The 57,671-nt window shown below is 37.4% G+C and carries 46 protein-coding genes and 1 tRNA gene (2 of these 47 cut by a window edge); 32 read left to right on the forward strand and 15 right to left on the reverse strand.

Annotated elements, in window-relative coordinates:
* The 5 genes from BUC12_RS05845 to bglX all read left to right on the forward strand — a co-directional run.
* A protein-coding gene (locus tag BUC12_RS05845; RefSeq protein WP_062177170.1) for a sialate O-acetylesterase crosses the window boundary here: on the forward strand, window positions 1–875 show its 3' portion. Its footprint begins 562 nt before the window's first position; only the last 875 of its 1,437 coding nucleotides appear in the window; the start codon falls outside the window, past its left edge; the stop codon is at window positions 873–875.
* Window positions 876–904: 29 nt separating this feature from the next.
* Complete coding sequence (locus tag BUC12_RS05850) at window positions 905–2,452, forward strand: right-handed parallel beta-helix repeat-containing protein (RefSeq protein ID WP_062177805.1); 1,548 nt, start codon at window positions 905–907, stop codon at window positions 2,450–2,452.
* 6 nt (window positions 2,453–2,458) lie between these two features.
* Window positions 2,459–3,904 (forward strand): hypothetical protein, encoded by a 1,446-nt coding sequence (locus BUC12_RS05855; RefSeq protein WP_062177174.1) that lies wholly within the window; start codon window positions 2,459–2,461, stop codon window positions 3,902–3,904.
* 84 nt (window positions 3,905–3,988) lie between these two features.
* Window positions 3,989–7,933, forward strand: a complete 3,945-nt coding sequence (locus BUC12_RS05860; protein ID WP_070808564.1) for a hybrid sensor histidine kinase/response regulator transcription factor — start codon at window positions 3,989–3,991, stop codon at window positions 7,931–7,933.
* A 137-nt stretch (window positions 7,934–8,070) separates the two neighbouring features.
* The gene (bglX, locus tag BUC12_RS05865; protein WP_062177181.1) at window positions 8,071–10,269 is read left to right on the forward strand and encodes a beta-glucosidase BglX; all 2,199 of its coding nucleotides are present in this window, start codon (window positions 8,071–8,073) and stop codon (window positions 10,267–10,269) included.
* Window positions 10,270–10,646: 377 nt separating this feature from the next.
* Here the strand turns inward: bglX and BUC12_RS20000 are convergent, their stop codons facing one another.
* Both BUC12_RS20000 and BUC12_RS05870 read right to left on the reverse strand, forming a co-directional pair.
* Window positions 10,647–10,784: a hypothetical protein gene (locus BUC12_RS20000; RefSeq protein WP_157257501.1), complete on the reverse strand. Its 138-nt coding sequence runs from the start codon at window positions 10,782–10,784 to the stop codon at window positions 10,647–10,649.
* Window positions 10,785–11,110: 326 nt separating this feature from the next.
* Entirely contained in the window at window positions 11,111–11,395 is a 285-nt protein-coding gene (locus BUC12_RS05870) for a YciI family protein (protein WP_062177184.1), read from the reverse strand.
* Window positions 11,396–11,813: 418 nt separating this feature from the next.
* Here BUC12_RS05870 and BUC12_RS05875 point away from each other — a divergent pair, with 418 nt between their 5' ends.
* The 3 genes from BUC12_RS05875 to BUC12_RS05885 all read left to right on the forward strand — a co-directional run bounded on the left by BUC12_RS05875 (window position 11,814) and on the right by BUC12_RS05885 (window position 14,207).
* Window positions 11,814–12,377, forward strand: a complete 564-nt coding sequence (locus tag BUC12_RS05875; RefSeq protein ID WP_062177808.1) for a Crp/Fnr family transcriptional regulator — start codon at window positions 11,814–11,816, stop codon at window positions 12,375–12,377.
* Window positions 12,378–12,477: 100 nt separating this feature from the next.
* Complete coding sequence (locus BUC12_RS05880; RefSeq protein WP_062177188.1) at window positions 12,478–13,626, forward strand: acyltransferase family protein; 1,149 nt, start codon at window positions 12,478–12,480, stop codon at window positions 13,624–13,626.
* A gap of 95 nt (window positions 13,627–13,721) precedes the next feature.
* Window positions 13,722–14,207: a hypothetical protein gene (locus BUC12_RS05885; protein WP_062177192.1), complete on the forward strand. Its 486-nt coding sequence runs from the start codon at window positions 13,722–13,724 to the stop codon at window positions 14,205–14,207.
* A gap of 26 nt (window positions 14,208–14,233) precedes the next feature.
* On the opposite strand, the gene BUC12_RS05890 is transcribed toward BUC12_RS05885, so the two are convergent.
* Window positions 14,234–14,317 (reverse strand) — tRNA-Leu (locus tag BUC12_RS05890).
* 153 nt (window positions 14,318–14,470) lie between these two features.
* On the opposite strand from BUC12_RS05890, the gene BUC12_RS05895 reads away from it, so the two are divergent.
* Together BUC12_RS05895 and BUC12_RS05900 are read left to right on the forward strand one after the other, a co-directional pair.
* Complete coding sequence (locus BUC12_RS05895) at window positions 14,471–15,550, forward strand: mannose-1-phosphate guanylyltransferase (protein WP_062177194.1); 1,080 nt, start codon at window positions 14,471–14,473, stop codon at window positions 15,548–15,550.
* Between the two features lie 71 nt (window positions 15,551–15,621).
* Window positions 15,622–16,419: a glycosyltransferase family 2 protein gene (locus tag BUC12_RS05900; RefSeq protein ID WP_062177197.1), complete on the forward strand. Its 798-nt coding sequence runs from the start codon at window positions 15,622–15,624 to the stop codon at window positions 16,417–16,419.
* 17 nt (window positions 16,420–16,436) lie between these two features.
* Here the strand turns inward: BUC12_RS05900 and BUC12_RS05905 are convergent, their stop codons facing one another.
* Window positions 16,437–17,225, reverse strand: a complete 789-nt coding sequence (locus BUC12_RS05905; RefSeq protein ID WP_062177200.1) for a TIGR02757 family protein — start codon at window positions 17,223–17,225, stop codon at window positions 16,437–16,439.
* 92 nt (window positions 17,226–17,317) lie between these two features.
* Here BUC12_RS05905 and BUC12_RS05910 point away from each other — a divergent pair, with 92 nt between their 5' ends.
* The 3 genes from BUC12_RS05910 to BUC12_RS05920 all read left to right on the forward strand — a co-directional run bounded on the left by BUC12_RS05910 (window position 17,318) and on the right by BUC12_RS05920 (window position 20,822).
* On the forward strand, window positions 17,318–19,015 hold the full coding sequence (locus BUC12_RS05910; protein WP_062177215.1) for a tetratricopeptide repeat protein: 1,698 nt from the start codon (window positions 17,318–17,320) through the stop codon (window positions 19,013–19,015).
* A gap of 183 nt (window positions 19,016–19,198) precedes the next feature.
* Window positions 19,199–19,987 (forward strand): Cof-type HAD-IIB family hydrolase, encoded by a 789-nt coding sequence (locus BUC12_RS05915; RefSeq protein ID WP_062177218.1) that lies wholly within the window; start codon window positions 19,199–19,201, stop codon window positions 19,985–19,987.
* Between the two features lie 61 nt (window positions 19,988–20,048).
* Complete coding sequence (locus BUC12_RS05920) at window positions 20,049–20,822, forward strand: prephenate dehydrogenase/arogenate dehydrogenase family protein (protein WP_062177221.1); 774 nt, start codon at window positions 20,049–20,051, stop codon at window positions 20,820–20,822.
* Between the two features lie 76 nt (window positions 20,823–20,898).
* On the opposite strand, the gene BUC12_RS05925 is transcribed toward BUC12_RS05920, so the two are convergent.
* Window positions 20,899–22,032 carry a DNA/RNA non-specific endonuclease gene (locus tag BUC12_RS05925; protein WP_062177224.1) on the reverse strand — a complete coding sequence of 378 codons (1,134 nt, stop codon included), beginning with the start codon at window positions 22,030–22,032 and terminating at the stop codon, window positions 20,899–20,901.
* Window positions 22,033–22,275: 243 nt separating this feature from the next.
* On the opposite strand from BUC12_RS05925, the gene BUC12_RS05930 reads away from it, so the two are divergent.
* The 10 genes from BUC12_RS05930 to BUC12_RS05975 all read left to right on the forward strand — a co-directional run bounded on the left by BUC12_RS05930 (window position 22,276) and on the right by BUC12_RS05975 (window position 40,770).
* On the forward strand, window positions 22,276–23,301 hold the full coding sequence (locus BUC12_RS05930; RefSeq protein ID WP_062177227.1) for an endonuclease/exonuclease/phosphatase family protein: 1,026 nt from the start codon (window positions 22,276–22,278) through the stop codon (window positions 23,299–23,301).
* Between the two features lie 80 nt (window positions 23,302–23,381).
* Window positions 23,382–26,093: a TonB-dependent receptor gene (locus BUC12_RS05935; RefSeq protein ID WP_062177231.1), complete on the forward strand. Its 2,712-nt coding sequence runs from the start codon at window positions 23,382–23,384 to the stop codon at window positions 26,091–26,093.
* 51 nt (window positions 26,094–26,144) lie between these two features.
* Entirely contained in the window at window positions 26,145–28,094 is a 1,950-nt protein-coding gene (locus BUC12_RS05940; RefSeq protein WP_062177235.1) for a DUF6359 domain-containing protein, read from the forward strand.
* Between the two features lie 609 nt (window positions 28,095–28,703).
* On the forward strand, window positions 28,704–33,110 hold the full coding sequence (locus tag BUC12_RS05945) for a hybrid sensor histidine kinase/response regulator transcription factor (RefSeq protein WP_070808558.1): 4,407 nt from the start codon (window positions 28,704–28,706) through the stop codon (window positions 33,108–33,110).
* Window positions 33,111–33,322: 212 nt separating this feature from the next.
* Window positions 33,323–36,319, forward strand: a complete 2,997-nt coding sequence (locus tag BUC12_RS05950) for a glycoside hydrolase family 2 protein (protein ID WP_062177811.1) — start codon at window positions 33,323–33,325, stop codon at window positions 36,317–36,319.
* A gap of 89 nt (window positions 36,320–36,408) precedes the next feature.
* Window positions 36,409–37,080, forward strand: a complete 672-nt coding sequence (locus tag BUC12_RS05955) for a DUF1349 domain-containing protein (RefSeq protein ID WP_062177241.1) — start codon at window positions 36,409–36,411, stop codon at window positions 37,078–37,080.
* Between the two features lie 26 nt (window positions 37,081–37,106).
* A complete protein-coding gene (locus tag BUC12_RS05960) occupies window positions 37,107–38,033 on the forward strand; it encodes a sialate O-acetylesterase (protein WP_139262012.1) in 927 nt (308 codons plus the stop codon).
* Window positions 38,026–38,745 (forward strand): SGNH/GDSL hydrolase family protein, encoded by a 720-nt coding sequence (locus tag BUC12_RS05965; protein WP_236689368.1) that lies wholly within the window; start codon window positions 38,026–38,028, stop codon window positions 38,743–38,745. The genes BUC12_RS05960 and BUC12_RS05965 overlap by 8 nt, the downstream gene beginning before the upstream one ends.
* Before the next feature lie 66 nt (window positions 38,746–38,811).
* Window positions 38,812–39,780, forward strand: coding sequence for a polysaccharide deacetylase family protein (locus tag BUC12_RS05970; RefSeq protein WP_062177820.1), 969 nt, complete (start codon window positions 38,812–38,814; stop codon window positions 39,778–39,780).
* A 198-nt stretch (window positions 39,781–39,978) separates the two neighbouring features.
* Window positions 39,979–40,770, forward strand: coding sequence for a formate/nitrite transporter family protein (locus tag BUC12_RS05975; RefSeq protein WP_062177246.1), 792 nt, complete (start codon window positions 39,979–39,981; stop codon window positions 40,768–40,770).
* 300 nt (window positions 40,771–41,070) lie between these two features.
* On the opposite strand, the gene BUC12_RS05980 is transcribed toward BUC12_RS05975, so the two are convergent.
* From BUC12_RS05980 to BUC12_RS06000, 5 genes are all read right to left on the reverse strand, one after another.
* Entirely contained in the window at window positions 41,071–41,418 is a 348-nt protein-coding gene (locus BUC12_RS05980; protein WP_062177249.1) for a hypothetical protein, read from the reverse strand.
* A gap of 96 nt (window positions 41,419–41,514) precedes the next feature.
* The gene (locus tag BUC12_RS05985) at window positions 41,515–41,880 is read right to left on the reverse strand and encodes a hypothetical protein (RefSeq protein ID WP_062177253.1); all 366 of its coding nucleotides are present in this window, start codon (window positions 41,878–41,880) and stop codon (window positions 41,515–41,517) included.
* Window positions 41,881–42,242: 362 nt separating this feature from the next.
* On the reverse strand, window positions 42,243–42,641 hold the full coding sequence (locus tag BUC12_RS05990; RefSeq protein WP_062177258.1) for a hypothetical protein: 399 nt from the start codon (window positions 42,639–42,641) through the stop codon (window positions 42,243–42,245).
* Window positions 42,642–42,899: 258 nt separating this feature from the next.
* Window positions 42,900–43,334 carry a hypothetical protein gene (locus BUC12_RS05995; RefSeq protein ID WP_062177261.1) on the reverse strand — a complete coding sequence of 145 codons (435 nt, stop codon included), beginning with the start codon at window positions 43,332–43,334 and terminating at the stop codon, window positions 42,900–42,902.
* 81 nt (window positions 43,335–43,415) lie between these two features.
* Window positions 43,416–43,664: a MafI family immunity protein gene (locus BUC12_RS06000; protein WP_062177265.1), complete on the reverse strand. Its 249-nt coding sequence runs from the start codon at window positions 43,662–43,664 to the stop codon at window positions 43,416–43,418.
* 230 nt (window positions 43,665–43,894) lie between these two features.
* Here BUC12_RS06000 and BUC12_RS06005 point away from each other — a divergent pair, with 230 nt between their 5' ends.
* The 9 genes from BUC12_RS06005 (at window position 43,895) to ccsA (ending at window position 52,586) form a co-directional block, all read left to right on the forward strand.
* Complete coding sequence (locus tag BUC12_RS06005; RefSeq protein WP_062177268.1) at window positions 43,895–44,605, forward strand: carboxymuconolactone decarboxylase family protein; 711 nt, start codon at window positions 43,895–43,897, stop codon at window positions 44,603–44,605.
* Window positions 44,606–44,612: 7 nt separating this feature from the next.
* On the forward strand, window positions 44,613–45,116 hold the full coding sequence (locus BUC12_RS06010) for a (R)-mandelonitrile lyase (RefSeq protein ID WP_087880247.1): 504 nt from the start codon (window positions 44,613–44,615) through the stop codon (window positions 45,114–45,116).
* 225 nt (window positions 45,117–45,341) lie between these two features.
* Entirely contained in the window at window positions 45,342–46,514 is a 1,173-nt protein-coding gene (locus BUC12_RS06015) for a cation:dicarboxylate symporter family transporter (RefSeq protein WP_062177271.1), read from the forward strand.
* A 70-nt stretch (window positions 46,515–46,584) separates the two neighbouring features.
* Window positions 46,585–47,214: a DUF4377 domain-containing protein gene (locus tag BUC12_RS06020; RefSeq protein WP_070808559.1), complete on the forward strand. Its 630-nt coding sequence runs from the start codon at window positions 46,585–46,587 to the stop codon at window positions 47,212–47,214.
* Window positions 47,215–47,427: 213 nt separating this feature from the next.
* Complete coding sequence (locus tag BUC12_RS06025) at window positions 47,428–47,901, forward strand: hypothetical protein (protein ID WP_062177275.1); 474 nt, start codon at window positions 47,428–47,430, stop codon at window positions 47,899–47,901.
* Window positions 47,902–48,151: 250 nt separating this feature from the next.
* Complete coding sequence (gene nrfH, locus BUC12_RS06030) at window positions 48,152–48,736, forward strand: cytochrome c nitrite reductase small subunit (protein WP_062177279.1); 585 nt, start codon at window positions 48,152–48,154, stop codon at window positions 48,734–48,736.
* Between the two features lie 16 nt (window positions 48,737–48,752).
* Window positions 48,753–50,255: an ammonia-forming cytochrome c nitrite reductase gene (nrfA, locus tag BUC12_RS06035; protein WP_062177282.1), complete on the forward strand. Its 1,503-nt coding sequence runs from the start codon at window positions 48,753–48,755 to the stop codon at window positions 50,253–50,255.
* Window positions 50,256–50,544: 289 nt separating this feature from the next.
* Complete coding sequence (locus BUC12_RS06040) at window positions 50,545–51,804, forward strand: cytochrome c biogenesis protein ResB (RefSeq protein ID WP_062177285.1); 1,260 nt, start codon at window positions 50,545–50,547, stop codon at window positions 51,802–51,804.
* Complete coding sequence (gene ccsA, locus BUC12_RS06045) at window positions 51,801–52,586, forward strand: cytochrome c biogenesis protein CcsA (RefSeq protein ID WP_062177289.1); 786 nt, start codon at window positions 51,801–51,803, stop codon at window positions 52,584–52,586. The genes BUC12_RS06040 and ccsA overlap by 4 nt, the downstream gene beginning before the upstream one ends.
* A 110-nt stretch (window positions 52,587–52,696) precedes the next feature.
* On the opposite strand, the gene BUC12_RS06050 is transcribed toward ccsA, so the two are convergent.
* The 5 genes from BUC12_RS06050 to BUC12_RS06070 form a co-directional block, all read right to left on the reverse strand.
* A complete protein-coding gene (locus BUC12_RS06050; RefSeq protein ID WP_062177292.1) occupies window positions 52,697–54,088 on the reverse strand; it encodes a TPR end-of-group domain-containing protein in 1,392 nt (463 codons plus the stop codon).
* A 48-nt stretch (window positions 54,089–54,136) separates the two neighbouring features.
* On the reverse strand, window positions 54,137–54,664 hold the full coding sequence (locus BUC12_RS06055) for a YegJ family protein (protein ID WP_062177295.1): 528 nt from the start codon (window positions 54,662–54,664) through the stop codon (window positions 54,137–54,139).
* A gap of 498 nt (window positions 54,665–55,162) precedes the next feature.
* Window positions 55,163–56,968 (reverse strand): signal peptide peptidase SppA, encoded by a 1,806-nt coding sequence (gene sppA, locus BUC12_RS06060; protein ID WP_062177299.1) that lies wholly within the window; start codon window positions 56,966–56,968, stop codon window positions 55,163–55,165.
* Window positions 56,969–56,992: 24 nt separating this feature from the next.
* Window positions 56,993–57,199 carry a helix-turn-helix domain-containing protein gene (locus BUC12_RS06065; protein WP_062177826.1) on the reverse strand — a complete coding sequence of 69 codons (207 nt, stop codon included), beginning with the start codon at window positions 57,197–57,199 and terminating at the stop codon, window positions 56,993–56,995.
* Between the two features lie 13 nt (window positions 57,200–57,212).
* Window positions 57,213–57,671: the 3' portion of a DUF2975 domain-containing protein gene (locus BUC12_RS06070; RefSeq protein ID WP_062177303.1), read on the reverse strand. It continues 183 nt past the right edge of the window; 459 of the gene's 642 nt are visible here — the last part of the coding sequence; its start codon lies off the right edge, out of view; its stop codon occupies window positions 57,213–57,215.

The raw sequence follows: 57,671 nt of genomic DNA on the forward strand, positions 1-57,671 counted from the left end.
AGCAACTGGATATACCGGTAGGTATAATCAATGCCAGCTATGGCGGTTCCAATGTAGAGGCATGGATGACAGATGTAGCTTGTAGCGAATTCAAAGATATAGAAGTCCCTCCCAAAAGTGACGAAACATCGCCATGGATAGGAAATGTAGCCACACTGTTATACAATGGCATGATACATCCGATAGAGGGATATGGGATTAAAGGTATGCTTTGGTATCAGGGAGAATCCAGTATTTTCAATGTTCCGCGCTATGCACCTTCCGTTGCTGCAATGGTGAAAGATTGGCGCAAAATATGGAAGCAAGGAGATTTTCCTTTCTACTTTGCACAGATTGCACCTTACGATTATAAAGAGTGGAATTTCTTCACTCCGCAATGGCCCGAAATATCGGCATATCAGCGCGAAGCACAGATGAAGACCCTATCGCTCATCCCCAATAGTGCGATGGCTGTAACATTAGATGTCGGTGAGGAATTTCAGATTCATCCTCCGCGCAAAAAGGAAGTAGGGCAACGTCTGGCCTTGCTGGCGCTGGCGAAAACATACGGGTTAACGGGTTTTGAATATGAAAGCCCTCAGTATGAACGTATGGAAGTAGACGGTGATAAGGCAATCGTTTATTTCTCTCAGCAGTTTATGGGATTAACCAGTCGAGGAAAAGAACTAACCCTCTTCGAAATAGCAGGAGAAAATAAAGTATTTGTAAAAGCCAAGGCTTATATCGATGAAGAAAAAAGTGCCGTAGTTGTATCCAGCCATTTGGTGAAAGAGCCGAAGGCCGTACGTTATGCTTTCAGAGACTATGTTTCTGCAGAGTTGTTCGGGACAGGCGGCCTTCCTGTTTCATCATTCAGAACAGACAATTGGGAATAGAATTAATAGAAAATAAAATATACAGTGTTATGAAAAACATTCTTAGAGCAATAACTTTGGCTATAATCGTATTATCGACGGCATGTAGCCAGCCGAAAACGACAGCCAACTATTATTTCGATGCTGACAATGGTAATGACTCGAATACGGGAACTACTCCTTCTCAAGCATTCAAAAGCCTAAGCAAATTAAACGATCTGGTAGTTAAAGGAGGCGACAGTATCTTGCTTAGATCCGGCAGCATATTTACTGAAAAATTTTACTTTTCAGGCAAAGGAGAACCGGGCAGACCGATAGTAATCGGAAAATACGGAGGGGAAGCAATGCCCCATCTGAAAGGAGATGCTTCGCATTTGGAAATGATGCATATTTATAACTCCGAGCATATTGTGGTTCGTGATATAGAGATTTCGAATAAAGGAGAAAAAATCCGACCGCGTCTGAGTGGCTTGTTTGTCGAGATCTATAATTATGGCAAGGCGCAGGATATTACTATCGACAATCTTTTTATCCATGATGTATATGGTTCATTGATCAAAGGAGAAGGACACGAGCATGAAGATGCCGGAGGGGGGCAAGCCATGATGTTGAGAAATTTCAGAGACGACAATACTGACTCTATTCCTTCTTACTTCGATGGATTATTGGTTCAGAACTGTCTGATTAAAGATTCGCAACGAAACGGTATCATTATGTGGGGTAACTGGATAAGAAAAGCATGGCTACCGAACCTGAACGTCGTAATCCGCAACAATGTACTGGATGGTATACCCGGAGATGGTATTGTACCTACCGCGTGCGATGGCGCATTGGTCGAATATAATGTAATGAAAAATTGCCCTGCTACATTACCTGTCACCGAAGCCTGCGATGGTATCTGGCCTTTCTCTAGTGATAATACCATTGTACAATACAATGTTGTGAGTGGTCATAAATCGCAAACAGATGGTTACGGTTTCGATTCGGACTACAATAGCAAGAATTCTTTATTCCAATATAATCTCAGTGATAACAGCGAAGGAGGGTTCCTGTTGTTATGTAATTCGGGAGGATGGCCCGAAGACTGGAGTGCCGGAAATCAGGGAACCATAGTAAAGTATAATATTAGTATAAATGACGGAATCAGAAAACATATAGTAAAAGAGAAGAAAACCGATTTTTATTCGCCTGTTATCCATATCACAGGGCCTACCCAAAACAGTATGATAGAAAAGAACATATTCTATATCTGTAAAAAAGAATTACCGGGAATGGATAAACGCCTTGTACATTCCGACGATTGGAGAGGGTATGCCGATAGTACCTATTTCAGAAACAATTACATTTTTGTAGAAGAACCTACAATCGCTTTTGATGCAACCAGGTCTACAAATAATTTTATAGAAAATAACTACTATGTAGGACCTTTACAATACACAGGCAACGGTTTCAATAAGTACGAAGGCAAATTCGATAAAGCTATGTGGTATGATGCTAGCGATGAAAACTGGAACAAACTCATCGAATTTGTAAAGGATAAAAAAGTGCTGCTGAACGGGAAAGAAGTTCCGGTACTTGATGTAATCGGATATAACTGATATGATATGAAAGGGCAATATAATCTACTATTGGTACTAATCATAGCTTTAGGATTAAGTGCCTGTGATAGGGAGTCAGCTAACGTTGTTACTTTAAATGTATATCCTGATAGCATTATCAACGATGTATCTATCCATCCTATTGGTATAAATGTAAATTACTTTATGGACGGCGGACGTTTTCCCAATTCTGAACAACCGGTTATAAAATCGTTGCAGGATATGAAAGTGAAATATTTGCGTTATCCGGGAGGAGAAAAGTCCGATTTGTATATGTTTGCTCCTTCTCCATACGAGAAGTCACAGCCGACAGTATCCCGTACAATCGGACTTGAAGATTATCCCGGAATGTTTTCAGAGGAAGGCGAACTGTTATTTGATCCACTTGACTTTGATGAATTTATGCAGATATGCGATTCTGTCGGAGCCGAACCGATAATTGTAGTTGCAGCCGACCGCTATCTGATGCCGGCAGAGAAAGGTAAGCGTCCGGCAAAAAGAGCCGAACTGATAAAACATGCGGCCGAATGGGTTCGGTATGCCAATATAAAAAAGAAATATAGAGTCCAATATTGGATGATAGGTAACGAGAGTTGGAATAAGAATAATATAAATTCCACAGCCGATATTTATGCACAGGATGTAATTGACTTTTCTAAAGCTATGAAAGCTGTAGACCCTTCTATTCTGGTGATACCCAATGGTGATAATGAAGAATTTTTCAAGACAGTGATAACTAAAGCAGGTAATTATATAGATCGGCTGTGTGTTAGCAACTATGGTGTTTTCTCCTTCGACAATGGATACCAGTCGTATAGCGATTCTGTAAAGTGCTTGATTTGGCCGGCACAAACAGCATTGAATGCGATGAACAAATATGCAACAAAAGAGCAATTGAGCCACTGGAAAATGATTGTAGCCGAATATGGCACTATAGATTGGTTTAACAAGTGGAAAGGAAACAATGACATGGGGCATGCCATCGTTGCTTTCGATATGACGGGGCAACTATTGATGCAACCGCAGATAGAATTTTCATGCTTTTGGAATACACGTTGGATAGAGAATGAATCGAATCTCAGAGACCATGATGCACTGGATAAGGACGGAAACCTGACGCCTACCGGCACTGCATTAAAAATATGGGGTAATTTTCTGGGTAAACAAATGGTGAAGAGTGAATCGTGTGACTCTATTCTCACATACTCAAGTATCGATAGGGAACGTAATTCGTTGTTCGTTTATATAGTAAATAAAAGAGGTAACGTGTCAAGAGTGAAGTTGAATCTCTCAAACCAGAAAAATGGATCACTGTCTCAGGCATGGGAATATTTCGGAAAAACACCGGAAGACCTTAATCCTGTATGGCAGAAAAAGGAAGATACAGATAAATATATCGACCTGAAAGGATATTCGATAACAGTACTGGAATACAGGCTAAATCTTAATTAACATAATGAGTAATAGATATTAAGAAAAGGATAACTAACTTGCATAAAACATAGACACACTATGTATCTTTTTCATTCTTCCTATATGAAACGAATCTTACCCATATTATTTGTTATACTCTCTGCTGTATCCGTACAGTCGCAGGAATATACTCATTACACTACCATCGACGGATTGTCAGGTACTGATGTGACGGCAATATGTGAAAATGAAAATTTCCTTTGGATAGCAACAAATGACGGGTTAAATCGTTTCGATGGGCGGGAGTTTAAAGTATATAGAAATGACAATACCTCGGCAAACAGTATATCTGAGAATAATATAGAGACACTGATGTTTGATTCACAAGGATTTCTTTGGATTGGATTCAAAACGGGGGGGGTAGATATCTTTAACCCCCGGAAGAATAAATTTATACATATCAGTGACGTTATAAAAGATTATCCCCAGCGGGTAATATGTATTTATGAAGATTCGAAAAAGAATATCTGGCTGGGTACATGGGAAGATGGCCTGTATCAATTGACCCCGACTAATGAAGGCGATTTGTCATACCATGTATCTAAGCACTATCCTAAAAATATAGTATCAAGTATTGTCGAAAAACCAAAGGGCAAGTTATGGATTGGAACTTATTATGGCTTTTTTCTCTATGATATAGAAAACAAAAGAGATGTTCCACTGAAAGAGAATTATTATGCTGTTACTCAATTTCTGGATACAGGAGAAAAAAACAGCCTCTGGTTTTCTGTTTGGACAAATGGATTGTATAAACTCGAGTGGGACGAAAAAACTTTCCGTACCAAAGAGACGTCTATGACAAAAAATATGGAAGATGTTTACCGTATTTTTCCAGCTACCGACAATAAACTTTATCTCGGGACTTGGGGTAACGGCGTAAAGGTTACTCAGATGTTATCTGATGCTTATCCAGAGTCTCTGCAAATTGATGCTCCGGTTATATTATCATTTTATAGAGACCGGCATCGTAGATTTTGGGTAGGAACATACGGTACAGGATTATTCCGGTTGAATGATAAAAGCAGAGGAATAACAAATCTTTCACCCATTAATACAAATGGGCTTTCGGCTGCATATTCATTACGTTATTTTGGTTCTGGCCAATTATTGATAGGGACTCAGGGCGATGGTCTTTATTTATATGATATAAAGAATCATAACTTACGCCCCCAGTTTATAAAAAACACAGGTAGTTTGTTCCACAAATATATCTTGTCTCTTTATAGAGATAATGAAGTCCTAATTGTAGGGAATGATGATACTGGGCTGCAATATGCACCTCTAAAAGGAACTGATAATACAAATTTTACATTACGGACTTATCATGTAGACAAAAATTTTGGAAAAGTAACGGCAATCTTCAAAAGTAGTAATTCCACCTTCTGGATAGGAACTAAACAGTATGGGTTAGTCTCAATGAAATATGATCCGGCAAAAGAGAACTTCACCAATTATATTCATTACGACTCATTTGGCATGGATGAAATTACAGGCTTTTCGGAAACTATAGACGGACAGATATGGGTATCTTCACATAGTGGTATATACTTATTCGATCCTGTAACGAATAAGGTACAGAAGTATAATAATGCTTCTGAAATGATATACAGTTTAGCTGATGACCAAAAGAATAAGTGCCTATGGTTGGGAACATCAGGAGGATTGAGAAAATTAAGCTATACAGGTGATAACAAAATAGAAAATCCTTTTTCCTCGGAAGTATTGCCCGACGGAGCCATACGCGATGTTATATTAGACACTTACAATAATTTATGGTTTTCGGCATCGAACCGTATATTTTGTTATACAGATAGTTCGCGAGAGTTAAAAGAAATAAACCCGGGTACACCTAACCAGCAATTATTGTTTTCCACAACACGCTGCGAAACCGGAGGTAAACAGTATGTTATATTCGGGGGGACAAATAGCATATTGCTAATAGACCCACAGGTAGTATTGAATCAGCCGGAGCATACTAAGATTTTACTCACCGAGCTACAAATAGACCATCAAACCGTGGATGTGGGAGAAAAGATATATGGTAAAATTGTATTGAACGAAGATACAGAATATATAAACTCGATAACCTTGTCATATCTCTGTAAATGGATTAGCTTGTCTTTTACAGAAGTGGGATGGGACAATTACTACAATAGCTATCAGTATCAAATAAAGGGATTTAGCGACGATTGGCAATATCTGGATATAACAAAGCCAATAACATTTTCGCAATTACCTCCCGGAAACTATACTTTACAAATCCGATTGAACAACACTTCGTTAAACGATAAGAATGAACCATTGTGGAGCCTGCATATTGCAATTACCCCTCCATGGTGGCAAACAGGTACTTTTTATTTAGTTCTATCCTTAGCAATATTCATGATTCTGCTCAGCTTGTTCTTTATAATAAAAAATTACTACAAAAAGCGTCAATTGCAAAAGCTGGGAGAAATAGAAAAGAAGAAAAAAGAAGAACTTCTTCAAGAAAAAGAAAGCTTTTTTGCAGGATTATCGCACGATTTGCTAACTCCATTTTCGTTGATTATAGCTCCTGTAAGTGATATGATGAGAGATGAGACAATGAATGAGGAACAACACGAAAAACTGGAAATTATATCCAAAAACGCCACATTTTTGTCCGATGTGTTCAGTACAATATTAGATTTCAAAAGAGCCGAACAGATAGATACAGAGATAAAAGAGAAGAATATAGAGCTGGTATCGTTCGTTAATATTATAGTCAATGCCTTTGATTATCTGGCAAAGTCGGATAAAATAAAGTTGTCTTACCATTCCGCTATACCTAATTTATATATATCGATCGATAGTATAAAATTGGAACGTATTCTCTATAATTTGATTAGTAATGCTCTGAAATTCACAAAAGAAGAAGGGGAGGTAGATGTACTGTTGGACTATGATGAAGTTGCAGAAGTTTTTTACTTGAAAGTAAAAGATACAGGGATAGGCATCAGGCAACAGAATCAGGAAAAAGTATTTGAGAAATTCTATCGGGAAGATAAAGACAGCGACACTCAAGGGCTTGGACTCGGTTTATATAGTACCCGAAAATTTCTACATATGATGGGTGGTGAAGTACATATTGAATCTATTCCGGAAAAAGGAACTGCTTTCACAATAAATCTTCCGGCTAAAAGAATCAACGAGCCGAAGCCAATATTAGATATAAAGGAAACTGTTGATACTGATGGTTTATTCACAATTTTACTTGTGGAAGATAATACACAATTACGTGATTATCTGAGAAAAAAATTAGCTGTCCACTTCGAGGTGGCTGTTGCTTCTAATGGGGCTGAGGCGCTGGATTTTATTAAAAGTAATCTACCCGAAATAGTTGTCTCAGATGTTGTGATGCCTGAGATGGATGGCCTCACTCTCTGCTCAATAATAAAGAATACGCCGATGTATTCCGAAGTATTTGTAATATTATTATCTGCAAGATCCTCGTCGGAAGATGAAATGCAAGGGTATAAAGCCGGAGCAGATTTCTATATCAAAAAACCATTTGACCCCGAAATACTGATCAAGCAAATGGTGAATGTGTATGCTACCCGCCAACAGCGAAGGAAACAAATAATTACAGACTTATTATCGCCTCAGAATGATAGTGCTAAATCTCACCCCAAAGATGATTTTTTGGGGAAAGCTGTAAAAATAATTGAAGAGCATATAATGGACGAAAATTTCAAAATAGATGAGTTTGCCGCCGAAATGAATTTGAGTAAAACTGTATTACACCGCAAATTTAAACTGATTGTAGGAGAAACACCCAATATTTTTATCAGAAACATTCGTTTGCACAAGGCTGCCAATATGTTGAAAGAAACGGATCTTTCGATATCAGAAATCGGCTATTTAACAGGTTTTAGCCAAGCTCATTATTTCATTAAGTGTTTTAAGGAACTGTATCAGTATACACCGAAAAATTTTAGAGTAAAAAATAAAACTGGGGATACCCATACAGAGACAAATGAAAGTAATTGAAAAACTTAATCCACACGATTAAAATAGCGAAGAATATATGAAACCTCTTTCTTTTTAACTAAAATATAATCTAACTAATATAATCAAGAAAGTAAATGAATACCCGGAAAACACTTAGATTACTCTTTTTTTTATGCATGTTTTCATGTATAAAGCCATATTTATATTCACAACAACTCAATTATGATAAGGAAGTAGAAAGTCTTCTGTCGAAAATGACTTTAGATGAGAAGATAGGGCAGATGAATCAACTGAACTTTTATGAACTAAATGACGAACTGATCGAAAAAGTAAAAAGGGGTGAAACCGGTTCTTTACTGAATACGACAGATCCGAAAACCGTAAATTTGTTGCAAAAAGCGGCCGTAGAAAGCAGGTTGGGAATACCATTACTTATTGCCCGAGACGTTATACATGGTTATAAGACTATATTTCCAATACCTTTGGGGCAAGCCGCTTCGTTTGATCCGCAAATAGCAGAGACAGGAGCCCGTATAGCTGCTATAGAGGCATCCGAAACAGGAATCAGATGGACATTTGCTCCAATGATCGACGTTGTACGAGATGCAAGATGGGGCAGAATTGCCGAAAGCCCCGGAGAAGACCCCTATCTGACAGCTATAATGGGAGAAGCAATGGTCAGGGGTTTCCAAGGCACAGATCTGACAAATCCAACATCAATAGCTGCATGTGCCAAGCATTTCGTAGGTTATGGAGCATCCGAAGGCGGGCGTGACTATAATAGTACAAGCATTACACCTCACACTCTCAAAAACGTGTATTTGCCTCCTTTCCAGAAAGCAATCGATGCGGGTCTGGCTACTGTAATGACTTCGTTTAATGATAATGATGGAATTCCTTCCTCCGGCAATAAATATTTACTCAAAAATATTTTGCGTGAACAAATGGGTTTCAATGGCCTCATTGTCTCAGATTGGAATTCGGTAGGGGAAATGATCACTCACGGATTTGCAGCGGAAGGTAAAGATGCTGCAATGTTGTCAGCAAATGCAGGTCTTGATATGGAGATGAATACAGAACTATATGCAAAACATCTGAAACATCTGGTAGAGGAAGGTAAAGTATCGGTAACAGATATCGACAACTCGGTGCGCTATATATTAAAACTTAAATACCGGTTAGGCTTATTCTCAAAACCATATGTAGATGTAAACCAACCGACAACAATTTATTCGGATGAACATTTACAGGCGGCAAAAGATGCTGCTCTCAGATCGGCGGTATTACTAAAGAATGAGAATGTTTTACCTCTGAAAGAAACTCAGAAAATTGCATTTATCGGTCCTATGGCTGATGCTCCACACGATCAGTTAGGTACTTGGATCTTTGATGGAGAAGATTCGCACACAGTAACTCCAATAGGAGCATTAAAAAGCGGTGAAGAATATAAGAGTCTGAAATTCGATTATGAGCCAATTCTTCGGTCTTCTACAGATACAGACACATCTAACTTCTCTAAAATACAAGAGATTGTAAAAAAATCAGATGTTGCCGTTGTCTTTTTGGGAGAAGAATCCCGATTATCCGGAGAAGCTCATTCTTTATCCAATATTAATCTGATAGGCGTTCAATCTGAACTGCTCAAAGAAGTGAAAAAAGCAGGTAAGCCAGTTGTACTTGTTATTATGGCAGGCAGGCCTTTGACTATAGAACGAGATCTGCCATACGCTGATGCTGTGCTATATAATTTTCATCCGGGAACAATGGGAGGGCCGGCTATCCTCGATTTGCTATTCGGTAAAGCTAACCCAAGCGGGAAACTACCGGTGACATTTGTGAGAGAAGTTGGTCAAATACCTTTATACTACAATCATAACAATACCGGACGACCTGCCCCGGATAATGCGAAAACATTGTATACTGATGAAACGAATACAAAACAAACATCGGTGGGTGACGTATCCTTCTATCTGGACTCAGGCAAAGAACCTTTATATCCATTCGGATATGGTTTATCATATAGCAAGTTTGAATACTCGGACTTGACTCTTTCTTCAAAAGTGATGGAAATGAGTGATACTCTTGTTGTGAGTGCCATACTAAAGAACACCAGTAATATTGAGGGTACAGAAGTTGTTCAGCTGTATATCAGAGACCTTGTAGGTTCGATAATTCGTCCGGTAAAAGAGCTGAAAGGATTTCAGCGAGTGAGTCTTAAGGGAGGAGAAAGTAAGACAGTCAGATTTACTTTATCAGCTGAAGATCTCTCTTTTTACGGTATGGATATGACTAAAAGAGCAGAACCCGGTTATTTCAATGTTTGGGTAGGAGGAAGCAGTAAGGCCGAATTAAGCGAGACCTTTTTATTGCAATAGGAGTTAATAATAACAGATAAGAACGCCTGGATCTTTACGATCCGGGCGTTTTTATTATATAGCTTAATTGTACTCAGTTGCACCTAATGAAACACGATCGGTTTCAATATAAAAAAACCGGGGAAGTTATAATCCCCGGAATAAAAAATTAATTTTTGAGTGTTTGGTAATGTAAAAAAAATAGTAAAAAACTAACAATGAAAATGGTATATTACTTCTTTGATGATATATTTTGCTTTGCTTGTTTTATAGCGCTTCGTTACCATTTTTTAAGTTGGCTTCTGTCAGTTTTTCGATTTTTAAGCTTCTCGCAAATGAGGTTCAACTAATATCCGAAGAATAATATTAAAACTCTGAGTCTGCTAAATAGTTCCGAGTTAATTGGTATGAAGTATTTTCTTCTTTTTAATAGCTTTTTTCTTCATACGGTTAGTTTCATACAAATGGATTCCTACTATTGCTACAGCTACAGCTGCCAATCCTGCCAAAAAATATAATAAAGGGTACAAATGCATAATATATAAGTGTTTAGTTAGACAATATAGAATATAATAGAAAAAAAATTCCGTTAAGAAAGTGTGATGATCTTTCGACCAGTAATAATCAGTTATATTCTAATTTTGAAAAGAGGGAGAACAATACCAATGTATTGATTGATAACCTCGAACACTTACAAAAATATAAAGTAGAAGAGAGTAATGCTAATAATTTAAGGTTATCTATGATATTATATTATATATTGCTATAATAAATCTATATAATAGCCAAATGTTAAATAAATTTTTACAAAAAATAAGAGGAATCGACTGTCGGAAAAACTAAAAATATTAAACATTGTGCTTTAAAGAAACAAGTCAAATCCTTCGATATATTTGGTCGGTTCAAATTCTATAATTTCATAATCGGCTATTTCGTACTTATAAAAAGGGTCTTCTTTTATAAGAACCTGAACTTGTTCGATATTTTCTGCCCGACAAAAAATAATACCCCCGATACGAGGATTTCTACGTCCGGATACAATGAAATTTCCGAGATTATAGTTTTTATCCAAATAGTTTTTATGAGCGTCTAAATGGTTTTCAACCTCACTTAATGCCTTTTTGTAAGAAAGAATAAGGATATACATAATTTGCTGTTAATTAGTTCGTACTCGTATTTGCATGAATTAATTCCAGTGTATAACTGTCGCAAAGGGATACAAAGAATGATTGCTATAATTGTTGTTCTTTTATTATTTTTTTCTTCTTCAATATGCTTGAAAAATTTTCATCCTTCCTGTTCCTTATTGTTTTTAGTAATTTATAAATATAAGATTTTTTTTACGTCAATAAGAAAGCTCGAATTTTATTTAAGAATTGAAGATACAGATATCCAGATCATAAATCATATCTTTGGCTTATTACGTAATATTAATATATTTCAACTTGATTAAAGTTATTTCAGTTATGGATTTACAATTAAGGGCTTACTGAAATATTCGGCAACGATCGAGATTAAATATGGTTTATATTAATACAATAAGGAAGATAGAAGTGGTATTGAAAATGAAAAATATTATAGGCAATATGAAATCGTCATATCCGATTTCTGATGAAACCATAAGAGAGTTGGAAAACTGTGTCACTTTTTGTCATTTCCCTAAAAGACACCAGTTGATAAAGGCAGATATATTCTGCAAATATGCCTATTTTATAGAAAAGGGATTGACCCGTTCATTTTGGTTAGTGGATGGCGAAGAAATCACCACATCATTTGCGGGTGAAGGAAGTATAGTATTCAGTATGGACGAACTATATTATAAAAAAGTGAGTGAGGAATATGTTGAAGCATTAGAATATGTGGAAGTTTACAGAATACTATTGAGTGACTTGACCCGTCTTTTCGAAACGAATATTGAATTGAGTAACTGGGGTAGAATTATCCATCAGAATGAATACAGACGCTTGCACCGTAGCCATAAGGAACGTCTGACCTTACCTGCCAAAGAAAGGTATGAGGCATTCAAAGAACAGTTTCCGGATGTATGTCAGCGAACAAATCTAAGATATATTGCGTCTTATCTGGGGATTACACTTTCGACTCTCAGCCGGCTTCGAGCTAATGAATAATTTCAGGTATGATCGGCAATTTTGATTTAGGACAAATTTTTATAGATAAATATGCTGTAAATTTGACCTATTGTTAATTTCAAATAAAAAATTAATACCAATGTCACAATTAACAGCTTCCAGAGCTGCATTTCCGGACACGAAACCACATTATAATATACTTGACGGATTACGCGGAGTCGCGGCTATCACCGTTGTCTGTTTTCATATATTTGAAGCTTTTGCAACAAGCCATTTAGATCAGCGTATCAATCACGGTTATCTGGCAGTTGATTTTTTCTTTATCCTATCCGGATTTGTTGTAGGATATGCTTATGACGACCGTTGGGGGAAAATGAATACAAAAGACTTTATTAAGCGTCGTATTATACGTCTACACCCGATGGTTGTAATGGGAGCTATCATAGGAGCTATCATGTTTTACACCCAAGGTTGCTCGGTATGGGATGTTTCGGTAGTACCAGTTCTAGCTTTATTTATCGCCACATTTCTGAATATGTTGTTGATTCCGGCCACTACCGGAACTGAAATCCGCGGAGTAGGGGAAATGTTCCCTTTAAATGGGCCAAGCTGGTCTTTGTTTTTCGAATACATTGGCAATATCCTTTATGCGTTATTTATTCGTAGACTTCCTAGTAAAGCCCTAGCGGTTTTGGTCTTTCTTACCGGCTGCGGCTTGGCTGCGTTTGCCATATTTGGACCGTTAGGTGATTTATGTGTGGGGTATTCGCTGACTGGGACTGAGTTTACCGGAGGGTCATTGCGCTTATTGTTCTCATTTTCTGCAGGATTGTTACTTTCCCGTGTCTTCAGGCCGGCTAAAATTAAAGGTGCTTTTTGGATATGCAGTTTGGCTATAGTTGCCCTTCTGGCTGTACCACGCATTGGTGGAGCCGAACATTTATGGATGAACGGAATATATGATACATTGTGTTGTATTGCTTTTTTTCCGCTTCTGGTCTATCTAGGAGCTTCTGGTAAAAGTACCGATAAGTATACGACTCGCGTATGCAAGTTTTTGGGAGATATTTCCTATCCTTTGTATATGGTACATTATCCTTTTATCTATCTGTATTTCGCTTGGGTGAAGAACAATGATCTCACATTTGAAGAATCGTTTCCCGGAGCGGCAGCAGTAGTTGTTGGAAGTATTATTTTAGCTTATATCTGTCTGAAAATTTATGATATACCCGTGCGAAGATACCTGGCAAACCGATTTCTAAAGCCAAGAAATAGTATAAATAATTAAGTATAGATAGCACATCTTAAAGATGTATTAATAGTAGATTCTGAAACCATAAAATTATATATAAGATTAGACCTTTATAATAAAACTGCGATATTATGAAATTTGAGCCTACATTTGATTATGGCAAAACAGACTTGAGTAAAGAGGAAAACCAGGTCTTGTGGAAGTTTGGTGAACTAGTAAAAAATCTTATTACAATAGCGAGCAACGCAGATAAACAAATATATATTATAGGGATGGGACTCGTCACTGATGAAATGGCGTTAGATTTTGAGTCATATTTTACATTGTCATATAAGCAATACTTAAACCTTCAGCTGTTAAATAAAGAAGCCTTTAACGAATTGCTTTTACTTGATAATTTCTTTGAAGAGCGTAGTGGGGATAAAGATCCTGATTTTTGGGATGAATCATTATTAGGCACAAATAATGATTGGAACATTGTAAGACAAAATGCAAAATCTATTCTATTGTTTATGGGTATGGATAATTTAGATATCGAATGTACTCATCATAATATACAAGATAAAGGAATAATTATAGGTCAACATACTATAACTCGATTAATAAGAAAAGCCTGACAGATTTCTCTATCAGGCTTTTCAAGTACCCAGACCCGGGATCGAACCGGGATGGAAGTGAATCCACTGGTGTTTGAGACCAGCGCGTCTACCAATTCCGCCATCTGGGCGATTTTTGTGAGTGCAAAGATAGATATATTTTTGAAATATCAATTGATTTTTGAGTTTTTTGAAAAAACTTCTTAAATTTTTTTCTCGCTATAAAATATATTACATTTGTTTTCGTCTTTATTTAGTAGTATATTCAATGTAAAAATCAGAACATGAACAATAATAATTATTGCGTAATAATGAGCGGTGGAATAGGAAGTCGTTTCTGGCCTTTTAGCCGTGAAGCTAAGCCTAAGCAGTTTTTGGATTTCTTTGGTACCGGACGCTCTTTACTACAGCTGACAGTAGACCGTTTCAAGAAGATACTTCCGATCGAGAATATATATATTGTAACAAATGAAGCGTATGCGGAATTGACAAAACAAGAGATTCCGGAATTGAAGTCCAGTCAGGTTTTGTTAGAGCCTTTAAGGCGTAATACTGCACCTTGTATTGCTTATGCCGCTTATCATATCAAGAAGATGAATCCTGATGCGAATATAGTGGTAGCACCTGCCGATCATTTAATCTTGAAAGAGGATGAGTTTGCTTCTGTTATAAAGCAAGCATTGGAGTTTGTATCCAGAAATCCTATACTTTTGACATTGGGAATAAAACCAAACAGACCGGAAACCGGATATGGATATATTCAGATTGATGAGGATAAAGTGGACGGTATCAATAAAGTAAAAGTATTTACCGAGAAGCCTAATTACGAATTAGCCAAAATATTTTACGAAAGCGGCGAGTTTCTATGGAACTCAGGTTTGTTTATATGGAATGTGGACACAATACTTAGAGCTTTCCATGATTATCTGCCCGAAATCTCTAATGTATTTGATCAGGGTGTAGATATATATTGCACACCCGAAGAACAAGGCTTTATCAATGAGCAATATGCCTACTGTCCTAATATTTCTATTGATTATGGAATTATGGAAAAGGCTAGTAATGTGTGTGTGCTGGGAGCGGACTTCGGATGGTCTGATTTAGGTACCTGGGGATCTTTACATGATATCTCAGAAAAAGATGAGGAAGCTAACGTAACATTGAAGTGCGAAACTATGTTTTTCGACAGTTCCGAAAATATAGTCGCTATGCCCGAAGGTAAATTGGCTGTAATTCAGGGGTTACATGATTATATTGTGGCTGAATCCGATGGAATATTGTTGATTTGTAAGAAATCTGATGAACAGAGTATCAAGCAGTTCGTTGCAGATACCAAGCTTAAATATAACGACAGATACATTTAAGACTACTAAGTCGATAATTAAATACGAGTAAAAGTGGCTTTAACGGTCACTTTTTTTAAATTAATCGGTCTATGACTCGAATATCAATAATTACTGTAAATAGAAACAATGCCGAAGGCTTAGAGAAGACTATTATTAGTGTAATCTCCCAGACCTATACTAATTACGAGTTTATCGTAATAGATGGAGCATCTACAGACAGGAGCCGGGAGGTTATATCTAAATACGGATCAAATATTCATTATTGGGTGAGTGAGCCTGATTCAGGTATATTCAATGCTATGAATAAAGGAATAGAGAAGGTTACAGGTGATTATTGTTATTTTTTGAATTCTGCTGATGCATTTGCGTCGAATACCGTGCTTGAAGATATTTTCGGGAGCCGTCAATATTCAGCACCCTTTATAAACGGTAATCAATTAAACAACTTCGGAACATACAGGCAACGGGTACCTTGTCTAAACAGGCCTCTCACTTTGTTCGATTTTTATTGGGGCACGATAAAGCATCAGGCTACATTTATTCGCAAAGATTTGTTCGATACCTATGGGCTTTATGATGAAACGCTCAAAATCATAGCAGACTGGAAGTTTTTTCTTCAGACAATAGGTTTGCATAATGAGCAACCCGACTTTGTAGATATAGATATTGTAGACTTTGAATGGAATGGGATGAGTACTAATCCTGAATTTGAAGAGAAGCATCGCCTTGAGAGAAATAAGGTATTAGACGATTGTATACCTGCGTCTATACAGGCTGATTATGTTCATTTGCGAGAAATGAGCAATTACCGGTATATCAGTGATGCTATGAAAAAGAATAAAATACTGGATAAAATAATAAGAGGGCTGGTCAAAATATTGAACTAGTCACCTAATAAAATTATTCAGAAAGGTTTCAGTATACCTTTTTCGTCAATGGAAATACTAAATAAAGCGAAATCGTATTTAATAGGGTCTTCGGGGTCTAATAACCTTAAATTTTCGGTGAGTTCTACGGCGGCTTGCCAGTCAGGCTTATCTCTTTTAAGCAATCCTAGTTTTTTAGCAGTGCGTTCCACATGTAGATCTAAAGGGCATATCAGGTCTTTGGGGCTTAAGGCAGACCATATCCCGAAATCGACACCCCGTTTATCATTACGGATCATCCATCGGAGATACATATTCAGGCGTTTACATGCCGATTTTCGTTTTGGGTCGGGTATATGTTTCCGGGTTCTTGATGGTGCATCCTCTAAAGAAAAGAAATAGCTACTGAAATAGTTTAGCCCTTCTTCTACACTCATATCTTCATGAGGGAAGAAAGCCGATTCCAAAGACGGGTGATTTTTGTAATGAGATTTAAAAAATTCGATACAATACAATAAGTCCGTGTCATTAAAAGTGCGATGTTTAAATCCTAGTAGATTCTGTAAATCGGAAGTTTGGTGTTCTGTTATGAATTGATATGGGCTATTGTCCATTCTTTCAGATAGTTCAATGCATTTGTTTATTATTGTTTTTCTTTGTCCCCATGCGAAGATTGCCGCAAAAAAGCCGATAATCTCAATGTCTTCTTTTCGTGTAAACCGATGAGGTACAGATATAGGGTCATCTTTGATAAAATCGGGACAATTATACAGATCCGCCTTTTGATTCAGAAAATCCTTAAGATTACTAAAATTTACGGTATTCATCTTTATTTATTGTGGTTTTATGTATAGCTTTACAGAACCGGTAAGATTGTTTTTGTGTTATAAAAGTAAACAATAATAATATATAATTAATCATGAAAGCCAAGAGAAAGATTTTAATTAACTCAATGCTGGTTGCTTTGTTTGCAATCATTCTTGTGTCATGTAGCAGTAAGTTAACCCCGTTATCTTCATCATTATTTTCGGTGTCTCCTTCTCCAATGGAAGTACAAGGCACTAAAATACCTGTGACAGTAAATGGAAGGTTCCCTGAAAACTGGTTCAATAAAAATGCAGAAGTCACAGTCACCCCGATTCTTAAAACAGGCAACTCCGAAAAGTACGGAACATCTGTTACTTATCAGGGAGAGAGCGTAGCCGGAAACGGAATAGTTATTCCTCAAAAACAAGGAGGAGCCTTTACTATTAAATCTGAGTTCGATTATGAAGACGGAATGACAAATCCAGAACTATATTTGAGATTTACATCCCGTATCAAAAATAAAACAGTAGAATTGCCGGATGTAAAAGTCGCAGAAGGTTTGATCACTACTGTTACTTTAGCCAATGCTTATACAAATACACCGTCAGAAGCTCCGGATGATTTTCAGAAGTTAATAAAGGAGTCATACGATGCGAATATATTATTCTTGATTCAGCAGGCACAACTCAGATCAAGTGAATTGAATTCTTCAAACTTGGCTGCGTGGAAAAATCTGGTGAAAAGTGCAGACGAAAATAATAAACAAAAAGTAAATGTAGAAGTACAAGCTTATGCTTCTCCGGATGGAGGTTACAAGTTAAATGAAAAACTGGCTGGAGAACGCGAAAAAAATACGTCAGAGTATCTTGAAAAAGAGTTTGACAAACAAAATATAAACACTAACATCTATGCAAACTATACAGCCCAAGACTGGGAAGGTTTCAAGAAACTGGTAGAGGCATCTAGTTTGCAGGATAAAGACTTAGTGTTGCGTGTATTGTCTATGTATAACGATCCGGCAGACAGAGAGCGTGAGATCAAAAATATATCTATCGTTTACAAAGATTTGGCAGAAACGATCCTACCTCAATTACGCCGCTCGCGTTTAGTTGCTAATATTGAAACTATCGGAAAAACTGATGCTGAGCTGTTACAAGCTGTAAGCACAAACCCTTCAAGCTTGAATATTAATGAACTATTATATACCGCAAATCTACCGGGAGCGCCGGCTGAGAAAATATATAATGTAGTTACTCAAAAGTATCCAAACGATTATAGGGGCTGGAACAATCTGGGAGCATATTATTATTCTCACGGACAGGTTGATGCTGCTAAACAAGCTTTTGCAAAAGCACAACAGTTAGATAGTAGGGCTGCAGAGCCTAGTGTGAACTTAGGGCTGTTGGCTTTAGCTGATAACGACGTTCCGAAAGCAGAGCAATTGATCGGTTCGGCATCTAATGCTAATACAGCCAGTGAAGCATTAGGACTTCTTTATCTTAAAAAAGGAGATTATTCGAGAGCTGTGCAATCATTCGGTAATACAAAATCGAACAATGCGGCATTGGCTCAAATTCTGACAAAAAATTACTCTCAGGCAGAACAAACGCTTAGTGGGGTAGAGAATAAGGATGCTACCACATCTTACCTGAAAGCTATAGTTGCAGCACGTACAAATGATGCTAGTGGAGTAGCTTCGGCGTTGAATGATGCATTCAGTGCAGATCCTTCGCTAAGGCAACGTGCTTCTTCAGATATGGAGTTTGCAAAATTCGCTAATAATGCAGTTGTCTCGGGACTGTTGAAATAAAGTTTGACAAATAAATCAATAAGAAAGCAGATTGCCTATACATGGGTAATCTGCTTCCTTGTTTATGTGTCAATAAGATTTTAAATCGGTCAGTAAAACTGTTTTTATTACCTAAATATTACGTATTTTTGCTATGCAAATTTTTGTCAGTGTACTTTTTATAACTGTAAGATATTAGATATAATGGGAATAAAACAACCAAAAGCGATTTTTTTTGATATTGACGGCACATTGGTGAGTTTCAAAACACATCAGATTCCGGAATCGACGATACATGCAATAGATGAACTTCGGAAAAAAGGAATAAAAGTATTTATTGCAACAGGGCGTTCACGCCTTGTAACAGATAATCTGGGTGATATAGAGTTTGATGGCTATGTAACCGTTAATGGAGGATATTGTACGACAGAAAAAGGTGAAGTGATTTATAAAAATGCAGTACCTCAGGAAGATTTAAAAGCTTTGGTAGAATATCAAAAGAAGGAAGCATTCCCCTGTATCTTTGTAAGGGAGCATGATATGTTTCTGAATTTTGTTAATGAAGATGTCGAAACTATATTAAAGCTACTGGATTTTCCGACCCTGCCGATTAAGGATAATGAAGAGGCTCTGAACGGAGAAATCCTTCAATTGGTTGCTTTTCTGAATAAAGATGAAGAAGAACGTATAATGCCCGAAATATTACCCGGTTGCGATTCAGCCCGTTGGCATCCTCTGTTTACAGATGCACTGGCCAGAGGGAATAGTAAGCAAACAGGTATAGATCAGATATTGAAATATTATAATATAGATTTGAGTGAAACTATGGCCTTTGGAGACGGAGGAAATGATATTCCGATGTTGAAACATGTAGCGACAAGTGTAGCCATGGGAAATGCCGAAGATGAAGTGAAGGCCGTAGCCGACTATGTAACAACAGCAGTTGATGATGACGGTATATTTAATGCTTTAAGGCACTTTGGCATTATTTAAAATAATTAAGAGAAATAATCGATAAACAAAATAGGCTGGAAGCCCGAAATAGAACCCGAAAATGAAAATACTTATACTTGGAGCCGGAAAGATGGGATCTTTCTTTTCCGATGTGTTGAGTTCCGATCACGAGGTCGCATTGTTTGATACAGACCCCAACAGACTAAAATTCACATACAATGTGATACGCCTCAGTGATCCGAATGAGATTAGAACTTTCGATCCTGAACTAGTAATCAATGCCGTTACGGTAAAATATACAATAGAGGCATTCAAATCGATTCTGCCATACATTAGCGACACATGTATAGTGTCTGATATTGCTTCTGTTAAAACAGGGTTACAAGACTTTTACGCATCGCTGAAGCAGCCTTTTGCTTCCTCACACCCGATGTTTGGACCTACTTTTGCTGATCTGAGAAACCTTACGACACAGAGCGCCATAGTTATATCAGAATCGTCTGAAATAGGGAAGAAGTTTTTCTTGGACTTGTATCGCAGCCTGAGTCTACAGGTGTTCGAATATACTTTCGATGAGCATGACGAAACGATAGCCTATTCATTATCTATTCCTTTTGCTTCTACTTTGGTCTTTGCTTCTGTAATGAAACATCAGGAGGCGCCGGGTACAACTTTTAAGCGTCATATGGATATTGCGAAGGGGTTGTTATCTGAAGATGATTATCTGTTGACAGAGGTTCTTTTTAATCCTTATACCCCTAATCAAGTAGAGCAGATCAGGGCAGAACTGGCTCATTTGCTAACCATAATAGAAAAGAAGGATACTCCGGCAATGAAAGAGTTCCTGACGAAAGTGAGAAAAAATATAGAGTAGTATCAATCTTATATATAAATAAAGGGAGGCAAAAGATTATTTTTGCCTCCCTTTATTTAATATAATAGTAAAAGAATTATTTCCACTGATCCTCTACAATCTTAGACTTATCGTCTGACGATAATTTAGGGAAGAATGAGAATCCTGTTTCAGCTTCGAGTTGCGACACTGTAAGTTTATAGCCTGTAAAAGTATTGGATGTGGGAACTTTATTATCCATCTTGTATGCTATGGTATAATAAGTGCTACCCATCTTCTTGGCTAAAGCTTTATAGTAATATTTAGGCCTGGCAACAGATGCACCGATGTTATCCGTTACGTAATCGATGTTTGAATCTGTGGCCGATTGTATCATAGCTCCCGTGACAACATACAGGGTATCGCATTGTTTAGTCCAAACACGGATACGGGTTTCCAAATCTGCCCATATACCTTGATTCAAGGTTGAATTTTGGGCAGTCATATTCGAGAAATAGAAAGTAGTTTCATTCGCTGCTTTATTGATGGTCCGGTCTGCACTTGGTATCTGGTGTCCTCTGTCGGTACTTGCGACACCAAATCCTCTGAATAACTGGGGTTGGAATGATGTGTTTATAGCCGGGTCATATTGCCATTCATCGGTTCTGGAAGCAGAGCCCAGATATGCCGAATGCATTGGATATGCAACCCAATATGCTAGTTTATTAATAGTGTCATAAAGCATCGAGTAGTTTCTGACACGGTCATTATCCGGTAGATTGTGACCTACCAGAATAGTATTTAGCAGACTGCTTTTTGCCGGAAGTTCTATCCATCCTGCATTAGTGATGTCGGGAGGAGTACCTTTCGAAGCGGCCTGAGTAATATATACCGGTTTTTGTTCGTTCGAATTAGCTATTACTAGTTTAGCAAATCGTTCTTTGTCGGTTGTGTTTTCAGCGATTTTAATTTGTACAGTTGCATTACCACTTCCATTCGACTTATCTACACTGATCCATGTTTTGTCATCTGTCGGGATTAAGACTTCCCATGCATCCGAGCCTTCATTTTCTATGGTCAATAGAACTGTCGATTGTTCGGCTTCCACCCAATTTTTATCAGTAGAAACTTTCAAAGGGTAGGATACCGGATCGTTATCGTCACTCGAACATCCTGTATTCAGGATCAGAGCGAATAAGATGGCAGATAGTAGATATGTAAATATCTTTTTGTTGTTAGTTAGGTTAATCATAATCGATTTTATAGGATTAAGTTATTTGTTTTGAGTGTATAAAGATAATAAATATTGCATTTTGTTAACGCATAAGTGAAAATTCTTTTGAAAAATAGGGATTTTTTAGATAAAAAGATTTATCTTTAGGAAAAATTTAACATTCAAGGTGAAATATATAGAGATATCTATTAACCTTCTCTTCAGTTTTATTTTCTTTTAAGAAAGGTTATCCGTTTCTCTTTTAAAACACGACTAATACTTATGAAAAGATTAAGTTTGATTTTATTAGTTACGCTCTTTCCTGCATTATTATTCAGTCAGAAGAAGTATAATGTTTATTCTGCAGCATTTTATAATGTCGAAAATCTATTCGATACGGTAGATGATGAAGGAGTGAATGATACGGAATTTACCCCTACAGGGAGTAAAGCTTGGACAATGGACAAATACCAGAAAAAGTTGAACAATCTGGCTTTTGTCATGAGTAAGCTGGCAAAAGAACATTGTCCCGGAGGCCCGGCCGTAATAGGTGTCGCTGAGATAGAGAACAGAGGTGTTCTGGAAGACCTTCTTAAAACGAAGGAAATGTCCGCGATGGGATACCAAATAGCGCACTACGACTCTCCTGACCGCAGAGGTGTTGATGTAGCACTCTTATATAATCCAACATTATTTAATGTTACATCATCGAAAGCTTATCCATACAATTTACCCGATAATCCAGGTTTTAAAACCCGGGATCAGTTACTGGTAAGTGGTACACTTGCCGGAGACCCTTTCCATGTTATAGTTGGTCACTGGCCATCAAGATATGGATCCAAATCGAGCAGTTTGCGCGAGTTTGCAGCTTCAATAACAAAACATATTGCAGATTCTATTTACAAGGCAGATCCTGCAGCAAAAATAGTCATTATGGGAGACCTGAATGACGATCCGGTGGACAAAAGTGTGCGCGTTGTCCTTGATGCCAAGCGTAACAAGAAGGATGTTAAGCCCGGAGGCCTCTATAATACTATGTGGGGATTTTATGATAAAGGGATCGGTTCTTTGGTATACCAAAATAAATGGAATTTGTTTGACCAGATTATTATATCTGAAAGTTTATTGGGAGACGACAGATCTACTTTGAAATTTTGGAAAGCGGAAATATTTAACCGGGAATTCTTAATCCAGAAAGAAGGAAAAAATAAGGGATATCCATTGCGCACGTTCTCCGGCGATACATTTATAAATGGTTACAGCGATCACTTTCCTACCTTGATATACTTAGTTAAAGAAGCAGACTAAATAAGTATATCTCTACGGAAACTTCTTATCGATAATTAATTGTATTTGAATTAGGCTATTATGAAATAATAAATTTAAGTATGAAAGGAAAACTATTATTTTTTATGACATTTCTCCTCTCTTTGTCAGGCTATGCCCAGACGGGGTTAAAGGGATATGTTATAAATTCAGTAACAAGCGATCCCGTAATAGGAGTACAGGTAACGCTACAAGGACAAAACCGATCGGTGACTACCGATGCCAAAGGTGAGTTCCTTTTTCAGTCTATCGCGGCTGGTGAGGATATCTTAGCATTCAATTCTCCCGGCATTAATGCTAAAGTACAAAAAGTGAATATTCTGGCGAATAGAATTAACGAAGTGGGAGATGTAAGAGTAGATGTTATAGAATTTGCTCATAACACGGCTTTGATCGGTACAATCGACGCTGATATTCTGGGAGACGACGATGATGCTTCTCAGGAAATCAGTTCGACCGTGATTCTTTCTAATGATGTGTATTTAAAACAAGTTGCATATCAGCTTTCGCCCGGAAGGTTTAAAGCCAGAGGCTATAATCAGATATATGAACAGACATATATCAATGGTGTCACTTTCAATGATCAGAACAGGGGAGTTTTTAATTATGCAGCTATTGGTGCGCTGAATGACCTTACCCGCAACGGAAATGTTGTTAACTATAACAATGTAAATGATTTTACCTTCGGGTCTATCGGAGGAACAACCGATATAAATATGCGTGCAAGTAATTACGCTAAGGGTGGAAAAGTTACTCTATCGTATACTAACCGTAATTATTACCTGAGAGGAATGGCTAGTTATTCAACAGGCTTGATGGATAACGGATGGGCTGTAACAGGTGCGGTCGGAGGACGTTATTCCGACGAGGGTAATGTCGACGGAACGTTTTATCGTAATATATCGTATGCCTTAGCCGTTGAAAAACAATTGGACGGAGGACGACACAGTATATCTCTGACAACATTCGGGTCTCCTGTGCAAAGAGGTCAACAAGGGGCTTCTTTTCAGGAAGTATATAACCTCGTGGGAGATAATTTATACAACCCTAACTGGGGATATCAGGATGGGAAGAAACGTAATGCAAGAGTTGTAAAAGCGTATGATCCGACAGTAATCTTATCTCATATCTGGCAGATTAATGATAAAACGAATTTAACTACGGGTATAGGTACCCATTATGGAAGATATGGAGGTACTGCCTTAAACTGGTATAATGCGCCTGATCCACGTCCAGACTACTACAGGTATTTGCCTTCGTATTACGCCGATTCGGAAGATATTTATAATAAATATACAGACCTTTGGAGAAGTAATAACACATCAGTTACTCAAATCAATTGGGACGAACTTTACCATATCAATGCTTTAGCAGCCCGCGAAGGTCAGGAATCTGCCCTGTACATGGTAGAAGAACGTAGAAGCGACCTTTTCGAAACTTCTCTAAATTCGGTATTAAATACCATAATAGGACGGAACCATAAATTGACGGCAGGCATTGGACTGCGTCATTCACGTTCGAAACAATTTAAAACGGTTGACGACTTACTTGGCGCGGCATATGTGCTTGACATAGATAAGTTTGCAGAAAGGGATTTTCCGGGAGATGGGCAGACTATCCAAAATGATCTGAATAATCCGAATAAAAAAGCTAAAGAAGGTGATGTATTCGGATATGATTTCAGATTGAATATTAACTCGGCAAATGTATGGGTACAAAATCAATATACTACCCGGAAGATTGATTTCTACTATGGAACAAAACTGTCATATACTGATTTCTATAGAGATGGTAAAATGAAAAATGGACGTTATCCTACTTCTTCATACGGAAAAGGTAAGACTCATACATTTATTGACTATGGCTTGAAAGCAGGGCTGACATACAAAATATCAGGTCGTCATTTCCTCACAGGTAATATTAGTTACCAGACGGAAGCACCACTTCCTAATGTAGCATATATATCGCCTCGTATTACAGATAACACTGTTGATCTGGAAAGTGGAAAGGTTTTATCTATGGATATCAATTATATATTCTCTTTGCCTTCATTGTCGGGACGTATTGCTGTATTCCAAACCAATTTCTATGATCAGATGAAACGTTCCAGCTATTACCATGATGCAGAACGTACATTTGTAAATCATGTATTAACAGGCATGAATCAGGTTCACAGAGGTTTTGAGTTAGGATTAGATTATAAAATAAATAACAACTGGGGAGTAAATTTTGCCGGAACAGTTGCTCAATATTACTACAGTAACAATCCTGATGGAACGATCAGTTATGAAAATGGTAAGGAAGTTGATGTTGAAGAAAAGGTATATCTGAATGATTATTATATCGGAGGCACCCCTCAAATTGCCGGAACTATTGGTGTTTCGTATTTCTATGATTTTTGGTTCCTTAATTTGAATCTAAATGGATTTGCTCAAAATTATGTAGATATTGCTCCTATCAGACGTTTAGCATCTAGTTATGCAGGTATCACACCGGGAACAGATGAGTACGATGCTTATAAACACTTGACCGGTCAGGAAAGATATGGTAGTGCTGCAACTTTAGATTTTTCTATAGGTAAAATATTATACTTACCTAATAAGCACTCTATTAATTTTAATCTTTCTTTCAATAATATCTTGAACCGCAAGAATATTAAAACCGGAGGATACGAACAAGGACGTATGGATGTAACTAGCGCAAACAAGTTCCCTTCTAAATATTATTATATGCAAGGATTTAATTGCTTCTTAAACACAAGCTATAAATTCTAAGTAGAGGATATTTTAATTTCTAATAAAGAGAAACAATAAAAAATACACGATATGAAAACGTTAAAAAGATTATCTTATCTGTTACTAATTGCAATACTAGCAACAGTAACATCGTGCGAACGTGACTATGACGCCCCACCGTTAAACATGCCTGAGTATACAGGTGATGCCCCTAATATTACAATTGCAGGACTAAAAGAAAAGTATGCAAGTGTTACATCAAGTTCTCCACAATTAATAGAAGAGTCATTGATTCTTCAAGCCCGTGTTGGAGGAAATGATATTTCGGGTAATATATATAAGCAGGTTATTATTCAGGATGCTACAGGAGGGATATCTATTGGCGTTGACCAGAATAGTATCTATACTACATATAGAGTAGGACAAGAAATATTTATAGACCTTAAAAATTTATATATTGTAAATTATGGAGGAGAACTCCAGATAGGTTATGGAACTACTCAGGCAAACCGTATCCCTTGGGAAAACTTCAAAGATCAGGCTCATCTGAATGGATGGCCCGATTCTACACAGGTTGCGCCAAAGGTTGTAGCTATAAAAGATCTCAACGTTACAATGAACAATACTGTTGTTCAGTTAGATAATGTATACTTTGTGAATGGAGGTAAAACTACATTTGCGGTAAATGATGCTACAACCAGCCAGACATTAAAAGATGCAGATGGAAATTCTATTGATGTAAGAACCAGTTCATATTCTAATTTTGCAAACGATCTTTTACCATCAGGCACCGGAACCCTTATCGGTGTATTGGGACGTTATAATGGAAACTGGCAATTTACAATCAGAAGTACAGCCGATATCAAAGATTTTGGAGGAGAAACACCTACGACGCCGGAAGGAACAGGTACGGGTACAAAAGAAGATCCGTATGATATTACAAATGCGATTGCAAAACAAGGCGAAAATGATGTTTGGGTGAAAGGTTATATTGTAGGAGCAGTTCCGGCAGCTGTATTGAATGAAGCAGAGTTTACGGCACCATTTACAAGCCAGTCTAACCTGTTGATTGCAGCAAGTGCCGATGAGACCGATCCTACTAAATGTTTCCCTATTCAGTTAGTATATAATACCGATCCTCGGAATATTAACCTGAATCAGAATCCGGATAACAAAGGAAAAGAAGTATTGTTGAGAGGTAATCTTACTACATATTTTGGTGTTGCGGCAATGAAAGAAACATCCGAATATGTATTGGAAGGAGGTTCAACAACACCAGAACCGGAACCAGGCACCGGAACGGGTACTAAAGATGATCCGTATGACTTGGCTAATGCTATTGCAAAACAAGGCGAGACCGGTATGTGGATCAAAGCCTATATTGTAGGGGCAGTCCCTGCGGCTGTATTGGCAGAAGCAGAGTTTACAGCACCGTTTACAAGTCAATCTAATATATTGGTTGCAGCAACACCAAATGAAACAGATCCTACTAAGTGTTTCCCTATACAATTAAAATCAGGTAGTGATGTTCGAACTAATTTAAACCTGAATCAGAATCCGGGTATGTTAGGAAAAGAGGTAAAACTATATGGTGATCTGACAACATATTTTAATGTTCCCGGATTGAAAGAGACATCTGATTTCGAAGTTGAAGGTGGTACTGATCCTACACCGGGAGATAACGACGGAACCAAAGAAAAACCATATACAGTTAGTGAATATGTAGCTTTGGAATCGGGTACAGATATTTGGGTCGAAGCTTATATTGTAGGAAATGTTCCCGGATCTAAGCTCGAAGAGGCTTTATTCGTAGCTCCGTTCGGAAGTAATACTAATATTCTTATTGCCGATTCTCCAACTGAAACGGATGTAACAAAATGTGTTCCGGTACAGTTACCTGCTAGCCCTGCTAGTTTGAGACAAGACTTAGGTTTGGTTAGCAAACCCGAAGTACTAGGCAGTAAGGTTAAGCTGAAAGGAAATACAGGAGCTTATTTTACAGTTCCGGGGTTAAGAGGTGTAAGCGAATATGAGTTCTAACTAAAAGAATTAAACTGAGAACTTAAAACATCTTATTATATTATCAGAGAATGGCAGTATGGAGTAATCTATACTGCTGTTTTTTTATAATGCGCATCAGTAGTTGAAGACATTCTATCTTTTGCTGTAATGATCTTTATAGTAAGGTTACAGTAAGGTAACATTAACTAAGCAAAGGTGACATTCGGCTATTGCCTGAGTGTCACTTTTGTTACTTTTCTATTTCGTTTTAAATCAACCAGATACCATTAAAAAAGGTGACAAAGGTGACAAAAGTGACACCATTTTTGAATCTATTTTTTTTAAATTTTCTACTTTCAGTTTACTCTGTTCCAATATGTCAAAGGTCTCTTTGGTAATAGATAAAAATAAAAGGGATTTATAATTGAGAGAAGTCCTTTGAGCATTGTTTATTTACTAAAACGTGCTTTTAGTTGACGGGCGTAAGCAAAACCTTGCGTAAGTGTAAGAGTGTTTTTTTAGCTTTAGCTACTGATTCGCATTAATAAGTTTAAAAAGAAATAGAACCGGTTTGAATTTGCTATTTCCGGCAAAAAAAAGTATCATTGTACTGCTATACCTTAATTATACTATTTTGATTGTCATCACATGACAAAGCCTTTAAAATGTGCCTTTTATGTCTTCGTAATGTGTCTGTGCTTCACCATCCGGGCACAACATATTCCTATATTCACACAATATACGCCCGAAGACGGGCTTGAGCAGAGAACTATCCGTAAGATAATACAGGATCAGAAAGGGTTCATATGGCTGGCTACATGGGATGGACTATCCCGGTTTGACGGGCATACATTCCAGAATTATAAAAATACGATCAGTTCATTTGAGCCGTCTTTTATAAGTAACAGAATAAGCTTTATAGCCGAAGATGCCTTTGGATGTATCTGGGCTCTGGGTTACGATAAACGTATCTCTCGGTTCAATCCGAATACAGACCGTTTGACTCCTGTTCTGGAAAACGATTGGCAGGTAAGGCGTTTCTTTACCCTGTCTAACGGACATACATGGGTGGTAACCGAAAATCAGGGATTATTACTAATGAAAACCGATAAAGAGGATTACTCTTTACATAATGAAAATATATCCCAAAAAGCAAATATCCCTTTTACGACTAATGTAAATTTGATTTTTCTTGATAAGAATCAAAAGGAATGGATCTTAACCGAAAAAGGAATCTATACATATTCCGAAGATAAGTCGGTGTACATACCATTTGTACAGGGGCAGGTATTTACCGATGCGCAAGAGACATCCGGATTTATATACTTCAGTTCGGAATCAGGTCAAATATGGAAGTACAATAAAAGCACCCAAACTTACGAGATCATTCAACTTCCGGTAAAGAACCGGATTAATACATTACGTCTTATCGATTCCGGGTTATTGTTTTGTGGTACAGGGGCGAACGGATTTTTCTTATTGTCGGCAGATGAGAAACATATGCGCCATTATAATACATCTACATCTAAAGGTATGCCGGACAATATTATAAGAGATGTATATGTAGATAAAAAAGGGGAAGTCTGGATAAGGCAGGAAAGTACCGGCGTAACGCATCTCGACCCCAAGACCGGACTTATAACCCATTTTGTATTAAAGGACAAATCAGGGAATTCCATTACGGGAAGCCATCAGGAGCAAATTATAGTAGAAGACGACTCAGGTAATCTCTATGTTCATCCTAGCGGAGGTGGATTTGCTTATTATGATAGGCTAACTCATAAACTTGTACCGGTATATAACAAACAGCTGATTGACGGATGGCACGAGTCTGATATGATTATGGATATCTATCAGGACAGGCAAGGGAACATTTGGATTAGCTCTTTCAAAAATGGACTGGAAAAGATAACTTTTAAACAAAAGCAGTTCAATTTATATTCTTCTCCCGACTTCCGTTCGGAACAAGTCGATACCCGTGCAGTTTATATCGATAAGGATAACCGTTTATGGTTTGGCTCTAAATATATGGGAGTTGGTATTTACAGTGCCGAGCGGAAATTTTTGGGATACCTTCAGGCTGATGGTACTCTTTCTAAATCAGGAAGTGATTTTCGAATAATGGCATATTCAATAACACAGGATCATGAAGGAACTATCTGGATAGGAACTAAAAAATCGGGTGTTATCTCAGCACAGCCCAATGATAAGGCTGTTACATTTAAATTAAAACATTTCCGGTTCAAGAGAGACGATATTTACAGTATAAGTAACGATGATGTATGGCAAATCTATGAAGATAGCCATAAACGGCTCTGGTTTACTACTTGGGATGGAGGTATTAATTATTTAGATCGCAGGGAAAATGAAACATATCGTTTTATAAATTATCGCAATCAACTGAAAAATTATCCGATACAGACATGTGGAAGAGCCAGGTCAATTACAACCGATAACAAAGGTAATCTATGGATTGCGACAGCCGACGGCTTATTGGTTTTTGACGAAAACTTTACAGATCCGTCAAAAGTGTTTTTCAAACAGATCAAACATATTCCCAACGACCGCAATAGTCTAAACAATAATGATATCCAATATTTATACCTGACTACCCGCCGGGAACTTTATATTGCAACATTCGGTGGTGGTATGAATAAACTGATATCTTATAATAATGGTGTAGCCCGTTTTAAATCATATACGAAGGAAGACGGATTGCTTTCCAATATCTTACTTTCGATGATAGAGGACAGAAAGGGTAATATCTGGATATCTATGGTAGAAGGGCTCAGTAAGTTTTTGCCCGAAAAGGAGTCGTTCGAAAACTATACGGAAAGGGAATTTCTCGAATCAATACGCTTCAATGATGGAGCGGGCTGTTATTCGGAGGCGGATAATCTTTTGCTATTTAATACAGCAGAAGGGTTATTGTCTTTTGATCCCAATGAAGTGCGCAAGCCCGGCTATATACCTCCTATTGTATTTACCCGGTTACAAATGGGGAACTATCAGGTAATGCCCGGAGACAGTACAGGTATTTTACAAACCAATGTGAACGATACCGGACAAATAACTCTAATTCATTCCCAAAATTCTTTCAGTATCCATTTTGCAGCATTGGATATGACAGACCCTCAGAACATTTCTTATGCGTATCGTTTACGGGGATTTGAGGATAACTGGCATCAATCGGATAAAAATTATATTGCTAATTATACGAATATACCCAAAGGAGATTATGTATTTGAGGTACGGTCAACTAACAGTGACGGCATTTGGGTTGATAATGTCCGCCAGCTTCCTGTAAAGGTATTACCGTCGTTTTGGGAGTCTAATTGGGGGATATTACTGTATATAGTGATCGGTATAACCATTTTGTCCGGACTTTTTATTTACTACCGGTTAAGGCAAAAGGTAAAGCTGGAACAAAAACTGTCAGAATTGAAACTGCAATTTTTTACAAATATTTCGCACGAATTACGAACACCTTTGACTTTGATTTCCGCTCCCGTAAAAAATGTATTGGAACAGGATAATTTGCACCCCGATGTTCGTAATCAATTACAATTAGTAGACCGCAATACAGACCGTATGAATTTGCTGGTGAATCAGATTCTGGATTTCAGGAAAATACAAAACCGAAAAATGGAACTCAGGGTACAATCGTTTGACCTGATCTCGTTTGTTTCCCGCTTGATGGGCTTTTTCGAAGGGTTGGCAGAGAAAAGACAGATAGATTTTTCTCTCGAAACATCGTTTTCGTCATATACAATATGGGCTGATACAGATAAGCTTGAAAAAGTATTATTTAATCTTATCTCAAATGCTTTTAAATATACACCGGAGGGTAAACAGATAAAAATCGCGATAGAAGAGATCGATAAGAATATTCGGATCAGTATCAATGATCAGGGGATAGGTATAGAAAAATCAGAGCAGAAGCGGCTTTTCAATAGGTTTGAAACAATAAACAGTACCCAATTTATCGATCAGGCCGGAACCGGAATCGGACTGTCTTTGGTTAAGGAACTAGTTGAGATGCATGGAGGAAGTATTTATATAGATAGCGAGCCCGGTAAAGGTGCTACATTTATCATAACATTAAAACAGGGTAAAGAGCATTTCGATAAAAATAATGTTGTTTGGGTTGATGAAGAGCTATCAATAAACAGAGGTACTGCCAATGCGAAGTCTTTTATTGATATTGACGGAGTAGATAAGGTTATGCCGGAAATGAACAGGGAAACCGACACGACAAAAAAAGCAATGCTGATTGTAGAAGATAACAATGAATTGCGTTACTTCTTACGGACAATTTTCGAAACTGAATTTTACATTCTTGAAGCAGAAAATGGAGCAGTCGGATTGAATATAGCGCGGGCTGAGTTGCCGGATGTAATAATAAGTGATATCATGATGCCCGAAATGGATGGTATTGAATTACTAAGGGCATTGCGGTTAGACTTATCGATCAGTCATATTCCGGTTGTTTTATTAACAGCAAAATCATCTGTCGAGAACAGGATTATAGGGATCGAGCTGGGCGCAGATGATTATATAACCAAGCCTTTCAACGCATACTATCTCAAAGCAAGAATAATGGGTATTCTTCAACAGCGGGAAAAGTTGCAACATTATTACAGCACATTGCTTTTTTCCGAAAGCCGAGAGGATGATATTCTCGCGGGATCTCCGGTTACAGAGTCAATAACCTCCAATAACCAGATGTTTATGAAGCATCTGATTGAGTCAGTAGATAAAAATCTGGGAAATGGTAATCTGACTATAGAAGATTTAGCTCAGGAAACAGGGATGAGCCGCAGTATTTTCTTTAAAAAGGTAAAGAACTTAACCGGATTATCACCTGTTGAGTTTTTGAAAGATATCCGTATGAAAAGGGCTGCCGGACTTATCAAGTCCAGTGATCTTACAATGTCACAGATCGCTTTTCATGTCGGATTTAATGATGCCCATTATTTCAGTAAATGTTTTAAGCAGAAATTCGGAATTACCCCTACCGAATACCGCGAAGGAAAAGAATCTCTTTTCGAATAATACGTGATAGGTTAACATAAGCAGGTTAAATAATTGTATCAAAGTGGTGGAATAATTGAGTTCTGTATAATATTCCATGTTTGAATAAATTTTTGTATTCGACTTTTTCTCCTAAATCCTTAATATTGTATAAAAATCAGAATCAGTGAAAAGCGCCTGGTACTGGTATTAGTTCAGTAGAGATCTTGAATCCTAAATTTAATATGTTAGCCATGAAGTACAACTATCTTTTTCTGGTACTCCTTTTTTCTACTATAAGCATTATAAGTGGTAATGCTTTTGAGCGGAAGAAGTACAATTTTAATAGTGAGTGGAGTTTTCAAACAGGAGATTTTCCCGAAGCTAAAAATATAAAGTTCGATGACTGTAAGTGGAAAAAAGTAACTCTGCCCCGGAGTTATAACGAAGATGATGCATTCAGAGTCGCAATTGACGAACATACTACAGGAATTGTGTGGTACCGGAAACATTTTAAATTACCCAAATCCGATCAGGGAAGGAAAGTCTTTATCGAATTCGAAGGAATAAGATTCGGAGGTGAGTTTTATGTCAATGGCAGATCGATAGGAATACACGAAAATGGAGTAATGGCCAGTGGCTTTGATATTACAGACTATATTGACTATGGAAAAGAAAATGTTATCGCTGTACGTATAGACAATGACTGGAAATACAAAGAACGGGCTACCGGTAGCGGTTTCCAGTGGAACGACAAAAATTTCAATGCCAATTACGGAGGCATATCCAAGAATGTCTATTTGCATGTAACGGACAAGCTATACCAGACATTACCTCTGTACAGCAATTTGCAGACAACGGGTACATATATATATGCCCGGGAAATAAATATCTCGAAAAAAAGTGCAGTCGTACATGCCGAATCGGAAATAAAGAATGAATATGATTCAGATAAAGAGTTTCGTTTTGTAGTCGAAATAGAAGACATGGATGGAAAAATCGTAAAGAAATACGAAACGCCTGCCATAAAAATAGAAGCCGGAAAAACAGGAGTAGTGAAAGCTCAGGAGAAAGTAGAAAATATTCACTTCTGGGGATGGGGATACGGTTACCTGTATAACGTATATACGACGCTGTATGTTGGTAATGAGCCAGTAGACAAGGTGAAGACCCGTACCGGATTTCGTAAAACCGCTTTTCGCGATGGTATGGTATACCTGAACGACCGCGTATTGCAGATGAAAGGATACGCACAGCGCACCAGTAACGAATGGCCGTCGGTAGGTATGTCGGTTCCCGCTTGGCTGAGTGATTATAGTAATAAACTGATGGTCGACGGCAATGCAAATCTTGTCCGGTGGATGCATGTTACACCATGGAAACAGGATGTAGAATCGTGCGACAGGGTAGGGCTGATACAGGCAATGCCGGCAGGAGACTCTGAAAAAGATGTAGATGGTCGCCGTTGGGAACTGCGTGTAGATCTTATGCGTGATGCAATCATATACAATAGAAACAATCCGAGTATCCTTTTCTATGAGTCGGGAAATGAATCTATCAGTGAAGAACATATGGCCGAAATGAAAGCCCTCCGGGATAAATATGACCCTTATGGCGGACGGGCCGCAGGCTCCCGCGAAATGTTGGACAGTAAAATAGCCGAGTACGGAGGAGAAATGCTCTATATAAACAAAAGTGCACATATCCCGATGTGGGCAACCGAATATTGCAGGGATGAGGCATTGCGTAAATATTGGGATGAGTATTCTTACCCGTTCCATAAAAACGGAGAAGGCTCCAAGGCTTATAAATCTACCGTAACTAATACTGTGCAGAAAAAGGTAGATGCGACTGCCTACAACCAGAATCAGGACTCTTATACTAAAGAAATTGTAACCCGTTGGTTCGATTACTTCCGCATACGCCCCGGCACAGGAAAGAGAGTGAGTTCGGGTGGCGTTAATATTATATTCTCCGATTCGAATACACACTACCGAGGAGCTGAAAATTATCGCCGGAGCGGCGAGGTGGATGCTATGCGTATACCCAAAGATGCATTCTTTGCCCATCAGGTAATGTGGGACGGATGGGTTGATATTGAAAATTACCGGACGCACATTGTCGGCCACTGGAATTATACGCCCGAAGTAAAGAAAGATATCTATGTGGTATCATCCGGTGAACAGGTTGAACTATTCGTAAACGGTAAATCCAAAGGGATGGGCGAAAGAAGTTCACATTTCCTGTTTACATTCAAAGATATACAATGGGAACCCGGAGTAATAAAGGCGGTCAGTTATGATAGTCATAAGAATAAACTCAGCGATCATGAAATTAAAACCGCAGGAGAACCGGCTTCATTGAAGCTTAGTTTGATGCAAGCGCCTGATGGATTTAAGGCCGATGGAGCAGACTTGGTATTGGTACAGATTGAGGTAGTAGATAAAGATGGTCTGCGTTGTCCGTTAGCCAATAACCTTATAACATTCGATCTGAAAGGCGAAGCAGAATGGCGAGGCGGAATAGCCCAAGGACCGGATAACTATATTTTGTCGAAGGAGCTACCTGTAGAGTGTGGTATCAACAGGGTGCTGATCCGTTCAACTACCAAAAGCGGTAGTATAAAACTGACAGCTACAGCCGAAGGATTACCTGTCCAGACGTTGACATTTACATCAGTGCCTGTAAAAGAATCAAACGGTCTATCGACTTACATTAGCGGAGAGCATCAGCCTAGTAATCTGACGAGAGGAGAAGTATTGGGAGGAGAATCGTTTAAGGTATCACGTAAGACTGTCGATATCATAGGTGCAGTAACAGAAACAAATCAGGATAAAGTCCGGAACAGCTTTGATGATAATGAACTATCGGAATGGTCTAATGACGGAAAACTCAAGACCGGCTGGATTATATATGAACTGGAAAGAGACGCAGAAGTGTCGGAAATAGAACTTAAGTTGACCGGTTGGCGTATGCGTAGTTATCCAATACAAATATTCGTAGACGATAAGGAAGTGTACAAAGGGGAAACTGAAAAAAGCCTGGGTTATATCTCTATTCCTATAACACCGACAAAAGGGCGTTTTGTAAAAGTTCAACTAATTGGTCAAAGTACCGATAGTGATGCTTTTAGCGATATTGTAGAAGTAACAGGTAAAATTGAATTGGACCTTTACAGGGATCCGAATGCAACAGACGCAAAAGGACAACTCCGGATTGTAGAAATAGATGTACATGAATCAGTGAAATAAATATCTACTATGAAAACTAGATTAACCTTTGGCGTGCATGTGTTTATGATGATACAGTACGCTGAAGGCTAGTCATAATAAAATATATTATGAAAAAAATATTGTTTTTCTTTCTGATTTTATCGCAAAGTACGCTGTTCTCTAGTGCCCAGACGTTATCTAATGATGTTAAAATGGAGGGCATACCCCATAAGATATCATGGATAAACCGGCCATTGAGTTATGAAGTATTAGGTAATACTTTTGTGTTAACGGGCGACAAAGGATCCCGGCTATTTACTGATCCTCAACAAAAAGAGATCGTAGATACTGCACCTATTGCATTGTTTAAGCCTGACGGGAAATTCCAGTTTTACTGTAAGGTTAAGGTCGACTTCAAATCAGTTTTCGATGCCGGGGTACTTGTTGTCTATTCAAACTCGAATTTGTGGGCTAAGCTGTGCTTCGAGTACACACCTCAATTTAAATATCAGGTAGTCAGTGTTGTCAATAAGAAATATTCGGATGATAATAATCATGCTTTTATTGAAAAAGACGAAGTGTATCTCCGGATATCAGGCTTAGGCGGTGGAGCATACGCTTTCCATTATTCACTGGATGGTAGTTACTGGAATATGGTTCGTTATTTTTATCTGGGTACTGATGATAGTCTTAAAATAGGATTTTTGTCACAATCTCCCCGGGGAGAATCATGTAAAACGGTTTTTTCCGAAGTAAAATACTCTACAACGTATTTAGATGATATCAGAGGAGGGAAATAATTACATTATATAGTTTGGAGATTGCCATGTTAAGAATAAAATCATTGTTGATCCTTTTTACCTTCTATGCAGTTGTAATGTTTGCTGCTAATCCGGTGAAAGTTATAATCACCGCCGGACAATCGAATACGGATGGAAGGATACTGAATACAGATTTACCGGAATATATTTCGCGTATATCCGAGAAGGAATACCAATACTGTAAATGGAGTAAAGGCAGTACAACTGAAAGGATAACAGGGATATTTACACCATTCTGGCCGTCTATTGACAATAAAAATAATCCTAACAGATGGGCATATGATGCGGTAACTTACTATTGGTTAGAACAGGCTTTACAAGAAGACTTTTATGTTATAAAATGGTCGCTCGGAGGAACGGCTATAGATACAGCATGTACATCGACCAATAAGTATTACTGGTCAGCCGATCCGGGTTGGTTATCGCAAACAACATCAACAGCCACGGGAGGTAGATCGCTTCTTCTTTCGTTCGAAGAGAATATTGCAGCTTGTATAGATAGTACCCTTTCTAAATTAGATGGAGGATACGAGATTGTAGCATTCTTATGGCATCAGGGAGAAAGTGATACCAGAGCCGGAGACCGTTATTATGATAATCTGAAAAATATGTTGGAGCATGTCCGCAGTTTCTTAATTGAAAAAACAAATAACCCCGGATATGCACAATTACCCTTTATTTACGGTACGGTATCGCAACTCAATAAACGATACAATGATAAAGTAGAGAGTGCTATGTATCGGTTAGCGACGGAAGATAAGAATTGCTATGTAATAGATATGTCACAGGGCGAGTTGCAGAATGATAAGCTTCACTTTACGAAAAAATCAGGAGAATATCTTGGTGTACAAATGTATAATGTATTAGTAGAACTAGGTATTGCAGGAACCGAAGCGAGAAAGCTTAATTCAGATTCTTTAAAGTATGAGTAATTACCGGGATAAACCATTTGATATGATGAAACAAAACCTCTTTTTGAAATTTCTACTATTGCCATTACTAATAATTGTAAGTAGCATCTCTTATGCTCAGCAAACCGGCCAGAATAAGATGTTGGATAATAAACGGATTGGTGTTATAGGAGATAGTTATGTCCGAAACCACAAGGAACCGGTAGAATATACATGGCATTATAAGTTTGCGAAAAAACACAATATGGAGTATCATAACTTCGGTCGAAATGGAAACTGTATAGCTTTAGACCGGGCTAGGTTTGGCCAAGCAATGTATAAACGCTATACGGAAATGCCGGATTCTCTCGATTATATAATTGTAATAGCCGGACATAATGACACCGGATTACTCGATTCGATTGGAGGTATCGGGCCATTTAAAGAGAAAATGTCTGTTCTGTGTAAAGGTTTAGTAAATAAATACCCCTCGGCAAAGATATTCTTCTTTACACGCTGGGTTACTGATGATTTTGCAGGAAGTGATGCTGAAAAGATAGTAGATGCAATGATTGAGGTCTGTGGTAATTACAGTATCCCTATTTTTGATGCAGCAAGAAAAGGTGGTATTTTCACCTATAATGATTCATTTAGGCGTATGTATTTTCAGAAGGAAACAGATACAGCTCATTTAAACTCTAAGGGGCATGACCGTTTTCTACCTGTAGCGGAGAGTTTCATATTACAATATTAGTTCAGTTTTTTAACTGTGCTTGATCAGGTTAAATGCATAAAATAAACTATGGAATATCTAAAATACATGAAACGGTACACTTTGTTATTCTGTTTCTTAATTATATTCAGTCACATCGTATTAGGAGCCGATCAGGGCGATGTCTCTATACGGATAGCGAAATACAAAGGAGATAAATCGTGTGCTATCAGCTATACTTTTGATGATGGTTTAGCTGAGCATTATACTTTGTTGGCTCCTTATCTGGATAAGTTAGGGTTTAAAGCTACTTTCTGGATAAACGGAAGCAAGATAAATAAGGACGGAAGTTCAATACAAGACACTACCCGTATGACATGGGGACAATTAAAGAACCTCTCGGACCGGGGACATGAGATATCTAATCATGGATGGGCACATAAGAATCATGGACGGCATACCAGGGCTGAGATTATCGAAGATATTAATAAGAACGACAGTGCCATATATGCAAGTACAGGAGTTATGCCACGTACATTCTGCTATCCGAATAATACTAAAACACCGGAGGGTGTTGAACTCGCTTCGAAAAATCGTGTCGGAACAAGAACCGAACAACACTCGATAGGAAGTAAATGGACGCCCGAAGATTTAGATAAGTGGGTGAATACATTACTGGAAACGAATTACTGGGGAGTCGGAATGACCCATGGTATAACATATGGTTATGATGCATTCAAAGCACCGTCTGTTCTTTGGGATCATTTGGCCCGGGTGAAGGCAATGGAAGATTCGGTTTGGGTTGCAACATTTCATGATGTTGCAGCATACGTAAAGGAAAGGGATAGTATCAAATGGAAGTTCGAGAGAAAGGGTCGTAATCAAATACTTATAACTCCGGAACTGTCACTGGATAAAGACCTTTTCTCCGAAGAATTAACAATGGTTATAGAGAAAAAGGATATAAACAAAGCCACAGTCGAACAAGATGGAAAGCAATTGCAGGTTAATATATCGCTAAATAAGGTTTTCTTTGATTTTAATCCTCATGGAGGTATTATTGAGGTCTCTTTTTAGAAGAGTTCTCTGAAATTGTGTTTGGAGAGTCGAACCTCAAGATAAAATATTTTATCTTGAGGTTTGTTTTTTTAAGAGTAAGTTGAGGAATAATTCCTACTTTTGTAGGATGGAAAATGGGATTGAGTAGTTCCATTATTACTATGAATAAACACGGTTTCTAGAAACAACTATTCTTTATCTTAATAATTCAGATGCATGATAAACTATTATTCTCCTAGGGAGACTACGCTCAATTTTGCTCAATCAGCTACTTCCAAGAGCAATTTATCCTTATTCAAGTTTATGCTTATCGCCATATTGGGAGGTGCTTTTATAGCATTCGGAGGAATGCTCTCTGTAATGGTTGCAGGCGGAATGCCGGGAATTGGTTCGTCCAATCCGGGGTTGATAAAGTTTGTGGCAGGGGCATTATTCCCTGTAGGACTGATTATGGTTTCCATTACGGGTGCTGATCTGTTTACGAGCGATTGTGCTGCTTTTACTTATCAGGTTTTGCAGAATAAGATCAAGATCAAACTGTTCTGTAAGTTGCTCATACTTTCCTATCTCTTTAACTTTATAGGGACTCAACTCGTAGCATTTGTTTTAACTTACGATGTCGGATTATTAGAAAAGGAGCCTTGGCGGGCATATTTGCACCACTATTCGGAAGCTAAGGTTAATCAGGACTTCCTCAAGGTACTGATAAAAGGCATTGGCGCGAATTGGCTTGTATGCCTCGGTATGTTTATGGGATATTCGGCAAAAGATATTACGGGAAAATGTATAGGAATATGGATTCCTGTAATGTTGTTTGTGACACTTGGTTACGAACACTCTATTGCCAATATGTTCTTTATACCGGCGGCTATCTATTCGGGAGCCGACCTTTCGTGGGGAGCCTTTGTTTTACAGAATCTTATTCCGGCTACAATCGGTAACTTTATAGGTGGAAGCCTTTTTGTTGGCTGCATATATTGGTTTCTATATTTGAAGGAGGATAAATAAAAGCCTCTCTTCTTTCCGTAACAAAAAGGTATACATGTCACCTTCGTGAGTGTCACTTTTGTCACCTTTTTACTTTGCTTTATTTCAATCGTTTACTCTTGAAAAAGTGACAAAGGTGACAAAAGTGACAGCTTTTTTGTGGTTTTATTTTTCTACTCATTCTTTTGTTTTTTGTATAGATAAAATCCGGTAGTGCTTTATAATAATTATAAGAGAAAATAATGGCTACCATTTATGAGATAGCCGTTGTTACTATGAAAGATGGTAGAATTGCGCAATGTGTGCTATTATTCACATAATCTATTTATCCCTATGTAATGGTATGGAATCTAATTCTCTATCTATGTATAAATATATTATATCCACATTAGCAGGCCTATGAATAGAATCTCCAACTTTCAGAAAACTAAAACCTGAGGTCGAGAATTTTTGCCCATTAGATAGATCAAACAAATATGCCCCCTTATAGACTCCACTGATAGAACGCTTTGTTATTACTCCTTGATAATCATTGCTATTCTTAGTTATAAATGGGTATTCGTTATCCTCCATTATAATTGTTGCTTTCTTATCAATTTGTAGATAATAATAGAACCCCAAAACCATTAAGGCTCCTATAATGTATTTCAAGTAATTTTGCTTTTTCATATACTAATCTCAATACTATCTCGGTTATATAAGTTGTTCTTATATTTATGTTCACAGCAGCAGTTATTGTTGCATCTATACTTTATCGACTTTATATCATTTACGATCTCTGTAGAGATATATTTTAGATTCCTTAGTTCCTTTTTCTCTATATATAAATAAACTATCCTTATTTGCTGGTCTATGAATAGAGTCACCTACATCTAAAAAGCCAGATTCTGAAAATTTCTGTCCATTTGACAATTCAAATAAATATGTACCTGTATACACTCCACTCATTGAGCGTTTTATTATTGTGCCACAATAATCATTACTGTTTTTAGAAAGAAGAGGATAATCTGCTCCTTCATTTATTATTGTTTCTACCTTGTCTTTCTGAAGATAAAAACGGAAAAAAGCTACGGCTAATACGCTAAATAGTATATATAAATATTTGATCTTTCTACTCATTTTTGGTTTCATCGTATTTCTATTATATAGTCACCCAATACCCAAAGCTATACATGTTGCTCTAATTAATATTTCCTTTGTTGTTTTTATATTTTTATTTTTCTCTTGTTAAAAAGTTTACAATCAATAGAGAAAATAGAAGTATTATACTCTGAATTATAAAAATAGGGTATAAGGGATATGAGTAAACAAATCTATATGCAAAGCTTACTATTATTATAGGCAAAGTCAATACTCCAAGAAATCCGCTTTTATCAAAATAAAAAGGATCATGAGGATATAGACCTAATAAATAAATTAACCCAAGTAAATTATATATAATGGTAACAAATGACCATATTCTTTGTATTCTAGTCTTAAGGAGAGTCATAATATTATATAGCATTCGTTCGAAACCATAGATCTTCTAATGTAAATGAATTTAAATTAAGAGGATAAGCATCGAGTAAATCACCTGTTTTTTTACAATTAATTTTGAATAAACTGCTATTTAAGTTATCAGCCTCAATATAATTTATTACTTCATATTCTTTGAGTAAAAGAGGTAAATTTAAATAACTATTTTTTTCAAAAAGTATCAATGGATACTTTTGCCAGATATATGCTGCTATTCTATCACCTTGTATAACCGAAGCCCAATTTTCCTCTCTTTCCCAAAATGAGATATTTATATCATTTTTTTCTAAAATAAATAAAGCGGCATGAAAGGTATTTATCATCCAATCGCTATGACTAAAAAGTGCTTTTTTAAATATACTAGTTACATCTTTCATATTATTATTTATCTCATAGAAACAGGGGAGCCATGAATAAATCCATTTCCATTTCGATATACATTAATAACATTAGTTGGGGAACCGAACCGTTTCCTAATGTTAGTGTTCAAAACTGGAACTTTAGTTTTATTTTAACCTATTGACCAACATTGTCTGCATGTTGAGCTGCTTTTAAGGCAGACTCCTCTGCATTTAATGTTGGGTAAAAAAGGCTTTTGCCCGAAATTCTCCTAAATACATGCTTCTTCTAATTTACTACATTACCAGAATATTTCCATAATCAGTTATCATAACTAATACTTCAATATCTGAAAAATAAAGTAAGCACATCTCATCAGATGCTCCGTACCATATATAATTCCAATAATAATGTAAAACCGATGCTCTAAATTTGTCTATTTCATTATAATTCCATACTACATAAACAGTAGAAGTTTGGCGCATATCTAATTTTAATAGTGAACATAAATCGCTGAATCCATCTTTTTCATTAATATTTAGTAATATATATTCTTTATTAAGCCTCTTGCATATTTTAATAAAAATAGTGGCATCGTTGATACTATCAACAGATATATTACATAACTTTTCAATTTTATATAATATATGCTGAGTTTGCAAATTATTTAAAGAACTATACTCAAGATTGAGATTATCTTTTTCCCATATCTGTCTTTTGAAAGCATCCATTTTATTTTTCTATTCATTCTTTTGTTTTTTGTATAGATAAAATACTGATAAACTAAATATAAATAAGAAACTATTATATGTTTATTTACAAAGTTTCTCTAAATAAGAATAAGTATTTTTGTCTTGGTTCATCTTATCTAATATAGAATTTGCTAATTCATGGAAACTCTTATCTATTGTAATGTCATACTCATATAATTGTTCTAATATTGTATCTAATGCAAGTCCATATTCTTTATGCTCCAAATATTCTAGAGCACAGTTAATTAATTCTTGATTTAAACCAAGTTTTTTTGCATCGCTAATTAATTTTATTAAATCTTGTTGCATATCTTCTTAATAATTATTGGTTGTTATGTTCCTCATAAACTCCTTCTTTTATATACCTCACAGGAGCTCTAGGTCTTGTTTTTGTAGCCCCAAATCATGGTTAGTCTTTTTTACTTTAAATGTATAAGTAAATAATTGAGCCTGACAACAAAGTTATTTGAGCTTTTAGGCAAAAGTGTATTTGGTTTATCTCCTATAACTTTGTTACCGAAACAAACTTAATCATATTTATGAAGAAGATAAGCATTGTACTTGTGATGATTTTATTTAGTTTATCAAATAATTTAAATGCTCAGGATATGGATAGTATAGACAAAAGGCAGGAAAAAATAGTGACCATTGCAGCAAATATGGCTGTCGGCAATCTCGAACAACTTAAAAAAGAGTTAAATGCAGGTCTTGATAATGGGTTAACTATAAATGAGATAAAAGAGGTACTCGTCCAGATGTATGCTTATTGCGGATTCCCCCGGAGCTTACATGGACTTAATACCTTTATGGCTGTGGTACAGGAAAGGCAAGCCGGCGGTATAAATGATACAATTGGGAAAGACGCATCTCCGGTAATTGAAAGTGAAAATAAATATGCAAAGGGTAAAAAGGTATTGGAAGAACTGACTAATCGTCCCGAAAATGCCCCTTCGGGAGTTAACGCTTTTGCTCCTGTTATAGATCAATTCTTAAAAGAACATTTATTCGCGGATATTTTCGAAAGGGATATCCTCACATATAAGGAGAGGGAAATAGCTACTATCTCTGCATTAATGGCTATGAAGGGAGTCGAGCCAATGCTTCAATCTCATCTGGGCATGGGCATGAATACCGGACTTACAGAATTTCAACTGAAAGAAATTATCTCAGTAATCGGGAGTTCGATAGGGCAAGAGCAAGCAAAAACAGGCTTGGATATTTTAAATAAAGTATTACAAAGTAGAAAATAATCAGTTTATGAAAAGAAAAACGAAGTTATTGGCGTTATTAATAATTAGTACAGTTGTAATATCGTGTAGTAATAATCAGAAAGAAGAAGAAGATATGAACACAAATGAGAAAAGTTTATCGGTTTTTCCTCTTGGAGATCCCGGATCATCGGATTGGTTTACTGGAGAAGTACATGTTCAGGGACTTGTAAATCCCGATCAGATAGAAGGATTATATTCTGTCGGACAAGTAACTTTTGAACCCGGTAGTAAAACAAACTGGCATACCCATCCGGCCGGACAGGTATTGTTGGTAACCGAGGGTCGGGGATGGTATCAGGAGAGAGGAAAACCTGCACAGGAACTGATAAAGGGAAGTGTTGTTGCTATCCCGAAGGATATAGAACATTGGCACGGAGCATCAAAGGAAACAAAGCTTGTCCATATCGCTATCTCTAACGTTAAGGACAATAGTGCGGTTACATGGTTAGCACCTGTTAATGATGAGGAATACGACAGTGTTGACAAATGATTAATCAAATCTCTAGTTGTAGAAAAACAGATAGTTAGATGATTTGTATAAAGTGCCGGGTTTTAATGGCACTTTATTTTTTTGCTTTTAGGCAGATTATAGCAATTACAAAAGCGAAAACCTTCATGATACAGATACCTCAAATATGGTATTTTTCTCTCTGTTTGGTTTGTGTTCCTTTGTGTTAAAATGTAGATCAAACAAGTATAAACAAGAGAGAATACAATGAAGAAACTATTTTCGAATACAACAGTAAAGCTTCTGTTGGGAGGCATTCTTGGATTGCTGATAGGCACTGTAGCAACAGAGAGGATGATTGAAGTAATTTTACCAATAAAACATGTGCTCGGGCAAATCATATTTTTCTTAATTCCCCTCCTGATTTTCGGCTTCATAACGCCATCAATTACTAGGTTGAAGTCTAATGCTTCCCGCCTGTTGTTTATTTCGATCTTATTAGCATATATTTCGTGTATCGGCAGTGCATCTTTGGCAGCCGTAGTAGGTTATATAACAATACCGCTTCTTAATATAACACCCGTCTCGGAAAGCGTAAAAGAGATCCCTGAGATGATTTTCCGGCTTGATATCCCTCCTTTAATGTCTGTATTAAGTGCCCTCGTTTTAGCTTTGATGTTGGGCGTATCTATCGTTTGGACAAAGGCCGATAAAATAGAATCGGCGCTTTATGAGTTTCAGGATCTTGTATTTGTAATGGTAAAAAAGTTTCTGATCCCGTTATTACCTTTTTTCGTTGCTGCCAATTTCTGTATTTTAGCATACGAAGGAGCATTGTCTTCCCGGTTACCGATTTTCCTTGCAATTTTACTGATCACAGTTTTGTGCCACATAACTTGGATTAGTTTCTTGTATATTTCAGCAGGAATATATTCGGGGAGAAACCCATGGAAAGTACTGAAATATTACGGACCGGTTGTACTGACAGCATTGGGAACACAATCGTCGGCCGCAAGTTTAGGAGTTGCGATAGACCAGACAAAAAAATCACCTGTCCTGAGGCATGATATAAGAGACTTTGCTATTCCGTTGTTCGGGAATATACATTTTGTAGGTTCTATATTGGATGTTGTATTTTTAGCCCTGGCTGTATCGCAACTTTTATACGGAACTATGCCCGGTATCGAGAAGATGATTATTTTCATACCCTTACTTGGGATATTTGCGATAGCAGCTCCCGGATTACCGGGCGGAACACTTATCACGTCACTAGGATTGATACATACTGTTTTAGGTATCGATGAGGCAGGTACAGCTCTAATGATCACTATTTTTGCCTTACTCGATAGTTTTGGAACAACACACAACATTACCAGCGACGGAGCATTAACTTTGGCTCTGAGTAGCTATGCTGATAAAGAGAATCTGGAAGTAAGGTGAACCTATCTGTTAAAAACTAAATACATTCGAAACTGTTATACCTATATAAATGTGAAAAAAGAATATCAAGATGAAAAAACTTATTCTCTTTTATGGACTGGTATTATTAGCAGTTAGTGCGTGTACATCTTCTAAAACGACCCGTTACAGGGTTGCATCGGAATATGGCGATTGTGTAGGTGTAGCGCCTCAGAAATGTATGTATGTAAAAGTTGGAAACCAAGCCGATTGGCAATTTTTCTATAGCAGGATAGAAGGCTTTAATTACGAAGAAGGATACGAGTACGTATTGGATGTGAAAACTGAAAAACGCGAAAATACTCCCGCAGATGCATCGTCTTTTCGGTATATTCTGGTAAAGCAAATATCGAAGACCCGGACAACTTCAACCGGATTACCCAGAATACCATCACGTAATACAGGTTATCAGATAAATGGAAAAGTAGTTTCTATCGAGGATGCAACAATAGGACGAGGCGCGGCTCAGGGGCAGTTTGGTGTATTAGTTGTCGGAATAGAAGTGACAAGCTCTACCGATACATTTGTAAAACCGGGGGATATTGTTTATTGTGAATTGCTTCCTTCGCCATCAGTAAAACCTGTAAAAGGGCGGGAGTATGTATTCAAGGCAAAAAGTAAGCATCCGGCTCATGCAAAAGGTGTTTATTTTCTGGAAACAGATGTTATAGATCTTAAATAAAATCAGTTCTTAAAATAAAAAAGCACAACTATAAAAGGTTGTGCTTTTTTATTTTATTACAGGCTCTTATTAGTTATGATATTTATAATTAATAGTTTATTATGGATGAATTGCATGGTATTAAAATTAAATCTATTTTTGGAATCATTTTATACTTAGGTTTGTTTTCTGATTTTATAATCGGGATTTCTAAAATGTTAGTTAACGGTCGGGATGAAAATATATCTGTATAAATATTTTATAGCTTTTTTCTACTGTTGCTATTCGATAACAGGGTGGGCCCAACAGGCCGATAATAAGACTTTGATAGACTTTAACCGCCAGCTTAATTTTTATGATTTCGAGCAAATAAGGTCTTATGTTATAAAACATGGTGATAGGAAAACTTATTGTCCGAATTATAAGGATAACCCTCATTATATAGTAAAAGACTTAGCTGTCGAAGTTTATTTTAACCCGACAAATAACGATGGACGTCAACCGACTGAAAATGATTATAATGTAATGTATATAATTGAAGAAGAAGGAGACTCAATTATTCATTATTATTTATATCTCACACCTCAAAGAGATGTTCTGGTGTATGATTATGATAAACAATTTACAGATATAGATACCAGAGCCTTCCGGTTAACCGAGTTGAAAAATATTACGGACTATTTAGTTGATCTGGCTGCAGTGAAATAAGCGGTCGTTTGTTGGATTTAGTAACATATAGTTAATAAAGAAGCCTTTGAATCTGTTTTTTTACTGTTCACCTTATTTATTTTGCCGTATTATTAGCCTTTTTTAGAATAATAATAATATTTTAACAATATTGATAAATTATATCTATAACTTATTGATGGGTCTCTTTTTTTTAGTTTATTTGTTTTTAGGAGGAGCGTATTATAGGGAAAATACCTCTCTTTTTATTGAGATGATCAACTAAGTTCGTATGAAGAAAATCTTACAGATACTACCAACACAATTTATTCTTCCCTTATTTATTATGGGAGGGATAATCGCAGGCTTAGGAGCATATACCGTATATATGTCCCGGGCTTATTCGTATCTATCTGACAGTCCCGAAGCTTGTATCAATTGCCATATAATGACGCCTTATTATGCGACATGGGAACATGGTTCCCATGCGAAATGGACTACTTGCAATGATTGCCATGTTCCTCATGACAACATTGTAGAAAAGTATGCATTCAAAGCACAGGATGGGCTTTATCATGCTGCTGTTTTTACTATGAGAGCAGAACCTATGGCTATCAGGGCACGAGAGGCTAGCTTAGGTGTGATAATGGATAATTGTATCAGATGCCATTTAGACTTAAATACGACATTGGCAAAAACGGGGCTTAAGTGTTACGAGGATGTACAAAAAGGAAACGGACAAGCTTGCTGGGATTGCCACAGGGATGTTGCGCACGGAACAGCCAGCAGCATAGCAGCCACACCCAATGCTCTTGCTCCATTACCGAAATCGCCTGTACCCGATTGGTTAAAGAGACAAATGACGAAAAATAACTAAAAAACAATATTAGGCTATGTTAACTAAACTATCAGAAGCTATTAGAAAAAAACCGATCATAGGCTGGGCATTATTTCTGGCTGTAATGGTGATCGTTTTTCTACTTGGGTTATTCGCTGCATCAGTGACTGAGCGACGTGCCGAAATTGCATCGATATTTAATAATAAAAAAGTTGAGTTCGATACAATCGAAGCAAAAAATGAACTTTGGGGACTAAACTATCCGCGTGAGTATGAAACATGGAAGCGCACAGCAGATATGGATTTCCGTAGTAAACATCAGGGAAATATGGAAGACGATGTACTTGAGCAACGTCCCGATATGGTTGTGTTATGGGCCGGATATGCATTCGCTAAAGAATACAAAGCGCCTCGTGGGCATATGCATGCTTTGGAAGATATCCGCAATACATTGCGTACAGGTTGCCCTGAGAATGTAGGGGATGGGCCTCAGCCTGCAACTTGCTGGACTTGTAAGAGCCCCGACGTACCTCGTATGATGAATGAAATGGGAATCGAAAACTTTTACAAAGCTCAATGGGGCGATTTAGGAGCCGAAATCGTAAATCCTATAGGATGTGCCGATTGTCACGACCCGAAGACAATGGATCTGACCATTACGCGCCCAGCTTTAATAGAAGCGTTTGAGCGTCAAGGTAAAGATATCAAACAAGCAACAACACAAGAACTTCGTTCATTGGTTTGTGCTCAATGTCATGTAGAATATCACTTCAAAGGTGATGGAAAATACCTAACTTTCCCTTGGGATAAAGGATTCACAGTTGAAGCTATGGAAGCTTATTACGATAGCGTACAGTTTTCGGACTGGACACATGCCTTGAGTAAGACTCCGATGTTGAAGGCTCAACACCCCGATTACGAATTATTTATGATGGGGCCTCACTATCAGAGAGGTCTGTCATGTGCCGATTGCCATATGCCATACAAAGCTGACGGAGGTATCAAATACTCGGATCACCAGATAATGAGTCCGTTGAAGAATATGTCGGGTACTTGCCAGACATGCCATCGTGATAGCGAAGAAAAACTTCGTAACTATGTATATGAGTATCAAGATAAAGCTTTTGAAATTCGTGACCGTGTCGAAAACGAGTTGGTAAAGGCTCATGTCATGGCAAAAGCAGCATGGGATAATGGTGCTACAGATGCCGAAATGAAGCAGGCTCTGGAAGATATTCGTCATGGACAATGGCGTTGGGACTTCGTGGCGGCTTCGCATGGAGGATCATTCCATGCACCGGTGGAAACACAACGTATCCTTTCTCATAGTTTAGATAAAGCAATGCAGGCTCAGCTTAAACTTCAAAAGATATTATTTGCACACGGAGTGTCCGGCGATGTAGTAATGCCTGATGTATCTACAAAAGCTAAAGCGCAGGCTTATATCGGTCTGGATATGAAAAAAGAAAATGAAAATAAGGCAAAATGGATACAAACAGTTGTCCCGAAATGGCTCGAAAAAGCTAAAGCAAATAATCGCTTAATTGCAGAAAGCTAATTTGTCTGAATAGCATAAATTAAAAAAACTTGATGTTTGTCACTGACAAGAGTCAAGTTTTTTTTTGAATAATAAGTAGATAAACAAATAAGAACGATACATTACTTTTTATTTACTGCTATAATCCGGTATAGTTCCCAAAAAATTATAGCCGAATCTATAGTGTAAATTTTGTCTATTTCATTAATTCATTTTATATTAGTATTAATTGCGGCATATTTAAAGTCTTTAAGATATAGTATCCTGATATCATAATCTTTAAGATCACTGATTAAAAAAATAATTTTGAATGAATAGCACTAAAAGATCTGTCTGGCAATTCCCTTGGAGGTATACCGAAAGTATACTTATAGTCATCGGATTAGTGATTGTCGGGTTTGCCTTACAATTATCCGTAGGGAAGGTTGACTTTGTTCAACTGGCCTATCCTCTAAATATTGTGGTCGGTAGTGGAATGATACTGTTTCTTCTGTTATTTGCATTTGCCCGTAATACCCAGTTTTACCAGTGGTTTTCAGGGGTTCCCTTTTCCGTATCATTGATCGGAGGTCTGCTGGTTCTGGGAATCGCTATGGGATTGATTCCGCAAATGCAGAAGCTGGATCCTCATGCACATGATATTTGGACTCTATTAGGGCTAACGCAGGTAACATCATGTTGGGCTTTTGTTCTGGTATATTTTGTGACATTGTTGTCACTGGGTTCACTAATTGTCCGGCGGTTGATTCGTTTCAACTGGCGTGATTATGCTTTTTATTTTAATCATATTGGTTTATGGATATTATTATTTGCATCAGGACTTGGAGCAGCAGACCTGCGTCGTTACGTGATGTATGTATATGAAGGTGAGACCGAATGGCGTGTGTATAGCGATCACGGGGATATTCTGGAGTTGCCGATAGCTATTCAACTGAACGATTTTGTGATGGAGGAATATCCTCCTAAATTGACTATCATAGACCGGGAGTCGGGTAAAGCACAGCCGGAAGGCAAGCCGGATTATTTTCAGATAGATGAACGGTATCCTGAAGGACGATTGGACAAATGGGAACTCCGTGTCGAAAAATATATACATCAGGCAGTACGCAACAGTGACAGTACTTATACAGAAGTACCCATGCCCGGAGCAACCCCTGCAGTATTGGTGAAAATTACAAACACGGAAACAGGGAAGAGCTTTTCGCACTGGGTCTGCGGAGGAAGTATTGCACAACTGTATATGATGGCTCCCTTAACCGAAACTTTAGGATTGGTAATGACTCAGGCGGAACCGAAAAGGTTTATGTCCGATATTGTAGTATATACTGAGGACGAACGGGTAGATAGTGCTGAACTGGAAGTTAATAAACCTCTGAAAGTAGGAGACTGGATGATATATCAGTATGGATATGATAATATAGCAGGCAAAGCTTCTAACTATAGTAGTTTCGAAATGGTATACGATCCGTGGTTACCGGCTGTATATGTCGGTATTATATTGTTCGCAATGGGCTCGGTCTGTCTAATGTGGTCCGGTAATAAAAAGAAAAGGAAAGGAGATACAGAATGACTTGGAATGAATATCTATGGTTTGCAATTCCGGCTATCGTATGTTGGTTAGGAGCTGGTGTAACGGGATACCTGACTGATAAAAAATGGATATCAAATACATTAATGATCTTGGGTACAGTAATATTCGGCGCTTTTATTGTCGGATTGTGGTTCGGACAACAGCGCCCGCCTTTGCGTACTATCGGAGAGACCCGTTTGTGGTATTCTTTCTTTCTTGCCCTGATCGGTTTTATTACTTACCGGCATTGGAAATATACATGGATGCTGGCTTTTGCCGCACTTATGGCAACAGTATTTGCCTGTATAAATATATTTAAGCCCGAAATACATTCTACCAACCTGATGCCTGCACTCCAGAGTTATTGGTTTGTACCTCATGTTACAGTTTATATATTGTCGTATGCTATGTTCGGGGCCTCGGTAATTGCGGCGTTCATCCAATTATCGAAATTGGGTAAAGGTAAAGAGGATGAGAACCTCAATATCTTTATTGATAATATCGTATATGTCGGTTTCGGTTTCCTTATTTTAGGAATGTTGATGGGAGCAGTCTGGGCAAAAGATGCGTGGGGTCATTATTGGTCTTGGGATCCGAAAGAAACATGGGCATTTATTACAGGTGCTGCTTATTTGGTATTTATACATATGAGATTGCAGCAATATCACAAACGTTTTGTATTGTGGATGTTGCCTATAGCTTTTATCTTGTTGATGATAACCTGGATAGGGGTAAACTATCTGCCTGCTGCACAGGGCAGTATTCATGTTTATTCTAATTAACTATATATAGATTTGCACACTGAGGGGCAGGGGAGACCCTGCCTTTTCTATTTAATGGAACAAATATTCTTTAAAGACTATTTGAGATAGTTTATATACTATTCCTATCTTTACTTATATTGGTTTAGCAAGGCAATAAATTCCGGATCTTTTTGAATTTCAGGCCAGGGAACATATTGGTTTATGGCTGATAATATTTCATTCGAACTATCCTCTTCAAAGCTTTTTCTTAAGTATTCAATGGCAACTTTGGTCTCATTAAGTTCTGCATAACAACATGCTAAAAGATAATTATTGGGATATGGAGATTTTAAAGCTGTGTTTATAGCTGATTCATACCTATTTACACTATATAAAGATAAAGCCCAGCTATCGTATAAGTCAGATAATGCCCTGTCGAGATCTTTATTGTTTATTTTCTTAACTTCTTGGCGTATTTGTTCTATTCTGAGAGTGTTTTCATTAAAATTACTCTCTGTTGTATAGCTTATTATTTCTTTTTTCAATAAGTCTATCTCTTTCCTCTTGCCTGTATAATCCTTAGGGGTATTTCCCTCTTCGTACCGCTTAATAGCATCTTTTATCTGCCTTTTATTTATTTCGAGGCGTTCTTTTACATTTTTATAAATGTCATCATCATTTACATCGACTATTGAATTAATTGTATTCAGTAGGGAAGTAAATGGTGATTGCAGAATATCGGGAGTGCTTAAGCCTAGTTCGGCATGAAGTCGCATCATAAAAGAATCGGCATCATAACCTCTCACTAAGCTCGAATTTGCATATGGCCTATCGAGTAATTTTCCCTTAACACGGTGATTGGGTTCATTGTCTTTGTAAGTAACCCAATAAAGATTATTAGAGAAGCTTCCCAGATCGGCAATAGCATCTAATATGCGGTCTTCGCCACTGTAACCAAGCACTATCCATGTGCGGCGTTCGGCAATACGGTTGAAAAAAGAAGGGCATATCGAAATTGTCCTGTCCATCTCTTCTTCGGTATTCAGCATCCAAAGCCCCCGATGGGTACCATGCAGATAGGTAACCGACTGACGCTCTATACGATCGGTAGTCATATCTTTAAGGATAGACAGGTCGTAGATAGGAGGGAAAAGATTGTACATTGCCATTGCCCTCAAAATAAGGTTGTCGAAATTTACAGTCAGTATATAATCTACATATCCCTGTTTGATGAGGTCTGCCAGATAGATATAAGCCACATTTACTTTAGCCTCCTTAATATATCCGTTAAGCAAATGATTACGCTCCGATGTTGTAAGGCAAGCCATAAGCTTACTATATGTACGGTCTTCTTCCTTCAGATTTCTGACCTTCGGATTGTTTTTGTAAGTAGCCAAAATTTCCTTGGCAATGTCTCCGGCAAGAGGAATCCCTCCCGCAACGGACATACCTGCTCCTAAAAATACAATCGGTTTGTTGTAATTTTTATCTTTGGCCTCTTTCAGTAAATGGGCTATATAATCGACCTGTGCTTCTGTCATGGTGTACTTTTGTAAAAGCGTTTGTTACAAAAGTAATTATTTTTAGGTTTATTGATCTACAAATTTGCCACCCATTTGCTCATCAAAAGCTGCACCCTCTTCTGCGCTCATATGCTTGCGTATCACTTGCATAGTGTATCCGCCATATATGTCGCCGCTATTGGTGTCGGTATACATCCAATCACTGAGCTTTTTCTGGTCTATGTTTACCGAATCCCCGTACTTGATCGTCATTTTGCCTACAGGTTCATTTACTAATATACCGCTGAATCTTTTACCATCGTATGTGATATCCGATACCCACATATGCTCTACGCTTCCGTCCTTGGTTGGGAAACCTATTTTTACGATAAAATCTTCGTACTTGTTTGTTTTCTTATTATCAATGAATGCTTTTTCGAATTTATCAAAAGTAGATTGAGCTTTAGAAATTGCATCATTCATTTCTTTGTCGTTTCTATCGACATTGGTTACACCAGTTTCGGTATTTGTCTGATAACTTTTTTTCTCGCTATTGCAATTCGTGAATAGTCCAACAAGAGCAAAGAAGCTCAAGTAAAGAATTGTTTTTTTCATGTTTGTTCAAATCTTGTTGAAAACGTGTTTATAACTCACGTTTTAGTGTTGAAAATCCCTGATTAATAAGTGAATTGTTTGTTAACAAAGATAAGGCGAATTTTTTAAACAAGAGGCATCATTCGTTTGTTTTAAGATTATTCCGCTGGGAAGATTTGTCTTCTCTCAGAGTAATTCCGTGTCATGTAGTGGCTGTTATGTAATGTTCCCCAAAGATTTGGGGTATGTTTATTGTGTGTTGACAAGTTGTTGATAACTTGTTAATAGAGTCTTTTTTATTGTTGAAAAAACTCAGAAAACGGTTTATTCTCAGTTAAATTCCTGTTGAGAGGAAGAGTGTAGAGATTGATTACCAGTGTTTCCGGTGTCAATAACTTAATTAATGGAGGCAGAAACCCGGTAAATGTCTACCGGTTGTTGAAAACAGAAAGAGCCTGCCTACCGGCAGACCCTTCCCAAAATAAGTAAATTGAGTATTGAGATGTAGTAAAATAAAAATTAATAGCTTACCTGTTCTGTTATCATAGCAGAACGGATATCGAATGTTTGTAAATAGTTTCGGGTAACATTCTGATTATAACCGGTCTCACCCATGAAGAATTTGATTGCTTTGATTTTTGAATTATTCATAGACTCTTCAAAGATTTGAGAGAACATATCTTTCTTTACAGGATATTTTGCAGTACTGTATTCTGTTACTTTTGCCTGTTCTACAGCTAGGGCAATAGCAGTATCAAGACCTCCCAGCTTATCTACTAATCCGATTTTCAGAGCTTGTGCACCTGTCCATACACGTCCCTGACCTATTGAATCAATGTCGGCTTTGGTTTTATTACGACCATCGGCACAGCGACTAATAAACAGGTCGTATCCGTTTTCGATATATTTTTGGAGTATGCGTGATTCCTCATCATTAAAACCTCTGGAAGAAGCCGTTAATAAAAATGGAATAGAGTAGGGTGCACCTCCGAACGAACTGTGTTTATTGGTATTTACTTCATCGAACGACAATCCTATCTTCTTCGCAAGTTCTTCTCCGTCGGGAATGATACCGAAGATTCCGATAGATCCGGTGAGTGTAGTTGGTTCCGCTACAATGGTATTGGCTGCGCATGATATGTAATAACCTCCTGATGCTGCATAATCGCCCATCGACACGATAACCGGTTTCTTAGCTTTTAGCTCTTTTACGGCATTCCATATTTGCTCCGAAGCATAGGCGCTACCTCCGGGCGAGTTTACTCGGAATACAACAGCTTTTACCTTATCGTCGTTTTTGAGTTTGTTCAGTTCTTTTACATATTCTTTTGCAGTTATAGTGCTTCCTCCTGAGAACAGATTATTGGCCGCATCATCAACAATAGTACCTTCTGCATAAAGAATTGCAATTTCGTTATCTTTGTTTTCTTTTGTTTTTGATTTTACATTAACCATATTTTCTACGGTTGCCATGTTCAAATCCTTGCTTTCTTCTATATTAACCAGTTGTTTCAGATAGCTCTCTACAGCAGGTGTATATAGTAATGTATCTACCATCTGGTAATTGATAAGAGAATCCGCTTCGGTGAACATCAGGAACTTATCTGCATATTCATTCAGCTTCGCTACGGGTATGTTGCGGCTGTCGGAAATTCCTTTTAATAAATGTGCCCATATGTCATTCAGATACGAAGTGCGTTGCAAACGGTTGGCATCGCTCATTTTTTCCTGGATAAGGGGTTCTACGGCAGATTTGAATGTTCCTACTTTGAATACCTGCATTTTAATGCCTAGCTTGTCGGTCATATTCTTGGTAAATGTCAGGTTGGAACTTAGTCCATGAAAATCGAGGCTACCTTTAGGATTAAGTATAATTTTATCGGCAACTGAAGCTAAGTAATAAGTGTCTTGCGCATAAAAATCACCATAGGCAACAATAAATTTGCCTGTTTCCTTGAAATCGATCAGGGCATTACGGATAGGTTCCAGATTTGCAAGCCCTCCATTAAACTGTCCGGCTTTCAGGTAAATGCCTTTTACTTCGTCATTTTCTTTGGCTTTTTGTATAGCATCCAGAATATCATCCAGCCCTATACTTGAAGGGTTACCCAGAATTTTATCAAGAGGGTTCGAGGCTGATCTTTCGTTGAGAATACCCTCCAGATCGATCGATAATACTGTTTGGTCTTTCAGTGAGTAGGTCGATGAGCTACCCATGCCTGCTATTATTCCTGCGAAAATCATAATAGCGAAAAGAGATAATATCGCTGATCCGATAATGACTCCTAATGTAGAGGCTAATAAGGTTTTAAAGAAATTCTTCATATTGTTTGTTCTTTTTAGATGTTGTTATTCTTCTGTAAATTCTAATATATCGCCGGGCTGGCATCCGAGTTCTTTGCAAATGGCATCCAATGTACTAAAGCGGATAGCCTTGGCTTTACCGGTTTTTAATATCGAAAGATTTGCCGGAGTAATGTCTATCTTTTCAGATAATTCATTCAATGATATTTTCCGTTTGGCCATCATTACATCCAGATTTACTATTATAGGCATATGATTGATCATTTTAGATAGTTAAGTCTTGTTCTTCTTTCATTTTTAAAGTAACACTCAGTATTTCGGCAAGAAGTAGCGTAACAATACCCAGTATCAAGGTGCCGAATCCCGAAAAATCGACGAAAAAGTTATAATGCTCTAATTTGACCAGATATTCAGCTTTGAGAGTCTCTACAATATAAATAAGTACATCTATTACGTAAAAGAATACCAGAATAATACCTATTTTCTTTATTCGTTTTATAACCTTCAGATCGATAATGTTACCTTTCGATGCCGATCTTATTATTTTGAAAAATAAGAATGGCAACCAAATAGTACAGATCAATATCGCAAAAGCCAGAAATATAATTGCATAATACATTATCGTTATAGGCAATGGTAGCTTTTGAGGATGAAAGACCATTATCTTGGCAGATTGTATTTCCATCTTCATTTCCTGATTGTCCATTATATTTGTGGTCGATGT

Source organism: Indolivaga macrotermitis, assembly GCF_900128985.1.
Classification (GTDB): domain Bacteria; phylum Bacteroidota; class Bacteroidia; order Bacteroidales; family Dysgonomonadaceae; genus Dysgonomonas_A; species Dysgonomonas_A macrotermitis.

Coding starts and splice junctions, on each gene's coding strand:
- BUC12_RS05850 (WP_062177805.1), top strand. CDS start 905: ATGAAAAACATTCTTAGAGCAATAACTTTGGCTATAATCGTATTATCG.
- BUC12_RS05855 (WP_062177174.1), top strand. CDS start 2,459: ATGAAAGGGCAATATAATCTACTATTGGTACTAATCATAGCTTTAGGA.
- BUC12_RS05860 (WP_070808564.1), top strand. CDS start 3,989: ATGAAACGAATCTTACCCATATTATTTGTTATACTCTCTGCTGTATCC.
- bglX (WP_062177181.1), top strand. CDS start 8,071: ATGTTTTCATGTATAAAGCCATATTTATATTCACAACAACTCAATTAT.
- BUC12_RS20000 (WP_157257501.1), bottom strand. CDS start 10,784: ATGCATTTGTACCCTTTATTATATTTTTTGGCAGGATTGGCAGCTGTA.
- BUC12_RS05870 (WP_062177184.1), bottom strand. CDS start 11,395: ATGTATATCCTTATTCTTTCTTACAAAAAGGCATTAAGTGAGGTTGAA.
- BUC12_RS05875 (WP_062177808.1), top strand. CDS start 11,814: ATGAAAAATATTATAGGCAATATGAAATCGTCATATCCGATTTCTGAT.
- BUC12_RS05880 (WP_062177188.1), top strand. CDS start 12,478: ATGTCACAATTAACAGCTTCCAGAGCTGCATTTCCGGACACGAAACCA.
- BUC12_RS05885 (WP_062177192.1), top strand. CDS start 13,722: ATGAAATTTGAGCCTACATTTGATTATGGCAAAACAGACTTGAGTAAA.
- BUC12_RS05895 (WP_062177194.1), top strand. CDS start 14,471: ATGAACAATAATAATTATTGCGTAATAATGAGCGGTGGAATAGGAAGT.
- BUC12_RS05900 (WP_062177197.1), top strand. CDS start 15,622: ATGACTCGAATATCAATAATTACTGTAAATAGAAACAATGCCGAAGGC.
- BUC12_RS05905 (WP_062177200.1), bottom strand. CDS start 17,225: ATGAATACCGTAAATTTTAGTAATCTTAAGGATTTTCTGAATCAAAAG.
- BUC12_RS05910 (WP_062177215.1), top strand. CDS start 17,318: ATGAAAGCCAAGAGAAAGATTTTAATTAACTCAATGCTGGTTGCTTTG.
- BUC12_RS05915 (WP_062177218.1), top strand. CDS start 19,199: ATGGGAATAAAACAACCAAAAGCGATTTTTTTTGATATTGACGGCACA.
- BUC12_RS05920 (WP_062177221.1), top strand. CDS start 20,049: ATGAAAATACTTATACTTGGAGCCGGAAAGATGGGATCTTTCTTTTCC.
- BUC12_RS05925 (WP_062177224.1), bottom strand. CDS start 22,032: ATGATTAACCTAACTAACAACAAAAAGATATTTACATATCTACTATCT.
- BUC12_RS05930 (WP_062177227.1), top strand. CDS start 22,276: ATGAAAAGATTAAGTTTGATTTTATTAGTTACGCTCTTTCCTGCATTA.
- BUC12_RS05935 (WP_062177231.1), top strand. CDS start 23,382: ATGAAAGGAAAACTATTATTTTTTATGACATTTCTCCTCTCTTTGTCA.
- BUC12_RS05940 (WP_062177235.1), top strand. CDS start 26,145: ATGAAAACGTTAAAAAGATTATCTTATCTGTTACTAATTGCAATACTA.
- BUC12_RS05945 (WP_070808558.1), top strand. CDS start 28,704: ATGACAAAGCCTTTAAAATGTGCCTTTTATGTCTTCGTAATGTGTCTG.
- BUC12_RS05950 (WP_062177811.1), top strand. CDS start 33,323: ATGAAGTACAACTATCTTTTTCTGGTACTCCTTTTTTCTACTATAAGC.
- BUC12_RS05955 (WP_062177241.1), top strand. CDS start 36,409: ATGAAAAAAATATTGTTTTTCTTTCTGATTTTATCGCAAAGTACGCTG.
- BUC12_RS05960 (WP_139262012.1), top strand. CDS start 37,107: ATGTTAAGAATAAAATCATTGTTGATCCTTTTTACCTTCTATGCAGTT.
- BUC12_RS05965 (WP_236689368.1), top strand. CDS start 38,026: ATGAGTAATTACCGGGATAAACCATTTGATATGATGAAACAAAACCTC.
- BUC12_RS05970 (WP_062177820.1), top strand. CDS start 38,812: ATGAAACGGTACACTTTGTTATTCTGTTTCTTAATTATATTCAGTCAC.
- BUC12_RS05975 (WP_062177246.1), top strand. CDS start 39,979: ATGATAAACTATTATTCTCCTAGGGAGACTACGCTCAATTTTGCTCAA.
- BUC12_RS05980 (WP_062177249.1), bottom strand. CDS start 41,418: ATGAAAAAGCAAAATTACTTGAAATACATTATAGGAGCCTTAATGGTT.
- BUC12_RS05985 (WP_062177253.1), bottom strand. CDS start 41,880: ATGAAACCAAAAATGAGTAGAAAGATCAAATATTTATATATACTATTT.
- BUC12_RS05990 (WP_062177258.1), bottom strand. CDS start 42,641: ATGAAAGATGTAACTAGTATATTTAAAAAAGCACTTTTTAGTCATAGC.
- BUC12_RS05995 (WP_062177261.1), bottom strand. CDS start 43,334: ATGGATGCTTTCAAAAGACAGATATGGGAAAAAGATAATCTCAATCTT.
- BUC12_RS06000 (WP_062177265.1), bottom strand. CDS start 43,664: ATGCAACAAGATTTAATAAAATTAATTAGCGATGCAAAAAAACTTGGT.
- BUC12_RS06005 (WP_062177268.1), top strand. CDS start 43,895: ATGAAGAAGATAAGCATTGTACTTGTGATGATTTTATTTAGTTTATCA.
- BUC12_RS06010 (WP_087880247.1), top strand. CDS start 44,613: ATGAAAAGAAAAACGAAGTTATTGGCGTTATTAATAATTAGTACAGTT.
- BUC12_RS06015 (WP_062177271.1), top strand. CDS start 45,342: ATGAAGAAACTATTTTCGAATACAACAGTAAAGCTTCTGTTGGGAGGC.
- BUC12_RS06020 (WP_070808559.1), top strand. CDS start 46,585: ATGAAAAAACTTATTCTCTTTTATGGACTGGTATTATTAGCAGTTAGT.
- BUC12_RS06025 (WP_062177275.1), top strand. CDS start 47,428: ATGAAAATATATCTGTATAAATATTTTATAGCTTTTTTCTACTGTTGC.
- nrfH (WP_062177279.1), top strand. CDS start 48,152: ATGAAGAAAATCTTACAGATACTACCAACACAATTTATTCTTCCCTTA.
- nrfA (WP_062177282.1), top strand. CDS start 48,753: ATGTTAACTAAACTATCAGAAGCTATTAGAAAAAAACCGATCATAGGC.
- BUC12_RS06040 (WP_062177285.1), top strand. CDS start 50,545: ATGAATAGCACTAAAAGATCTGTCTGGCAATTCCCTTGGAGGTATACC.
- ccsA (WP_062177289.1), top strand. CDS start 51,801: ATGACTTGGAATGAATATCTATGGTTTGCAATTCCGGCTATCGTATGT.
- BUC12_RS06050 (WP_062177292.1), bottom strand. CDS start 54,088: ATGACAGAAGCACAGGTCGATTATATAGCCCATTTACTGAAAGAGGCC.
- BUC12_RS06055 (WP_062177295.1), bottom strand. CDS start 54,664: ATGAAAAAAACAATTCTTTACTTGAGCTTCTTTGCTCTTGTTGGACTA.
- sppA (WP_062177299.1), bottom strand. CDS start 56,968: ATGAAGAATTTCTTTAAAACCTTATTAGCCTCTACATTAGGAGTCATT.
- BUC12_RS06065 (WP_062177826.1), bottom strand. CDS start 57,199: ATGCCTATAATAGTAAATCTGGATGTAATGATGGCCAAACGGAAAATA.